Source organism: Rubrivivax gelatinosus (assembly GCF_016583785.1).
Taxonomy (GTDB): Bacteria; Pseudomonadota; Gammaproteobacteria; order Burkholderiales; family Burkholderiaceae_C; genus Rubrivivax; species Rubrivivax gelatinosus_B.
In genome coordinates, this window is the sequence record NZ_NRRU01000049.1 from 1 (window position 1) to 41,818 (window position 41,818).

A 41,818-nucleotide genomic window follows, 5' to 3' on the forward strand; every position below is an offset into this window, starting at 1 on the left:
GCCCGCACCAGCAGCAGCACCAGCGGCAGCAGGGCCGGCAGCACGTAGCCGACGAGCTTGGACGCCGGCAGCGAGAAGAACAGCAGCACCACGGCCAGCCACCAGGCAGCGAAGACGGGCTCGGCGTGCACGCCGGCACGCCGCCAGGCGGCCCGCAGGCGCTGCAGCGCGGCCCAGCCCCAGGCGCTGGCCGGCAGCGTCGCCAGCGGCAGCACGGCGACGAAGAACCAGGCCGGCTCGCGGTTGTTGAACACGGCCTGGGTGTAACGCCTGAAGTGCTGCTCGACGACGAAGTAGTCGAAGAAGCCGGGATGGGCGCGCTGCGCCGCGACGAACCAGGGCGCGGCGAGCAGCACGAACACCAGCAGCGCCGCCGGCTGCAGCAGCCGCCCTGCCCGCCGCGCGCGCCCGGTGGCCAGCAGCCAGGGCAGCAGCACCAGCGCCGGCAGCACGACGCCGATCAGGCCCTTGGCGAGCACCGCGAGCGCCGCCGACGCTGCGGCCGCGACGGCCCAGCCCGCGGGCGCGGGCCGGCGCCCGCCCAGCGCCCGCCGGGCGCAGACGATGGTCAGCGAGATGAAACCCGCGACCAGCATGTCGCAGTCGGCGTACTGCGCGCCGAGGAAGCCCAACGGCGTCGTCGCCAGCAGGGCGAGCGCGAGCGTCGCCTCGCGCCGCCGCGCCGGACTGCGGCCGCCGCCGATCCACAACCAGGCCGCCAGCCCCATCGCCCAGGCGCCGAGCAGCGGCGCGGCGCGCAGCGCCAGCGGCTGGGCACCCAGCAGCCGCATCGCGGCCGCGGTGATCCAGTAGAACAGCGGCGGCTTGTGGAAGTACGGCAGGCCGTCCAGCGTCGGCGTCAGGCCGTCGCCGCGCTGCAGCATCTCCCAGGCGACACCGACGTAGCGCCCTTCGTCGGGCAGCATCAGCGGGCGCCAGAGCGCGCCGGCGGCCAGCCAGAGCAGGAACAGCAGCAGCGGCGACGCGGCCGCGGCGCGCCCGAGCAGTCCCGTGCGTGCGCTCGCCGCAGCCGCCGGCCCGGCAGCGGGACTCACCCGCCGCCCCCCGTCAGCGAAGCCGCCAGCAGCGCGAGCACCGCCAGCGCCATCACCGCGGTCGCCGCCCAGCCCAGCCGGCGCAGCGGCTTGCCGATGACGTTGGCGCCCATCACCGAGGCGCGCGTGGCCAGCAGCATCATCACCACCATCACCGGCACTGCGACGACGCCGTTGATGACCGCCGACCAGAACAGCTCCTTCACCGGGTCGGCCGGCGTGAAACACAGCGCGACGCCGCCCAGCGTCGCCGCGGCGATGACGGCGTAGAAGCCGCGGCCCTCGCCGCGCGCGAGCTGCAGGTCGAGCGAACCGTGCCAGCCGGCGGACTCGGCCACCGCATAGGCGGCCGAGCCGGCGAGCACCGGCACCGCCAGCATCCCGGTGCCGATGATGCCGAGCGCGAACAGCAGGAAGGCCTGGTCGCCGGCCAGCGGGCGCAGCGCCAGCGCCGCCTGGGCCGAGGTCTCGATCTGCGTCACGCCGGCCTGGTGCAGCGTGGCCGCGGTCGTCAGCATCACGAAGAAGGCGATCAGGTTGGAGAAGGCCATGCCGATATTGGTGTCCCACTTGATGCGCCGCAGGTGATGGCGTACCTCGGCCGGCCCGTGCACCACCGGCCCGCGGTCCTCGACCTCCTGGCTCGCCTGCCAGAAGAAGAGATAGGGGCTGATCGTCGTGCCGAGCACGGCGACGACGGTCAGCAGCATGTCGCGTGTGAGCGGCAGATGCGGGTCCAGCGTGCGCTCGAGCACCCGGCTCCAGTCCAGGTGCAGCGTGAACAGCACCGCGACGTAGGCCAGCAGTGCCAGCGTCAGCCACTTCAGCCAGCGCACCGTCGCGCGGTAGGGCAGGAAGACCTGCATCGCCAGGCTCGCCAGGCCGAAGGTGAGCGCATAGACGTGGGCCGAGCCGCCGAGCACCAGACGCAGCGCCTCGGCCATCGCAGCGATGTCGGCGGCGATGTTCAGCGTGTTGGCCGCCAGCAGCAGGCCGACGACGGCCAGCAGCACCGGGCGCGAGAAGCTGGACTTGATGTTCGCCGCCAGCCCCTGCCCGGTGACGTAGCCGATGCGGGCGCTGACGATCTGGATCGCCGCCATCAGCGGCAGCGTGAAGACCACGCTCCACAGCATCGAGTAGCCGAACTGTGCCCCGGCCTGCGAGTAGGTGGCGATGCCGCTCGGGTCGTCGTCGGCGGCGCCGGTGATCAGCCCGGGGCCCAGGCGCCGGGCGCCGTCGCGCAGCCGTCGCAGCGCGTTCAAGGGCGCCTGGCGCGCGTGCGCGAAGCGGGCGGTCGGGACGCGGGCTGCGGTTGCCGGCGGCGGCGGAGGGGTGGACACGGGCATCGCGCCGATGCTGGCGAGGGCCGGCTGTGGCGGCGTGACGGCGGCAGGCGGCCGCGTTGCAGCTGTAACCCGGGCCCGGCACCCGCTGCCCGTGCCCGGGAGCGACGACGGCAACCGGCCCGGGAGACACCATCCCCGGGAGCGGCGCCACGGTTGTCAGCGTGAACGGGGTCTCGAGCGCTAAGGGGTGGGCCGGCCGTTGCAGTGCCGCCCGCCCTCCATGAGCACTGATACCTTCGACAACCCGATCGCCCATGTGCTGGTCGTCGACGACGACCCGGCGCTGCGCGCGCTGCTGCTCGAATACCTGGGCGCCAACGACTTGCGCGTCACCGCGGTGGCCGACGGCAGCGCGATGATGGCCGCGTTCGCGACCGAGGCCATCGACCTCGTCGTGCTCGACCTGCGCCTGCCGGGCGAGGACGGCATGGAGCTGGCGCGCCGGCTGCGCGCACGTGCGGAGGTGCCGATCGTGCTGCTCACCGGCAAGGCCGAGGAAGCCGACCGCGTGATGGGGCTGGAGCTGGGCGCCGACGACTACGTCACCAAGCCCTTCAGCCCGCGCGAGCTGCTGGCACGCATCCGCACCATCCTGCGGCGCAGCCGGCTCGCGGCGCGTGCGCTCGCCGAGATGCCGCTGCGCGAGGAGCGCCGCCGCGCCTTCCGCTTCGCCGGCTGGGAACTCAACCTGCGCACGCGCCGCCTGCAGGCACCCGACGGCCGCCTGGTCGAAGTCAGCAACCAGGAGTTCAACCTGCTGGTCGCGTTCTGCGGCGCGCCGCAACGTGTGCTGAGCCGCGACCAGCTGCTCGGGCTCTCGCGGCTGAACAACGCCGAGGTTTACGACCGCACGGTCGACGTCCAGGTGCTGCGGCTGCGGCGCAAGATCGAGGCCGATGCCTTCCATCCGAAGCTGATCGTCACCGAGCGCGGCGCCGGCTACCGCTTCGACAGCGTGGTGCAGACGCTGGTCTGAGAGCGGTGTCAGCGCCGGCGCAAAGCCAGCGTCAGCGTGGCGGCGAGCGCCGCCAGCCCCAGCCCGGCGGCCGGCGCCGACGGCATGCCGCTCAGCACCTCGGGCTGAACGTCGAAGGCGAAGTGCGCCAGCGCCAGCACCTGATCGGCCTGCAGCGCCATCGCGTCTTCCAGCCGCACCTGCACCTGCGCCCAATGTTCGCGGCCGACATAGGCGGCGAAGGCGCCCGAGGCCACCGCCATACGCGCCAGCGGGCCCAGGGGCTGCAACAGCCGCGACAGCAGCGTGATGCGGTCGCGCGGCAGCGCTGCGTCCCAGGCGGCTCTCACCGCGGCCAGGCTGCGCTCGGCGCGGGCGGCGCCTTCACGTACTTCGTCCATGGCTTCACCTCGAACTGCTGCCATGGCGCCAGGATGCCGGGCGACGGTGACGGGCGTATTGCGGCCCTGTCGACAAGGTGTATCAGCGGCTTCAGCCTGATCAACTGCGGGCTGACCGCCGCAAGCTGCGCCCGGCCTGGGCCCGGCCTACTTCTTCCTGCGCGCCGGGCAGTTCTTGCAGCGCGGCTTGCTGCCGCAGCATTTGCCGGCCTTGCCCTGCAGCACGCAGGCGTCGGGAACGGCTGGCAGCACCAAGGGCTGCGCCGCGAGCGCGCGCGGCGAGCGCAGCAGCGACAGCGGACGCCAGGCGCCGGTGACCGGGGTCGACAAGCCGTGTTGCAAGGATTCCATCGAGTGTCGGGTTGGCGGTGAACAAGCCCTCGGGCTCTGCCCCCGATGATCCCCGAAGCGTCGATTGATCGGGTCAAGCCCGGCGATTGCATAAAACGATGCCGCCGGACGCCGCATCCGGCGGCCGCCGGAAAACAAACGGCGCCCCGTGGGGCGCCGTTCTAAGACCGCGGGCCGGGACTCAGGCCATGTGGTCGATCATCACCTGGCCGAAGCCCGAGCACGACACCTGGGTCGCGCCTTCCATCGAGCGCGCGAAGTCGTAGGTGACCTGCTTGCTGAGGATGGACTTCTCCATCGAGCTGATGATCAGGTCGGCGGCTTCGGTCCAGCCCATGTGGCGCAGCATCATCTCGGCCGACAGGATCTCGGAGCCCGGGTTGACGTAGTCCTTGCCGGCGTACTTGGGCGCGGTGCCGTGGGTGGCCTCGAACATCGCGATCGAGTCCGACATGTTGGCGCCCGGAGCGATGCCGATGCCGCCGACCTGCGCCGCCAGCGCGTCGGAAACGTAGTCGCCGTTCAGGTTGAGCGTCGCGATCACCGAATACTCGGCCGGGCGCAGCAGGATCTGCTGCAGGAAGGCGTCGGCGATCGAGTCCTTGATGACGATCTCCTTGCCCGTCTTCGGGTTCTTGAACGAACACCACGGGCCGCCGTCGATCAACTCGGCGCCGAACTCGCGCTGCGCCAGCGCGTAAGACCAGTCACGGAAGCCGCCTTCCGTGAACTTCATGATGTTGCCCTTGTGCACGATCGTCACGCTGGGCTTGTCGTTGTCGATCGCGTACTGGATGGCCTTGCGCACCAGGCGCTCGGTGCCTTCCTGCGACACCGGCTTGATGCCGATGCCCGAGCTCTCAGGGAAGCGGATCTTCTTGACCCCCATCTCCTCGATCAGGAACTTGATGATCTTCTGCGCCTTCTCGCTGCGGGCTTCCCACTCGATGCCGGCGTAGATGTCTTCGGAGTTCTCGCGGAAGATGACCATGTTGGTCTTCTCCGGCTCCTTCAGCGGCGTCGGCACGCCCTTGAAGTACTGGATCGGGCGCAGGCAGACGTAGAGGTCGAGTTCCTGGCGCAGCGCGACGTTCAGGCTGCGGATGCCGCCGCCGACCGGCGTCGTCAGCGGGCCCTTGATCGAGACGACGTAGTCGCGCACCGCGTGCAGCGTCTCTTCCGGCAGCCAGACGTCGGGGCCGTAGACCTTGGTCGACTTCTCGCCGGCGTAGACCTCCATCCAGTGGATCTTGCGCTTGCCGCCGTAGCTCTTGGCGACCGCCGCGTCGACCACCTTCAGCATCACCGGCGTGATGTCCAAGCCGGTGCCGTCGCCCTCGATGTACGGAATGATGGGCTGGTCGGGCACGTTGAGCGAGAAGTCGGCATTGACCGTGATCTTCTGCCCGCCCGCGGGCACCTTGATGTGCTGGTACATGAAAGAGGTCTCCACAAACCGCGCTTGCGGTGGGTCGTCGGGAATGAATTCGCGGGAATTGATTCTAGGTCAACGATTCCCGAACGACTGTGGTGTCAGGGCGTTGGCCCGACAGAGCCTGGACGCGGCCGCCTCAGGTGGCGCAGTAGGCCTGCCACTGCATCCACAGGCCATGGCCCAGCGCCCAGCCCGAGGCCAGCACCAGCATCGCGCCGGCGGCGCGTGTCGCCCAGGTGCCGGCAGCCCCCGAGGCCGAACCGCCGAGCCGGAGCCAGAGCATGGGCCCGAGCACGAGACCGGCGCCGCTGGCGATGGCGAAGACCGCCATCACCGCCGCGCCGGCGGCCGCCGTGTTGGCGAGCGCGGCGATGACGAGCGCCGACTGCAGCAGGCCGCAAGGCCAGGCGACCCAGAGCGAGCCCGCGGTCGCGGCGCGAGCCGGGCCCTTGATCTTCTGCCAGCCGGCGGCGTCGGCCTGCGGCGCACGGCGCTGCGCGCTGCGGCCGATGTTCTCCAGCCAGGCCGGCTGGCGCCCTTTCCAGAGCAGCCAGACGCCGAGCGCCAGGGCCGCAGCGTGCGCCATGGTCCACAGCGGGCGCAGCGCCGGGCTCAGTTCGCCGAGCGAAGACAGCAGGTTGACGCTGGAGGCCATCAGTGCGCCGGCGGCGGCGTAGCCGAGCACGCGCGCGGCGTGGAAGCTCCAGAGGGCGGCACGCTGCCCGCGCGGCAGGACCGCGGTGCAGGCGGCGCCGCACATTGCAATGCAGTGCGGCGCGCCGGCCAGGCCCAGCATCAGCGCGCTGATGACGAGCGCGAAATCCACGCGAAGGCCAGAGGAGACATCCGCGGATTATCCCGTCCGGGGATAACCCGCGCCGTGGACTAGATGATGCGCGAGAAGCGCTCGCGGTTGCCGCTGGCGCGCAGGTGCTTGTCGAAGACGGCGGCGACGCCGCGCACGTAGTACCAGCCCATCGCGGTGATCTGGATCGAGTCGTTGGCGATCTCGACCAGGCCGCCTTCGGCGAACGGCTTCAGGTCCTCGAGTTCGGCCGCGAAGTGCTCGGGGAACTTGATCAGGTGCGCGAGTTCGATCGACTCGTACTCGACCCGGCCCTGGCACATGATCGCCATGATCACGGCGCGGCGCAGCAGGTCGTCGCGCGTCAGCGCCAGGCCACGCACGATCGGGAACTCACCCTTGGCGATGGATTCGTAGTACTCGGGCAGCGTCTTCGCGTTCTGGCTGTAGGTCGCGCCCATGCGGCCGATCGACGAGACGCCGAGTGCGATCAGGTCGCAGTCGGGCTGCGTGCTGTAGCCCTGGAAGTTGCGGTGCAGACGGCCCTGGCGGCGCGCAGCCGACAGCGCGTCGCCCGGCAGCGCGAAGTGGTCCATGCCGATGTAGGTGTAGCCCGCGGCGATGAAGCCGGCGATCGCGCCGCCCAGCATCTTGATGCGGTGCTCGCCCGGAGGCAGGTCCTCGGCGGCGATGCGGCGCTGCGGCTTGAAGCGCGTCGGCAGGTGGGCGTAGGCGTAGAGCGCGATGCGGTCGGGCCGCAGTTCGGCGATCTGCTGGATCGTGCGCGCGAACGATTCCGGCGTCTGCTTGGGCAGGCCGTAGATCAGGTCGGCGTTGATCGACTCGAAGCCATTGGCACGGGCCGCGATCACCAGGTCGCGCACGCTGTCGTAGGACTGGACGCGGTGCACCGCCTCCTGCACGTCGGCGTCGAAGTCCTGGATGCCGAAGCTGATGCGGTTGAAGCCGATCGCCGCGAGGCTGCGCAGGCGCTCAGGCGTCGCGGTGCGCGGGTCGACCTCGATCGAGATCTCGGCGCCGGCGACGATCTTGAAGGCGTCGCGCAGCGTCGCCATCAGGCGGCTGATCTCCTCGTCGGTGAGGAAGGTCGGCGAGCCGCCGCCGAAGTGCAGCTGCGAGACCGTCTGGCCCTTGCCCAACTCCTTGACGTGCAACGCGATCTCGGCGTCGAGCGCATCGAGGTACTCGGTGCTGCGCTCGTGGTGCTTGGTGATGATCTTGTTGCAGGCGCAGTAATAGCAGACCGATTCGCAGAACGGAATGTGGATATAAAGCGACAACGGCGGCGTGCCGCCGACGGTGCTGCCTTCCGCGCGCTGGCGCAGCGCCTGGCGGTACTCAGCAGGGCCAAAGGCCTCGCCGAAGCGGTCCGCGGTGGGGTAGGAGGTATAGCGGGGGCCGGGCACGTCGAGGCGCCTCAGCAGTGCTTCAGGAACAATCGTGTCCATAATTCATCCGGCCGTCATGCGGTACGGGCTGGACTGTGCCAAACACTCACCCAATCGGCTTGATCTGTCTCAAGCGACAGCCCGACACCCCAGCGAAGAATCGCATATGCCCTTGAGCGACGTCATGAGCGATACTCGGGTCAACCCCGTCGCGCCGGACCGTACAGATTCCACCCGTCGAACTTCCATGAACAACACGTCTTCCGGCATCCGGCTCGAGCCGTTCAAGGTCGCCTGCTCGAGTTGCAACCTGCGTGAACTGTGTCTGCCGGTCGGCATGTCCAACGACCAGTTGGAGCGCCTGGACACGATGGTCGCGACGCGCCGCGCGGTGCCGCGCGGCGAGACCCTGTTCCGCGCGGGTGACCCCTTCCTGTCGCTGTACGCGGTGCGCACCGGCTTCTTCAAGACCTGTGTCTCGTCGGAAGACGGGCGCGACCAGGTCACCGGGTTCCAGATGGCCGGCGAGTTGCTCGGCCTCGACGGCATCGGCACCGACCGCCACACCTGCGACTCGGTGGCGCTGGAAGACTCCCAGGTCTGCGTGATCCCGTTCCAGCAGCTCGAGGATCTGTCGCGCGAGTTCAGCGACCTGCAGCGCCAGCTGCACAAGATCATGAGCCGCGAGATCGTGCGCGATCACGGCGTGATGCTGTTGCTGGGCAGCATGCGCGCCGAAGAACGCCTCGCGGCCTTCCTGCTGAACCTGACGCAACGGCTGCAGACGCGCGGCTTCTCGCCGCACTCGCTGATCCTGCGCATGACGCGCGAAGAGATCGGCAGCTACCTCGGGCTCAAGCTCGAGACCGTCAGCCGCACCTTCTCGAAGTTCCAGGACGACGGCATTCTCGAGGTCAAGCAGCGCCAGATCCGCGTGCTCGACCCGCAGGCGCTGCAGAAGCTGGTGAACGGCGCCGCCGCCTGCTGACACCGGCCAGGCCCGCCGCCGACGCCGCGCCGCAAGCGCGGCGTTTTCGTTTTCAGCGCCCGAACGAGCGGCTGTTGATCTCGCTCTCGCTGCGCGAGAGCAGCAGCGTGATGCCGGCGGCTGCCGCACACGCCGCCCAGAAGACGAAGAAGGCGAGCGTGTAGACGGCAGCCGGATCGGCCTGGATCGAGGCGCCCCCGAGCCAATGCAGTTCGTTCGGGTCGACGAAGGAAAAGACCGTCAACTCCAGCACGCCCGCCATCAGGAAGGCGGACCAGAGCACGGCACTCCAATCGCGAGATCGCCGCAGCATGGTGGCTGCCCGCCCAGGCAGGCGCTCAGGGCGCGGCGGTCGCCGCGTGGTTGCGCGCCGCGATCGCGGGGGTCTGCGCCTCGACCTGTCCGGCCTGCGGCACGGTCGAAGGCACGTCGGTCACGATGATGTCGGCACCCCGGATGGCGATGACGGCGGTGACGATCGCGGCGACGACGACGGTGAGCGGGCCGCCCACCACCAGCCAGACCATGCCGACGCGCCACCAGGGGGTCGTCTCGGGGGAAACAGCAGACGTCGTCATCGGTTGCTACTCCTGTCGCCGCCGCTCAGCGCGGCACGACGAAGGTGGATTTCTCGGAAGCGACGGCGGGACCGGCATCGGCCGGACCCTCGAGCCGCTCGACTTGGAACTGTATCGCGTGCGCCCCTGGCCCTGCCTGCGAGGCGGAATCGGGCGGCACACGCAGCGCGATCGTCACCCAGCGTGCGTCGGCAGGCGCCACTTCGAGCTCGCGCTGGCCGTCGATCGCGAGGCCCGGCAGCCCGTCGGCGCCGATGCGGTAGCGCTGGACCGATTCGGTCGCATTCATCACCTGCAGGCGGTACACGTTCTCGATGTAGCCGTCGTCGACGATGCGCGCGAGCGAGGACCGGTCGCGCACGACGTCGACGCGGAAGGGGCTGCGCAACGCCAGGCTGGCGACGAAGGCGGCGACGATCAGGACCAGGATCGCCGTGTAGACCAGCACCCGCGGCCGCAGCACGCGTCTGAGCATCTGGGCCGGCGTCTGGTGCTGCGCCAGCGCGTTCTGCGTGGCGTAGCGGATCAGCCCGCGCGGGTACTTCATCTTGTCCATGACGCCGTCGCAGACGTCGATGCAGGCGGTGCAGCCGATGCACTCGTACTGCAGCCCGTCCCGGATGTCGATGCCGGTCGGGCAGACCTGAACGCACAGGCCGCAGTCGATGCAGTCGCCCAGCCCCTGGCTGCGTGCGTCGATCTTGCGCGAGCGCGTGCCGCGCGGATCGCCGCGCTCGGCGTCGTAGCTGATGATCAGCGTGTCCTTGTCGAACATCGCGCTCTGGAAACGCGCGTACGGGCACATGTACTTGCAGACCTGCTCGCGCATGTAGCCGGCGTTGCCCCAGGTCGCGAAGCCGTAGAACAGCACCCAGAAGGTCTCCCAGGGCCCCAGCGTCAGCGCCAGCGCCGACGGCAGCAGTTCGCGGATCGGCGTGAAGTAGCCGGCGAAGGTCAGGCCGGTCCAGAGCGACAGTGCGATCCACACCGACTGCGTTGCACCCTTGCGCCAGAGCCGGTTGAAGGACCAGGGCCCGGCGTCCAGGCGCATGCGCGCGTTGCGGTCGCCTTCGAAGCGCCGCTCGACCCACATGAAGATCTCGGTGTAGACCGTCTGCGGGCAGGCGTAGCCGCACCACAGCCGCCCGGCGACGGCGGTGAACAGGAACAGCGCGTATGCCGAGATCATCAGCAGCGCCGACAGATAGATCAGATCCTGCGGATACAGGACCAGGCCGAAGATGTAGAAGCGCCGGGTGCCGAGGTCGAAGAGCACGGCCTGGCGCGCATTCCAGTCCAGCCAGGGCAGGCCGTAGAACACCAACTGCGTCAGCCAGACCAGCACCCAGCGCCAGTTGTTGAACCAGCCCGACACCGAACGGGCGTATATCTTCTTCTGCTTCGCGTAAAGCGAAACGAACGCCTCCGGAACCGGTGCAGCTTTCGCCGTTCCGGCGCCAGAGGCGGCCCCAGCCGCGGCGGGCCGGCCCGAAGCCTCGACCCGCTCTTGGCTCATCTCGTCGTTCACCCGTTCAGCGCGCCGCCACCGTGCTCGTCTGCGACAGGCTCCAGACGTAGGCACCCAGCACGTGGATCTGCTCGGGGCTCAGGCGCGAGGCCTGCGCCGGCATCACGTTGATCTTGCCGTGCTCGATCATCGCGATGATCGCCTGCTCGCCGTAGCCGTGCAGCCAGATCTTGTCGGTCAGGTTCGGGGAACCGATCGCCTGCATGCCCTTGCCGTCGGCACCGTGACAGGCGGCGCAGACGACGAACTTCGGCTTGCCCAACTGGGCCGCGACTTCGTTGTGCGGGCTGCCCGACAGGCTCAGCACGTACTGCGCGACGTTCTTCACGTCCTCGGCCGAGCCGACGGCGGCGGCCATCGGCGGCATGACGCCTTGACGACCGCCGGTGATGGTCTCCTTGATCTTCTCGTGCGTGCCGCCGTGCAGCCAGTCGTTGTCGGTCAGGTTCGGGAAGCCCTTGCTGCCGCGCGCGTCGGAGCCGTGGCACTGCGCGCAGTTGTTCGCGAACAGGCGCTCGCCGATGGCCATGGCCTGCGGGTCCTTGGCCAGGGCCTCGGCCGGCAGGCTCACGAACTTGGCGTACAGCGGCGCCATCTGCGCGCGCGCCTTCTCCATCTCGTTCGCGTGCTGGCCGGTGCTGGTCCACTTCAGCGTGCCGGGGTTGGTGCCCAGGCCCGGGTACAGCGCGAGGTAGATCGCGGCGAACGCGACCGTGACGATGAACAGACCTGCCCACCAGCGCGGCAGCGGGTTGTTCAGTTCGCGCAGATCCTCGTCCCAGACGTGGCCGGTCGTGTTGTCGTCGGCCATCACCCTGCGGCGGCTGGCGATGAACAGCAGGATCAGGCAGGCGATCAGCCCGACGATGGTGATCGCCGCCACGTACACCGACCAACCGGCGTTGAAGAAGTCACTCATTTGCGTTCTCCCGCGGTTTCGACGCCGTCCTTCTCCAGGAAGGGAAGCATCGCCGCCTCGTCGAAGTGGGCGCGGCGCCGCCGCGACCAGGTCCAGACCAAGATCCCGATGAAGAGCGCGAAGCTCACCACGGTGACGATGGTGCGGAGCGTGTTGATGTCCATGTTCGGCTCCGTCACTTGACGGCCGTGCCCAGCACCTGCAGGTAGGCGATCACGGCGTCGACCTCGGTCTTGCCCTTGACGTCTTCGGCCGCCTTGGCGATCTCGTCGTCGCTGTAGGGCACGCCGACGACGCGCAAGGCCTTCATGCGCGGAGCCAGGCCAGCACCGTCGACTTCGCTGCGCGCCAGCCAGGGATAGGCCGGCATGTTCGACTCGGGTACCAGGTCGCGCGGGTTGTTCAGGTGGATGCGGTGCCACTCGTCGCTGTAGCGGCCGCCGACGCGGTGCAGGTCAGGGCCGGTGCGCTTGCTGCCCCACTGGAACGGATGGTCGTAGACGAACTCGCCGGCCATCGAGTAGTGGCCGTAGCGCAGCGTCTCGGCACGGAACGGACGCACCATCTGCGAGTGGCAGTTGTAGCAGCCCTCGCGCAGATAGACGTCGCGCCCGGCAAGCTGCAGCGCGGTGTACGGCTTCAGGCCCTCGACCGGCTGGGTCGTCGACCGCTGGAAGAACAGCGGCACGATCTCGACGAGGCCGCCGAAGGCGACCGTCACCAGGATCAGCACGATCATCAGGAAGTTGCTGGTCTCGATCTTCTCGTGACCGCCGACGGCATGGTTTTTTGCCATGGTCTTGTATCTCCTTGGGTTCGGGCGGTCAGGCGTGGGCCGGGACCATCGGGATCGGCGCCGCAGCGACCTTGCCGCTCTTGATGGTCATCACCGTGTTCCAGGCCATGATCACCATGCCGGTCAGGTACAGCAGACCACCGCCGAGGCGGATCACGTAGAACGGATAAGTGGCCTTGACGCCTTCGACGAAGCTGTAGACCAGCGTGCCGTCGGGGTTCACCGCGCGCCACATCAGGCCTTGCATCACGCCGGCGATCCACATCGCGGCGATGTAGAGCACGATGCCGATCGTCGCCACCCAGAAGTGCAGCTCGACCGCACGGGTGCTGTACATCGTCTGACGCCCGAACATGCGCGGGATCAGGTGGTACAGCGAGCCCATCGAGATCAGGCCGACCCAGCCCAGCGCACCGCTGTGCACGTGGCCGACGGTCCAGTCCGTGTAGTGGGACAGCGCGTTGACCGTCTTGATCGACATCATCGGCCCTTCGAAGGTCGACATGCCGTAGAACGACAGCGAGACGATCAGGAACTTCAGGATCGGGTCGTCGCGCAGCTTATGCCAGGCGCCCGACAGCGTCATGATGCCGTTGATCATGCCGCCCCAGCTCGGCGCCAGCAGCACCAGCGAGAAGATCATGCCGATCGACTGGGTCCAGTCGGGCAGCGCGGTGTAGTGCAGGTGGTGCGGGCCCGCCCACATGTAGGTGAAGATCAGCGCCCAGAAGTGCACGATCGACAGCCGGTAGCTGTAGACCGGGCGGCCGGCCTGCTTCGGGATGTAGTAGTACATCATCCCCAGGAAGCCGGCGGTGAGGAAGAAGCCCACCGCGTTATGGCCGTACCACCACTGGACCATCGCGTCCTGAACGCCCGCGTAGGCCGAGTAGCTCTTGGTCAGCGACACCGGGATCTCGGCGCTGTTGACGATGTGCAGCAGCGCGACGGCGATGATGAAGGCGCCGAAGAACCAGTTCGCCACGTAGATGTGGCGCACCTTGCGCTTGCCGATGGTGCCGAAGAACACGATCGCGTAGGACACCCACACGACGGCGATCAGGATGTCGATCGGCCATTCGAGCTCGGCGTATTCCTTGCCGGTCGTGAAGCCCAGCGGCAGCGAGATCGCGGCCAGCAGGATCACCACCTGCCAGCCCCAGAACGTGAACATCGCCAGCTTGGGCAGGAACAGTGCAGCCTGACAGGTGCGCTGGACCACGTGGTAGGACGTCGCGAAGAGAACCGAACCGCCGAACGCGAAGATGACCGCATTGGTGTGCAGAGGTCGCAGGCGGCCGTAGCTGATGTAGGGGATGCCGAAGTTCAGTTCGGGCCATGCCAGCTGGGCGGCGATGATCACCCCCACCAACATGCCGACGATCCCCCACAGCACGGCCACCACGGAGAAATACCTCACCGGGGTGTCGTAGTACACCGGGGTCGCCGGTGACGATTCATGAGCCATACGGCTTCTCCTCGCGTCGTTCAGGAAGCAAAGTTGACGATTGTTCGAGCTTGATCTGGGTTAGGTCTTGATGGTCATCAACGTGGCCATCGTCGTCCCGCAGAATGCGCTCCCCTTCGTGCTCGAGATCTTCGAACTGGCCGCGGTGCAGCGCCCAGCCGAAGATGCCGAGGATGATCAGCACCAGCACCGCCGACAGCGGGATGAGCAGGTACAGGATGTCCATCGGCGCCTCAGCGTCCGGCACGCAGCGCGTTGAGCACCACGAAGAGGGAACTACCCGCCATGCCCAAGCCCGCGGCCCATGGCGGAAGCCAGCCCGCGAGGGCCAGCGGAATGCACGCGGCGTTGTAAGCCGCGGCCCAGATCATGTTCTGCCGGACGATGCGCATCGCGCGGCCGGCCGTGCGGCGCGCCTGGATCAGATCCAGCGGCCGGTTCGAGACCAGCACCGCGTCCGCCTGCGCACGGGCGACCAGCGCACCCTGCCCCATTGCCAGCGACACGTCGGCACGCGCCAGCACGGGCGCGTCGTTGACGCCGTCGCCCACCATCACGACACGCTCGCCGGCCTGCTGCGCCGCCGCGACGGCGGCCAGCTTGTCCTCGGGGCGCGCGCCGCCGATGAAATCCTTCAAGCCCAGGCGCGAGGCCAGACGGGCCGCACGCTGCGGCGTGTCGCCCGACAGCAGCGTGACGTGCACGCCCTCGCGTTCCAGTTCCTGCACCGCCTCGAGTGCCCCCTGGCGCAGCAGTTCGTCGAAGCCGAAAGCCGCCACCGGACGCCCGGCACGCGCCAACCAGACCTGGACCTCGTCGCTCTCGGTCGCACCGGCGAATGCCGCACGCCCCAGCCGCCACTCGACCCCGGCTTCATCGACGGCACTCAAGCCCTCGCCTGCCGTCTCGCGGATCGCGCTCCAGCTGCCCCCCGAAGGCGGCAGCGCCGCCGCCAGCACCTGCGACAGCGGGTGGCGCGACCAGGCTGCCAGCGACGCGGCACGGCCCGGCGCGTCGACGCCCTCGTCGAGGATGCGGGTCGTCGCCAGCGCCGGGCGGTCTTCGGTCAGAGTGCCGGTCTTGTCGATGAACATGCGGCGCGAGCGCGCCAGATCCTCGAGTGCGTCCAGGCGCTGCAGCAGCACGCCGCGGCGCGCCAGGCCGCCGGCAGCGGCGATCATCGTCGCCGGCGCGGCCAGCGACAGCGCACACGGACAGGTGACGATCAGCACCGAAACCGCGACCCAGATGGCCCGCGACGGGTCGACGACGCTCCAAACCGCCGCCGCGCCGGCCGCCAGCAGCAGCACGATCCACAGGAAGGGCGCCGCCCAGCGGTCGGCGACCCGGGCCAGCGACGGGCGCTGCGACAAGGCGTCGCGCATCATCGAGACGATGGCCTCGTAGCGCGTATCGGCACCGGCACGTTCGACCAGCATCGTCACCGGCGCGCCCAGGTTGACGCTGCCGGCGACCACGGCCGCGCCGAGCGGCTTGTCCACCGCCACCGACTCGCCGGTCAGCAGCGCCTCGTCGGCCTGGGTCTGGCCTTCGAGCAGCCGGCCGTCGGCCGGAAACGCCTGACCGAGCGCGACCCGCACGCGGTCGCCGGCCACCAGGCGCTGCACGCTGATTTCGCTCAGGCTGCCGTCGGCCTCGACGCGGGTCGCCGTCTCCGGCAGCCGGGCGAGCGCGCCTTCGAGCATCGTCGCCGCACGATGGCGGGCGCGCAACTCGAGATAGCGCCCGGCGAGCAGGAAGCTGACGAACATCGTCAGCGAATCGAAATAGACCTCGTGGCCGAAGACGCCGGTAGGGTCGAAGGTGGCGCCGGTGCTGGCGACGAAGGTGACGATGACGCCGATGGCGACCGGCACGTCCATGCCGATGCGACCGCTGCGCAGGCCGCGCCAGGCGCCGCGCAAGAACGGGCCAGCCGAGAACAGCACGACCGGGATCGACAGCATCCAGCAGCCCCAGTTGAGCAGCTGGCGCATGTCCATCGACAGCTCGCCGGGCGCTGCCACATAGCTGGGGGTCGCGAACATCATCACCTGCATCGCGCAGAAGCTGGCGACGAACAGACGCCACAGCGCGCTGCGGTGTTCGGCACGACGCATCTCGCGCGCCGGGGCCGCGGCATCCGGAACGGCGTCGTAACCCGCGCCGCGGATGGCGTTGATCAGCGCCGAAGGCCGGGTGCGGGCCGGATCCCAGCGCACCGTCGCACGCTGCGAAGCCGCACTGACCTGCGCCTCGTGCACGCCGTCGACTGTCCGCAAGGCGTTTTCGATGATGCCGGTGCAGGCCGCGCAGTACATGCCGGAGATCTGCAGCGCCGACTCGCCGAGCTTCAGACCGTCGGGCGCCTGCAACCAGCGGGTGAAGCGGTGCAACTCCAACGGGTCGTCGACAGCGGCCAGTGAAGGAGCCGCTTGCTGGAGGGGGGCGAAGCCGGGGAGACTCATGGAAGCCAACGAACGGGGGCGGCGCTGGACGCCGCCGGAATGTGTAGTTTCGCTTCCTGTCTCAAACATGACGACCTATATCAAATTTTATAGCTATACGCGTTTGACCGGAGTACTTGCGCTCCTTGTCTCTTTTGCGCTACCCACGGCCCGCGCCCAGGGGGGGCCACAGCCCCGCTTGCCGACGACTCCGCTGGTCGCGGGCATGCACGTGATCCAGGCGGAGGTCGCGCAGACGCCGGAACAACAGGCCGCCGGGATGATGTTCAGGCGCGAGATGGGCCCGAATGAAGGCATGCTGTTCTTCAACCGCGAGCCCGGCGTGCGCTGCTTCTGGATGCGCAACACGCTGCTGCCGCTGTCGATCGCCTTCATCGCCGACGACGGCACGGTCGTGAACACGGCCGAAATGCAGCCGCAAAGCGACGAATCGCACTGCTCAGCACGAGCCGTTCGCTTCGCCCTTGAGATGCGTCAGGGCTGGTTCTCCAAACACGGGATCGGCGCCGGCTTCAAGCTCCGCGGCGCGCCGTTTGGCAACTGAAACAGACTGAAACGCTCAAACAAAAGGCCGACCGCGCCGGTTGGGCATGCGGTCGGCCTCGTGCCTGACGCCCGGCGCGGGCGCCGGGTTGCCGTCAGCCAGCGTAGTTCTGCTCGGCGAACGACCAGTTCACGAGCTTGTCGAGGAAGGTCTCGACGAACTTCGGCCGCAGGTTACGGTAGTCGATGTAGTACGCGTGCTCCCAGACGTCGACCGTCAGCAGCGGCGTGTCGCCGGTGGTCAGCGGCGTGCCGGCCGCGCCCATGTTGACGATGTCGACCGAGCCGTCGGCCTTCTTCACCAGCCAGGTCCAGCCCGAGCCGAAGTTGCCGACCGCCGACTTGACGAAGGCCTCCTTGAAGGCCGCGTACGAGCCCCACTTCGTTTCGATGGCCGTCGCCAGCGCACCGGACGGCTCGCCGCCGCCCTCGGGCTTCATGCAGCTCCAGAAGAAGGTGTGGTTCCAGATCTGGGCGGCGTTGTTGTAGATGCCGCCGGAGGACTTGCGCACCACCTCTTCGAGCGCCAGCGTCTCGAACTCGGTGCCCTTTTGCAGGTTGTTCAGGTTCACCACGTAAGCGTTGTGGTGCTTGCCGTGGTGGTACTCCAGCGTCTCACGGCTGTAATGCGGCGCCAGGGCGTCGAGGCTGTACGGCAGAGGAGGCAGAGTGCGTTCCATGCAATGAGTCCTGTGAGGAGTAGAGAAGGGTTGAGGAACATTGTAGGCAGCGCCTTCATTTGATGCAGGCCGCTTGTTTTCGACCCCGAAGACGTGTACCAAAGCCGCACCGTCACCCCAGACGGCACGCAGCTCTTCGCCGACCGACAGCCCGGCAACCGACATCACCGGCCGGCCGCCGGCCGCCTCGATCCAGGCGTAACCACGTCGCAGCACCTGCGCCGGGTCCAGCGCCGCCAGGCGCTGCTCACGCGCCGCCCAGTCAGAGCGGGCCCGCTGCATCTGGCCGGCGACCGCCGAGCGCAGGCGCAGCGCCAGCGCCAGCGGCCGCTGTCCGCGGCGCGCGACCTGGGAGTCCAGCGCCTGCCGCAGCCGGCGCTCGAGCGTCGCCAGGCGCTGGCGTTGCGGTGCCAGCGCTGCCGCCGGCCGGCCGAGCCGAAGGCCGATGGTGTCCAGCCGCTGCGAGCCGCGGTCGAGCTGTCGCTGCGCCGCCCGCTGCAGTGCCAACGCCAGCCCCTGCAGGCCAGCCAGCAGATCCGAACGCAGCGGCGCCGCGAGTTCGGCCGCGGCCGTCGGCGTCGGCGCCCGCAGGTCGGCAGCCAGGTCGGCCAGCGTGACGTCGGTCTCGTGGCCGACGCCGCAGATCACCGGCAGCGGGCAGGCGGCGACGGCGCGCACCACCCGTTCATCGTTGAAAGCCCAGAGATCCTCGAGCGCGCCGCCGCCACGCACCAGCAGCAGCGTGTCGACCTCGGCCCGCGCCGCCGCCGCGGCCAGCGCGGCAACGATCGCCGGCGGCGCTTCGGGCCCCTGGACCGGCGTCGGGTAAACGACAAGCCGCACCTGCGGCGAACGCCGCGCGAACGCCGTCAGCACGTCGCGCAGCGCCGCGGCGCCTGTCGACGTGACGACGCCGACGGCACGCGGATGAGCAGGAATCGCACGCTTGCGCGCGGCATCGAAAAGCCCTTGCGCCTCCAGCCTCGCGCGCAACCTCAGGAACTCCTCGTACAGCGTCCCGGCGCCCTGGCGCTGCATGGACTCGACGACGAGCTGCAGCTCGCCGCGCGCGTCGTAGACGCCGAGCCGGCCGCGCAGTTCGACCTGCTGGCCATCGCGCGGCTGGAAATCGAGCAGCGAGGCGGCGCGCCGGAACATCGCGCAGCGCAGCAGCGCCGGCTGGCCGTCGTGGTCCTTCAGCGAGAAATAACAGTGGCCGCTGGCGGGACGCGAAAACCCCGAGATTTCGCCGCGCACGGCGACGGCGCCGAAACGTGCCGCAAGCGCATCGCCGGTGGCCAGCAGCAGGCCGGCGACGGTCCAGACCTGGCGCGGTGACGCCACACCGCCACCACCTTCAGGCCAGCCCACGCCCGCCCCCGAATCGCTGGAACTCCACAGGAAGCGGCATCAGGTCATGCCTGCGCGTATACCACGTCACAAAGCCGTCAAGATCTCGCAAGTGATTGATTTCGCTGGAGAAAAAATTGCTGAAAAATCGAGCATTCCAGCTCCGGGCCAGTCCTGGCGCGGGTTTGGCGCGACTGTCGGCGGCTTCTCCACAAAGTTATCCACAAAAGCCGTGGATACCGTTGAGGCGAGGATCGACTTGCGCCAGCACGACGGATCCGGACGAGGCTTGCTCCATAATCCGCGCGCCGCGGCGGGCCTGCCGCTCACCTCGAAGAACCCCTTGCTGTCGATCATACAAGCGGCCGGCTGGCCGATCTGGCCCCTGATCCTGTGCTCGATCGTGGCCCTGGCGCTGATCCTGGAGCGGCTCTATCACCTGCGCGCAGCGCTGATCGCGCCGCCGACGCTGCTAGACGAAGTGCTCGGCGTCTCGCGCAACGCGCTGCCGGCGACGGACGTGGTGAACAAGCTCGCCGAAAACTCGGTGCTGGGTGGCGTGCTCGCCGCCGGCCTGCAGGCCGTGATCGCCGAACCCCGCATCACCGAGCCCGCACTGCGCCAGGCGATGGAAAACGCCGGCCGCACCGCCGTGCACCAGACCGAGCGTTATCTGAACACCCTGGGCACGATCGCCGCGGCGGCGCCGCTGCTGGGCCTGTTCGGCACCGTGGTCGGCATGATCGAGATCTTCGGCTCGCAGGCGCCGACCGGCGCCTCCAACCCGCAGCTGCTGGCGCACGGCATCTCGGTGGCGCTCTACAACACCGCGTTCGGCCTGATCATCGCGATCCCGTCGCTGATGTTCTATCGCTACTTCCGCGGCCAGGTCGAAGCCTTCCAGCTGACGATGGAACTTGCCGCCGAACGCCTGGTGCCGCATCTGATGCGTTTCGCCGTGCGCGGCACCGCCACCTGAGCCCACGATGCGCTTCAGCCGCCGCCGCCCCGAGGAACCGGAGATCAACCTGATCCCGTTCATCGACGTGCTGCTCGTCGTCCTGATCTTCCTGATGCTGTCGACGACCTACTCGCGTTTCACGGAGCTGCAGATCAGCCTGCCGGCAGCCGACGCCGAGAAGCTGCGCGAGCGCCCGGCGGAGATCATCGTCGCCGTCGCCGCCGACGGCCGTTACGCGATCGACCGCCAGCTCGTCGATGGCCGCAGCGTCGAGCAACTGGCGGCGAGCCTGGCCGAGGCCGCCAAAGGCCGCCAGGACGTCGTCGTCATCATCTCGGCCGACGCGATGGCGGCGCACCAGTCGGTGATCAACGTGCTCGACGCCGCCCGCCGCGCCGGCCTGTCGCGCCTGACCTTCGCTTCGCAGACGCCCAACGGCGCGCGCTGATGTCCCTGGCCGAGCGGCTCGAGGCGCTGCTGCTGCGCCAGTGGTGGCAAAGCGGCCGCACGCCGCTGGCGGCCGCGCTCGCGCCGCTGGAGTCGCTCTACGGCGTGTTCGCGCGGCGCGCGCAGGAGGTCGAGCCGCAGCGCGCGCCGGTGCCGGTGGTCGTCGTCGGCAACCTGATCGTCGGCGGCGCCGGCAAGACGCCGACCGTGATCGCCCTCGTGCACGCGCTGCGCGCCGCCGGGTGCACGCCGGGCGTGATCTCGCGCGGTTTCGGCCGTGACGACGGCGGCGTGCGTGCGGTCGAGGGCGACAGCGCCGCGGCCGAGGTCGGCGACGAGCCGCTCGTCATCCTCCGCCGCAGCGGCGCGCCGGTCTGGGTCGGGCGCGACCGCGTCGCCGCCGCGCGTGCGCTGTGTGCGGCCCACCCCGAGGTCGACGTGCTCGTCTCCGACGACGGCCTGCAGCACCGGCGGCTGGCGCGCGACGCCGAAATCGTCGTGTTCGACGAACGCGGCACCGGCAACGGCCGGCTGCTGCCCGCCGGCCCCTTGCGCGAACCGCTGCCGGCGCAACTGCCGCCGGGCCGCTTCGTGCTCTACAACGCGCCGCGGCCGACGACGCCGCTGCCCGGCGTGGTCGCGCTGCGGGCGCTGGGGCCGGCACTGGCGCTGGAGGACTGGGCCGCCGGCCGCAGCGACGCGGCGCAGCCGCTGCAGATGCTGCAGGGTCGCACGCTGCTGGCGGCAGCCGGCATCGCGTCGCCGGAGCGTTTCTTCTCGATGCTCGAAACCGCCGGCCTGACGCTGCGCCGCCTGCCGCTGGCCGACCACCACGGCTACGACGCCCTGCCCTGGCCCGCCGGCACGGCCGAGGTCGTCACGACCGAGAAGGACGCGGTCAAGCTCGCCGGCCGGGCGCTCGGCGGCACGCGCGTCTGGGTCGTGGGGCTAGACTTCAGGCTTCCCGATTCACTCGTTCAGGACGTGCTGCGCCTCGTGGCGCCGCCGCGAACCCGATGACGCTCGACCACCGTCTGATCGAACTGCTCGTCTGCCCCGTGTGCAAGGGCCCGCTCGAACTCGCCCGCGACGAGCAGCAGCGGCCCACCGACCTCGTCTGCCCGGCCGACCGGCTGGCCTTCCCGATCCGCGACGGCATCCCGGTGATGCTCGAGACCGAAGCGCGCAGCCTGGACCTGCCGCCGAGCCCGTGAGCTTCACAGTCCTGATCCCGGCGCGGCTGGCGTCGACGCGCCTGCCGCGCAAGCCGCTGGCCGACATCGGCGGCCTGCCGATGGTGGTGCGGGTCGCGCGGCGTGTCGCTGACGCCGGTGCCGAGCGCATCGTCGTCGCCGCCGACCATGCCGACATCGTCGCCGCCTGCCGCGAACACGGCGTCGAGGTCGTGGCCACGCGCGCCGACCACCCGAGCGGCAGCGACCGCCTCGCCGAAGCCTGCACGCTGCTCGGGCTGGACGGCGACGCGCGCGTCGTCAACGTCCAGGGCGACGAGCCGCTGATAGCCCCGGCGCTGGTGCGCCGCTGCGCCGAGCTGCTCGACGAACGCCCGGACTGCGTGATGAGCACCGCGGCGCATGCGATCGAGTCGGCAGCCGACTTCGCCAACCGCAACGTCGTCAAGGTGGTGCTGGACGCCGCGGGGCGCGCGCTCTACTTCAGCCGCGAGCCGATCCCGTGCTGGCGCGACGGCGCGCCCGGCGCGCTGCCCGAGCCGCGGCCGCTGCGCCACGTCGGCCTCTACGGCTACCGCGCCGGCTTCCTACGCCGCTTCCCGGCGCTGACGCCAGCGCCGCTGGAGCGGCTGGAGTCGCTGGAGCAGCTGCGTGTGCTGTGGCACGGCGAACGCATCGCGGTGCACGTCGCCGAGCACGCGCCCGGCTCGGGAGTCGACACGCCCGAAGACCTGGAACGGGTGCGCGCCCTCTTCGGCTGATCCACCGGCCGCGCAGGCCAGGCGTCAGGCGGGTGGCGGAGTCTGCGTGTTACCCTTTCCCGCAAATGCGCCCGGCCACGCCGGGCAGCAGCAAGCATCACAAACAAAGCTCGAGGAAGCGATGAGACTGATCCTGTTGGGGGCGCCCGGCGCCGGCAAGGGAACGCAAGCGACGCAGATCTGCCGCAAGTACGGCATCCCGCAGATTTCCACCGGCGACATGCTGCGTGCCGCCGTCAAGGCCGGCACCGAGCTCGGCGTTGCCGCGAAGAAGGTGATGGACACCGGCGGCCTGGTCGGTGACGACATCATCATCGGCCTGGTCAAGGAACGCCTCGCCCAGCCCGACTGCGCCGGCGGCTTCCTGTTCGACGGCTTCCCGCGCACGATCCCGCAGGCCGACGCGATGAAGGCCGCGGGCGTCAAGCTCGACGTCGTGCTCGAGATCGACGTGCCCGACGAAGCCATCATCGAGCGCATGAGCGGCCGGCGTACGCACTCTGCATCGGGACGCACCTATCACGTGAAGTTCAACCCGCCGAAGGTCGAGGGCCTCGACGACATCACCGGCGAGCCGCTGATCCAGCGCGAGGACGACAAGGAAGCGACCGTGCGCAAGCGCCTGGAGGTCTACCAGAGCCAGACGCGCCCGCTCGTCGACTATTACTCGGCCTGGGCCGCCGCTGGCGACGCCCAGGCCCCGCGTTATCGCCGCATCAGCGGCACCGGCAGTGTCGAGGAGATCACCGAGCGCGCTTTCGCGGCGCTCGAGAGCTGATCCTCCCGGCCCTCTTCCCCCGCACGCCCGTCAGAGGCGAAGGAGACAACGGATGGAGATCCAGGGCAAGGTGTTCATCGTCACCGGCGGCGCGTCGGGCCTCGGAGAAGGAACGGCGCGGCTGCTGGCGGCCAACGGCGCGACCGTCGTCGTCGCCGACCTGCAGGTCGAACGCGGCGAGGCCGTCGCGCGCGAGATCGGCGGCGTCTTCGTGCGCTGCGACGTCAGCCAGGAAGCCGACGCGCAGGCCGCGGTCGACGCCGCGCTCGCGACGGGCCGGCTCTTCGGCCTGGTCAACTGCGCCGGCATCGCGCCGGCGGTGAAGACCGTCGGCAAGGACGGCGCGCACCCGCTGGCCGCGTTCACGAAGACGATCCAGGTGAATCTGGTCGGCTCGTTCAACATGATCCGGCTGGCGGCCGCGGCGATGGCGAAGAACGAGCCCGAGCCGACCGGCGAGCGCGGCGTGCTGATCAGTACCGCCAGTGTCGCCGCCTACGATGGCCAGATCGGCCAGGCGGCCTACGCCGCGAGCAAGGGCGGCATCGTCGGCATGACGCTGCCGATCGCGCGCGACCTGGCACGCAACGGCATCCGCAACATGACGATCGCGCCGGGCATCTTCGGCACGCCGATGCTCTTCGGCATGCCGGCCGAGGTGCAGCAGGCGCTCGCCGCCGGCGTACCGTTCCCCAGCCGCCTGGGCAGGCCAGAGGACTACGCCAAGCTCGTCAAGCACATCGTCGAGAACGACATGCTCAACGGCGAGGTGATCCGGCTGGATGGGGCGATACGGCTGGGGCCGAAGTGATCGGGCAGCCGCGAGCCACCGTCGTCGTCACTCGACGCGTCGGACGCGGATGAGTTGGGCGACGCCGTCGATCTCCATCAGGAAGCTGCCCAAAAGCGCTCGCCGGATATGGGCCACGGGGTTCTGCAGGCTGTAGCTGGCCCGACTGCCGTCGACAACCTTCCACAGCTGACCGTTCTCGAGGCGAAACCGGGTCTTCGGGTCCCAACCCTCGAACGGCCCCGGGATGCGGCTGACGATCTCTTCGACGCGACCGGCACGGGGCTGATTCTCCAGACCGAAGTCTCCCGGCTTCGCCGCCTCTGCCGCCTGCGGGGCAGGGGCCGCTGTCGTCGGCCTTAGCGGCTCGTTGGGCGCCGCGTTGCCCCGGTTCTCGGCACTGATCTGCGGCAACGGGATCGAGTCGTAACACGCCAAACGTTGTGCCGCATCCGGCAGCGATCGACAAAGACTCAAATCGGCTGTCTGGGCTTGCGCCGCGCATGTCGCCAATGTCAGGTAGATAGGGAAAAGGTATCTGGTCATCGAAGTGCTTCCGGCAGTGATGCTGATCCGCATGGCGCGGATTTTGCATCATCCTACCGCGTGGTCCAGCATCATCGCGAAGTCGTCCCGACACCACCGCTCTCGACGCAAGCCAGCCAGGTCAAGACATGATGGCGAATGACAACCACTGGGCGAGACTCTGGGCAAATGGCGCATCGGACTCGTTCGGGCATGGGTTGGACGAACGCTCTGCGCAAGATGCACCGATGGCCGCCCGATGGCGAGCCTGGTTCTCCAACCTACCCGATGGCTGCGAAGTACTGGACATCGGCACCGGCAACGGCGCGCTCCTGCGTCACCTTCTGGCAGCACGGACACAAGATCCCGGCCTGCGTTTTGTCGGAGTCGATGCAGCAGCGCTACCCGACGCGAGCAATGAAGGCGCAGGCTCTGCGGCTCCGGTCAGGGCACGGCTGTTGGGTGGCGTACGCGCCGAGTCTCTTCCCTTTGGCGACAACTGCTTCGATGTCGTGGTTAGCCAATTCGGCATCGAATACGCGACGCTGCCCGCAGCGTTGAGCGAGGTCGGACGGGTATTGCGCTCTGGCGGCACGGTCGCATTGCTGATGCATCACCGCGGTGGTCGCCCGGTATCGCTGGCGCGTGCCGAACGCCATCAGGCTCAGTGGCTGTTGTCGGCACTGCTGCCTGCGGCAGCGCCGATGGCCGAGGCCATGAGCAAGATTGGCACCGAGAGCGGTCGGCGTGAACTCGCCGATAGCGCGCATTGGTCAGCAGTGAGGGCAACCTACGATCGCGTCCTGGCGGATGCTGGACGTCGAATGAACGAGACCATGGCCCCCGACTTACTGGTCGACGCGCAGAACTGGGTGGCGCAGGCATTCCAACGTGCCGCCCAAGGGGGCGCCGGTGCCGGCCGCCAGGCCCTGGCAAACATCGAGCAGTTGATTCTCGACCAAGACCGCCGCCTCGAGGATCTGCTCCAACGCGCACTGGACGAGGATGCCATTCGCTCCGTAGTCGCCTCGATGAACGATTCTGGGCTGAAACCTGGAGTTGTCGAAACCGCCGAGGACCGCGGCTATTTGATGGGTTGGTGGGTCGAAGCGACCCGCATCTGATCCGTTCTTCAGACTCTGGCGCGCTGCCCGCAATAAAAAACGCCTACCCCGAAACAGGGCAGGCGTTTCAATTTCACCGGTAAGGTCCGGCCCGACCATCAAATGGTCAGACCGGCTGGTACGGGAAACCTAGATCAGAACTTCTGTTCCAGGCGGGCGTACCACTGACGACCATAGGCGTCGTACAGGTAGTAGTTGAACGGCTTCTGGTCGTACGGAGAACCCACCAGAGCCGGCAGCTTTTCGAACACGTTCAACGCGCCGACGCTGACCTTCATGCCCTTGATGGCAGCCGGGCTGTACGCGAGCTGAATGTCGTGCGTCGTGTAGCCGCCAGCGAAGCCACGTTCGTCGCCGTTCTTGCTGATGTAGTTCGAGTTCAACGTCGCATCGATACTGCCGATGGACCAGGTGTTGGACAGCGACACGCGTTGGCGCGGTTCACCGAAGGTCCCCAGTTCGTTGATACCGTTGACGGCCGCCTTCAGACGGTGAGCCACCGACAGATCGTGACGGAACGAACCCCAGCTGGCGTACTTGTGCTGGAAGCGCAAGCTCACGTCCAGGCCGGAGTAGTCGGCATCACCTTCGTTCGCCAGACCGCTGGTCACCTGGAGGATCGCGCCGGAGACCGGGTCACGCTTGATGCCCAGGCTGGCCGGGATCGGCAGCGGCGAGGTGCCGTTGTCGCGGTCGACGACTTCTTGGGCCGTGATCGACGAAATGACGTTGTCGATCTTGGTGCGCCAGTAGTCAGCCGTCAGGCTGAGCGCCGGGGTGATGTCCCACACGAAACCCAACGACCACTGCTTGGACTTTTCCGAGTCCAGGCTGGGATCCGAGATGTGCAGACCGTTGATCTGGAACTCGACGCCCTCGGCGCAATCAGCGGCGCTGTAGCCACCGTCGGCCGCGCAGGTGCGCGGATCGACGACCGTATCGGCGCTGAATGCCGGCTTGGCGTTCAGGTCGGGCAGGCTAGGCGCGCGGAAACCACGGCCGACCGACGCACGCAGCGTCAGGTCGTTCGTCGCACGGAAACGCACCGAGGCCTTCGGCGAGAAGTCGCTACCGTAGTCCGAATAGCGCTCGTAGCGGCCTGCCAGGGTCGCTTCCAGCGACTTGGTGACCGGGAACAGCAGTTCGGTGGAGAAGGCACGAACGGTGCGTTCACCAACGGCCGAGCTGCCCGAGCTACCGAGCACCTGACCCGCTTCGCTGAGCGAGTCGTAGATGTCGGCGTACTTTTCCTTGCGGGCTTCGACGCCGACATAAGCCGTCGCTTCCCCGCCACCCATCTTGAACAGGCCCTTGGTCGCGTTCGCGTAGACCTCGTTCTGGGTCCAGGTGCTGTCGCGTCCGGTGGTCGTCGTGATCGACTTCAGCACCTCCGACGAGTTCGAGAACGGATCATCGACGTTGTAGGTGCCGTCGTTGATCGCGGCCGTCGCCAGATTCTTGACGATGAAGCCACGGCCGGTTTCGACGACCTTCGACACTTGGCGGCGAGCACCGACGTCGATGTCAAAGCCCGCGACCGAACCTTGGACGCCACCGCCGACGTCGTAGAGGTTGCCGTCCGTCGAGGTATCGCGGTTGCCAGCAGCGGCAAACCGGTGCACCAGGTAGTACGGGTCACCGCTGGCGCCGACGTTCAGGTGGGTCTGGTCGAAGGTGCTGCCCGGGGTGATCAGAATCGAGTCGGGAACCGGCGCGTAGCGGCCGAAGCTCTTGTTGCGCGTCACCGACGCGTTCATGTACGCAGACCAGTCGGGCGACAGCTGCAGATTACCGCGGGTGAAGAACGAGTCCGCCGAGGTGGCTGCTTCGTCGGCCGCGACCAGGTTGAAGTCGTAGCGGCAGCGGCCGCCGGCGTCGACATAGAAGCCCTTGTCCGGGAAATTGCAGCTGCCCGCGGCGCCGAGGTAGCCGCTGCCGGAGATATTGGGCAGATAGCCGCCCTCGCCGTCCGAAGCCGCCTTGTACAGGCCGTTGGCATAGGACGAGGCGCCCTAGGTATAGCCCCAGGGATAGTTGCGGACGTAGATGATGTCGCGCTTGGTGTGCGAGACGCCAGCGATCAGGTGGCCCTTGTCGCTGTTGATGCCGAGAAGCGCGGACGCTTCCTCGCGGTCACCGCCTTTGATCGACGGGCGGGTGATACCGGCCATCAGTGCCAGACCGTCGAAGTCCTTGCGCGTGATGATGTTCACCACGCCGCCGATCGCATCCGAACCGTAGATGGCGGAAGCGCCGTCGGTCAGGATTTCGATGCGCTCGACCGCCGCCATCGGGATCGAGTTCATGTCGACGGAATCGCCGACGTTAGGCGCCTTGGCGACACGGCGGCCGTCGATCAGCACCAGGGTACGGTTGCTGCCGAGGCCACGCAGGTCGACGCCAGCGAAGGCTTGGGCGCTGGAGCCGCTCTGCGGGCGGAAACTGCCGGCGCCGGCGAACGTCGTGTTGCGAACGAACTCGGCGACAGTCGTCGCGCCGCTCGTGTCCAGCTGCTCGCGAGAGATGACGGTGACAGGCAGCGCGCCTTCCGAAGCCGCACGCTTGATGCGCGAACCCGTGATTTCGATGCGCTCGGCATCCTGCGCGGAAGCCGGCAGCGAGGTCAGCACCAGCGAACCGCCGATGGCTGCCAGCACTCCCATGCAAACTTTCGTTCGCTTGAACATTAACTCACTCCTGTGGTGACGTTGATCGAAAGACCGTTGCCCCCGAGCAAGCCCTGTGCCGCGTTAACGCATTGCAAGGCACACCCGGAGAACCGTGAACCGATTGTCAAGGCGAGTCACGCCGTCGATCTGCAAGGGAAAGCCATGACTCGCCACGAAGGGCCGGAGCACGAGGCCGCGTCCGCCGCAATCCTGCCTTCGGTGTTCCCTCGGTCAGTCACTGCGCCGGCACGTAAATGCCATCGCGCGACGATAGCGTTTGCTGGACTGAAACCCGGCTGACACACCCCCGCAACCGTGCACTGGTGTAGGCCCGTAGCAACACTTGGCGACAAGTTGATGTCGCCGCCGTGGGATCTGGCCGGAGCCTTACCACGAAAGCAATGGACGACCCAGAGTGACCTGCGATAAGAGCGCAAGCCATCCGTCGCCACGGCCTCGGGCCGACTGCTAGTTCGTCACAAGCCGTGGCACCGCCGCCAGCAGCGTGCGCGTGTAGTCGCGCTCCGGCTGCGACAGCACCCGGGCGCAGTCGCCCTGCTCCTCGATGCGGCCGGACTGCATCACCGCAATGCGGTCGGCGATGTACTCGACGACGCCGATGTTGTGCGTGATGAAGAGATAGGACACACCCAGCTCGTGCTGCAGTTCGCGCAGCAGGTTGAGGATCTGCGCCTGCACCGACACGTCGAGTGCCGAGGTCGGTTCGTCGCAGACGATCAGCCGCGGCTGCACCGCCAGCGCGCGCGCGATCGCGATGCGCTGGCGCTGGCCGCCCGAGAACTCGTGCGGATAACGCGCCAACGCATCGCGGCGCAGCCCGACCTGGTCGGTCAGGCGCTCGACACGCGCACGGCGTGTCGCCGCATCCAGTTCCGGATGCAGTGCCGTCAGCCCTTCCTCGAGCAGATCGACGACGCGCATGCGCGGGTTCAGCGACGCAAACGGGTCCTGGAAGATGATCTGCACGTGGCGCCGCGCTTCGAGCAGCGCCTCGCCTTCGAGTTCGAACAGGTTCTTGCCGTCCAGCAGCGCCTTGCCCTCGGTGACGGCGATGCGGCGCAGCAGTTGCACGATGGCCTTGCCGGTGGTCGTCTTGCCGCAGCCCGACTCGCCGACCAGCGCCAGCGTCTCGCCGCGTGCGACCTGGAACGAGACGCCGGCGACGGCATCGAAGTGGCCCCGCACCCGCTGCAGCAAGCCGCCGCGGATCGGGAAGCGCACCTTCAGGTCCTGCACGTCGAGCAAGGGCGCGGCGTCACGCGCCGGCGGCGGCGGCGGAGGAACCACGATGGCCGGCGGCGCGATCCGCTCCGGTGCAGCCGGCACACCAGGCTTGTGCAGCAGGCAGCGAACCTGGTGCGTCGGGCTCGCGTCGACCATCTCGGGCAGCGTCGAGGCGCAGTGCGGCATCGCCGCCGCGCAGCGCGGCGCGAAACGGCAGCCTTCGAACTGCAGCCACATCGGCGGCACCGTGCCGGGGATGGCCTCGAGGGCGACACCGCGCCGGTCGCCGGCAGGCAGTGCCCGCAGCAGCGCCTGTGCGTAGGGGTGCAGCGGCCGGGCGAAGAACTCGGCCGCCGGCGCCACCTCGACGATCTGGCCGGCGTACATCAGCGCGACGCGTTGCGCCATGCCGGAGACGACCGCCAGGTCGTGCGTGATCAGCAGCAGGCCCATGCGCTGCTCGCGCTGCAGGTCCTTCAGCAGGTCCAGGATCTGGGCCTGGATCGTCACGTCGAGCGCGGTCGTCGGCTCGTCGGCGATCAGGAAGTCGGGCTCGGTGGCCAGCGCCATCGCGATCATCACGCGCTGCTTCTGGCCGCCGCTCATGCGGAACGGGTAGTCGTCGATGCGACGCTCGGGCTCGGGGATGCCGACGCGGCGCATCCAGTCGATCGCCTTGGCGCGCGCCGCCGCGCCACGCAGCGCGGTGTGGGTCTCGATCGCCTCGACGATCTGGTCGCCGACCTTCATCACCGGGTTCAGGCTGGTCGCCGGCTCCTGGAAGATCATGCCCAGGCGGCCGCCGCGCACGGCACGCATGCCGGCTTCGGGCAGGTCGAGTACGTCGACGTCGCCGATGCGCACCTGGCCGCCGGTGACACGGCCGTTTTCGGGCAAGAGGCGCATCAGCGCCAGCGCCGTCATGCTCTTGCCGCAGCCCGACTCGCCGACGAGGGCGAAGGTTTCGCCGCGCTCGATCGAGAGCTTGAGCCCGTCGATCGCCTTGACGAGGCCGGCGTCGGCGTCGAGCACGACCTCGAGGTCCTGGATCTTCATCATGCCGAGGCTCGCTTCTTGAACGTCAGGCGCGGGCGGAAGGCGCGGGCGCGCGGGTCGAATGCCTGCTGCACGCCGTCGGCGAACAGGTTGGCCGCGAGCACCAGCACGACCATGAAGCTGAAGGCGGCGGCAAAGCTCCACCAGACCACCGGGTCACGGCTCATCTCGCTGCGCGCGAGGTTGATCATGCCGCCGAAGCTCGAGGTCGACGGGTCGACGCCGACGCCGACGTAGGTCAGCACGGCTTCGTAGAGGATCAGGTCGCTGAAGCTCAGCACCGTCGTGATCAGCACCAGGTGCACGACGTTGGGGAAGACATGCCGCGCCATGATGCGCGAAGGCTTGACGCCGAAGGCCATTGCCGCCTGCACGAAGTCGAGCTCGCGCAGCTTCAGCGTCTCGGCGCGCACCAGCCGGCACAGCGTCGACCAGCCGGTCAGGCCCAGGATCACGCAGAGCATGAAGATCTTCAGGTCGCCGCGTTCGACGCCGGTTTCGAACCAGTCGGGGTGCTTGTCCAGCCAGACCTGCACCATCAGCACGCAGGCCGCGATCAGCAGCACGCTGGGCACCGAGGACAGCGTCGTGTAGAGGTACTGCACGACCTCGTCGACCCAGCCGCGGAAATAGCCCGCGAGAATGCCGAGCACGATGGCCACCGGCAGCGTCGCCAGCGTCGCCAGCGTGCCGATGACGAAGGCGGTGCGTACGCTCTTCAAGGTCTGCACCAGCACGTCGTTGCCGGTGCGGTCGGTGCCGAACACGTGGTAGTGGCCGGCGAGCGCGGCGATGACGCCGGCCAGCACGCAGATCACGGCGAAGGTGATGACGGCAGCGCGCCACGGCAGGTTGGTGCGGTCGCGGGCGAGGTCGGCGAGCGCGTTGCCGTAGCCGCCGTGCGCGCGCGCCAGCGCCGCGGCCAGCAGCAGCACGGCCAGGCCGGCGACGACGAGGCCGACGGCGCCACCGCCGGCAACGCGGGCGCCGATGTCGCCGGCCCACTGGGTCTCGGGGTCCTGCAGATGGGCACCGCCGAACACCAGGCGCGGGTGCTCGCGCAGCGTGACGCCGTCGCGCGTGACGGTCTGCTTGTTCAGCGCGCGGTAGGCCAGCGGCTCGGAGTAGCTCGATTCGCGCATCGCCAGCTGGCGGCTGAGCGCCAGGTCCAGCAGCGACTGGGTGCGCGTGTCGTAGAACACCTGGCTTTCGGCGGCCGCGGTCGCTTGCGAGCCGCCGAGCTCACGCCGGAAGTGCACGCTGTCCAGCGCCGTGATGCACAGGAAGACCAGCAGCACCAGCACCGAACACAGCGCCGGCGGATCGCGGAAGACCTTGGTCCAGGTGGTGCGCAGCGGCGCGCTGCGCAGCACGCGCACGGTGTAGCCGGCGAGCGCGGCGAACAGCGCCCACAGCGCGATGTCGGTCCAGAGCAGGACGAATTTGAAACCCATGGCCGGCCCTCAGTTGAGACGAACTCTGGGGTCGACCCAGGTGTAGGCGACGTCGATCAGGATGTTGGTCGCGATGTACAGCGCCGAGCCGACGAAGACCATCGTGCGCACGATCGCGAAGTCCTGGCCGCCGATGGCGTCGATGACGAACGCGCCCAGGCCCGGGATGCCGAAGAAGCTCTCGAACACCAGGCTGCCGAGGAAGACGTAAGGCAGGTAGCCGGCGGCGCTGGTGATGATCGGGATCAGCGCGTTGCGCAGCACGTGGCGGAACAGCACCACCTGCTCGGCCAGACCCTTGGCGCGCGCGGTGCGCACGTAGTCCTTGCCGATCTCCTCGAGGAACATCGCGCGGTACAGCCGCGCCTCGCCGCCCAGGCGTGCCAGCAGCGACAGCACGATCGGCAGCGCCAGGAAACGCACCGCGTCCAGCCCCGGCGCGTAACCCGAGATCGGCACCAGCCGCAGCAGGCGCGAGAACAGGAACTGGCCGACGATGATGTAGAACAGGCTCGAGATCGACAGCATCAGCACGCACAGCACGACGCCCCAGAAGTCGATCTTGGAGTGCCGGAAGAACACCAGCATCAGCGAGAAGCTGACGCTGACGATCAACTGCAGCAGGAACAGCGGCAGCGCCAGCTGCAGGCTCACGCCCATGCGCGAGCTGATCTCGTGGCCGATGTCGACCGAACGTGCCGAGTCGCTGCGGCCGAAGTCACCCTTCATCAGCGAGATCGAACGCTCCCAGAGCACGGTCTTGGTCAGCTGCTCGCCGCCTTCGGCCTGGGCGTTCCAGTACAGCGGCTTGTCGTAGCCGCGTTCGCCCTTCCACTTGTCGATCTGCTCCTGCGTCACGCGCTTGCCGCCGATGTTCAGCCGCGCCATGTCGTCGGGCATGTTGACAGTGAAGAACAGGAAGAAGGTCAGCAGGTTGACGCCGATGAGGATCAGCACGCCGTAGCCGAGGCGGCGCAGGATGTAGGTCGCCATCTCAGTTCGCCTCGACCGGGTTGCCGCGCGCGGTGGCCGTCTCGCGGGCCTGGAAGCTGCGCCGCGCGACCCAGACCAGGGCCGCCAGCGCCAGCACCAGCAGCGCCACCGGCCAGAGGATGGGCCGGTTCCATTCGGCCTGTTTCTGCGCCCGCAGCTCGGGGTCCAGCCGGTAGTACTTGGCCATGTCGCGGATCAGGATCGAGGGTTTGCCGTTGTGCACCCATTGCTGGAACGCCAGCCCGCCCCAGGGGAAGTAGCCGAAGCACCAGGGCGAGTCCTGCTGCACGATGGCGACCATCTTGTCGACCACCGCCTGCTTCTCGGGCCCGTCGTCCAGCGACTGCAGCTTGCGGTACAGGCCGTCGTACTCGGCGTTGTCGTAGTTGGAGTAGTTGTCGCCCTGGCTCTTGGAGCGGCCCAGCGGGCCGTAGAGCAGGAACAGGAAGTTCTCGGCGTCCGGGTAGTCGGCCAGCCAGCCGCCCCAGAAGATCTGGTGCCGGCCTTGCAGCGTCTTGTCCTGGTACTGGTTGAAATCGGTCGCGCGGATCTCGAGCTGCACGCCGAGCTTGGCGAACTGCTTGATCATCCAGTCGTTCTCGCTCTTGCTCTCGGGCGTGGGCGCACGCTGGAAGTCGTAGTTCAGCACCAGCGGCTTGCCGGTCTTGGCGTCACGGCCGCCCGGGTAGCCGGCTTCGGCCAGCAGCTTTTGCGCGTCCTCGATCGGCCTGCGCACCGGCTTGCCGTCGACCAGCGTGTGCGTCACCGGGTTGTAGAAGCCCGGCTGGCCTTCGCGCGAGCCGAACAGGCCCGGCGGCACCGGCGAGTGCGCCGCCACCCCGCCCTTGGACTTGAAGATGCGGCCGTAGCCTTCTTCCCAGTCGACCGCGATCGCGATCGCCTGACGCAGCTTGCGGTTCTTCTCCTGCTGCTCGCGTGTCTCGCCCTTGCCGACCACCGGGTCGAGCATGTTGAAGCCCAGGTACCAGTTCGAGATGTCGGTCATCAGCGGGAACTGGAAGCCGCGGTCCTCGTAGAGCTGGCGCACCTGGTCGGAGTCGTCGGCGTCGTTGCGGAAATCCACGCCCCACTCGGGCCGCTCGATCTCCGGCACGTCGAAGTAGCCCTGCTTGAACTTCTCCTTGCGCGGCACCTTCTCCTTCTCGATCGTCACGTAGAGCTTGTCGACGAAAGGCATGGGCTTGCCGCAGTCGGCCAGCAGCCCGGCAGCCTGGTCCTCGGCCGAGCCTTCGCAGGGATAGGTCTCGCCGTGGTAGTTCGGGTTGCGCTGCAGCACGTGGCGGCGGTCGCGCACGAAGTCGACCATCATGTACGGCCCCGTGCCCACCGGCCACTGGTTCAGCGACAGGCCGTTCTCGCTCATGCCCGGCTGGGCATAGAAAGCGTCGGCTTCCCAGGCCATCGGCGCCAGGAAGGGCATCGCCATCCAGTAGCTCCACTGCGGGTACTTGCCCTTGATGCGGATGCGCCAGGTGTATTTATCGACCGCGTAGCTGCCGGCCAGCGGCCACTTGCGGAAGTCGAGGAAGGGCTTGTCGCGCTCGTCGCGCGCCAGACCGGAGACCAGCTTGGCGTCCTCGCGCTTGACCATGTCGGCGTACTCGCGCAGGCCGATCACGTACTCGGAGAAGATCGCGAAGATCGGCGCCTCGATGCGCGTCGTCGCGTGGCGCTTCAAGGCATAGACGAAGTCGTCGGCCACCAGCTCGCGTGTGCCCTGGTGCTCGAAGGCCAGCGGCGAGCGTTTGTCGCCGAGCTGTTCGCGCGTCAGGTTGAGGTAGCGCGAGCGTCCCTGCTCGTCCTTGGCGAAGGCCGGATGCGGCTGGAACATGATGCCCGGCCGGATCTTGACGTCGTAGACGCTCTCGGCGATCTGATCCGGCGACGCGCTGTCGGGCAGCTCGTGGCCGTCGCGGTCGAGGTAGCGCGGCTTGGCGACCTCGGCCGCCGCCTTCGGCACCAGCGTGTACGGCCGCTTCAGGTAGTGGTACCCGTAAGGCGGCTCGTAGATCTGGTAGGTGTACGCCGACTCGGGGTTGGCGTAGGACGCCACCGGGTCCAGGTAGCGCGGCGAGCGCTCGTCGAACGAGTAGAACATCGTGTTCTCACGTTCGGCACCGGCGGGGTACGGGCTGTTGTTGCAGCCCGAAGACAGCAGGGCCGCGCCCATGGCCAGGGCCAGCCCGAGACGGACGACGATCGATTTCCCGCGCATGCGGTGGCTCTCCTCGCGACGCCGGCTGAGGGCCGGATGGGCCCCGCCGGCGACGGCGTCAACTTGCAATCCGCGCCCGGCCGCGCTCGTGACCGGCTCCGGCGGAAAAGCGGGCGATTCTAGGGGTCTTGGCGGATTCACCAGCCGACCAGCGCGTCGCGGCCCTGCACCACGAGCTCGACCTTGGCTCCGACCGGCAGCGTCACCTTGGTCGGGACATGGCCGAACGGCAGGCCGGTGAGGATGGGCACCGAGGTCTGCGTGCGCAGGTACTCGACCACCGTCTTCAGCTTGTAGCCGCGGTCGCTCTTCACCGGCTTCCAGTCGCTGAACGAACCCAGTAGCACCGCTTTCTGCGCCCCCAGCACGCCGGCCTGCAGCAGCTGCAGCAGCATGCGCTCGACCCGGTACGGGTGTTCGGCGACGTCCTCCAGGAACAGCACCCCGCCCTTGACCTTGGGCCAGTGCGGCGTGCCCAGCAGCGAACACAGCACCGTCAGGTTGCCGCCCCAGAGCAGGCCCTTGCAGCCCAGGCCGTCGAACCCGGCTTCGGTGCGAAAGCCCACGGCTTCGAGCTCGCCGCTCATGGCCTCGACGAAACAGGCTTCGGTGACGTCGTCGACGCCGCCTTCGTCGCTGCTGCGGCCGAAGTCGGCGCAGGCCAGCGGCCCGGCCCAGCTACGCACGCCGCCGTGGGCCAGCAGGCCGAGCTGCAGCGCCGTCAGATCGCTGTGGCCGACCCAGCGTGTGCCGCGTTCGACGCTGCGCGCGAGCAGCTGCCAGTCCAGCCGATCGAGCAGCCGCGTCGTGCCGTAGCCGCCGCGTGCGGCCAGCGCGATAGCCGGCGCCGCCTCCGCGACGCGGTGGATCGCGGCCAGCCGCGTCTTGTCGTCACCGGCGAAACGCTGCTCGCGGGCCAGCGCCGACTCGTCGACCGTGACCTCGAAGCCGGCCCGGCCCAGGTGCCGGGCCGCTCGCCGCAGCGCCGGCGCCGACTGCACGGCGCCCGCCGGCGAAAAGATCACCAGAGAGGAAGAGGAAGGCGGCTCGCAGCCGCAGCCGGGACCGTGGTCGTGGCCGTCAGGGGAGGAATCAAGGCTCATGTGGAAGGAGGCCAGTTGTCGAGTTCACGCGTCTCGCCGGCCGGGATCGCACGCGCGGCGCGTGCCTCCCGCGCCTGCGCGCGGCGTTCGGCGAAGAAGCGGCGCAGCAGCTCGCCGCACTCCTCGGCCATGACGCCGCCGGCGATCTGCGTGTGGTGGTTGAGCCGCGGCTCGGCGAACAGGTCGAGGACCGAGCCCGCGGCACCGGTCTTCGGGTCGGGCGCGCCGAAGACGACGCGGCGCAGACGCGCGTGCATCAGCGCCATCGAGCACATCGCGCAGGGCTCGAGCGTGACGTAGAGCTCGCACTCGGGCAGGCGGTAGTTGCCCAGCAGCGTGGCGGCATGGCGCAGCGCGACGATCTCGGCGTGCGCCGTCGGGTCGTGGGTCGTGATCGGGCGGTTGTAGCCGGTGGCCAGGACCTGCGGGCCTTCAGCGCCGGGACGCATGATCACCGCGCCGACCGGCACCTCGCCGACCAGCCAGGCGTTCTGCGCCTGGTCGAGCGCAATCGCCATCGCGCGCCGGTCGCGCTCGTGCTGCAGTTCGGTGTCGGTCACTGGGAGTCGGGCTTGAGCCAGGCAGAGCGGATCTTGCGCCCGCAGCGCACCGAGTCGACGGCCACCGAGACGTCCGAGTCGGACACCAGCGACAGGCGCGAGATCACGCCGTACCAGGTCTTGGACGCGTCGATCCAGGGATAGAAGCCGAAGGCGCCAGGGCTGCTGAAGGCGCCGTCGCCCACCGTCGGGTCGTCTTCGACCCAGTGGCCGATCGAGTAGTGCCACTGCTCGCCACTGGGCGAAGGCGTGAATTTGGCTTGCGCGCAGGTGTCGGGATCGACGCAGACCGGGTGCGTGCCCAGCGCGGCGCGCTCGTATTGCAGCGTGCCGTCGAGGATCTTGCGCAGGAACAGCGCGTAGTCGCCGGCGCTGGTCTCGACGCCGCCTGCCAGCTGCGGGCCCGAGTACGACAGCGCGATGTCGGTGCCGAGAACGCGGCGCATCTCGGTGGCCAGCGCCGCGGGGCCCAGGCCGGCCAGAACGGGATCGAGCGACGCGTGCTTCTGCATGTGGCCGCCGCTGTAGACGAAGTAGCCGTCGTTGGCGGCCACGTAGTCGCCGTTGCTGCCGCCGTCCCGGCCCTCTTCGTCGAGGCAGCTGCCGACCGTCGTGTCCGACCCGCAGTGGCTGAAGTTGGTGTAGCCGCTGCGGAAGTTCAGGTACTTGATGTCCGCGTCGCTCAGCACGCCAGCGCGGGTCTGCTCGACGTAGCTGCCGTAGATCCACTTCGAGGCCGACGCGATGGGCAGCGTGGTGTCGGCTTCGATCGTCAGCAGGTTGCCGGCGAAGCTGCCTGAAGCACGCGCGCCCGCGGCGTCGCCGATCTCCCAGTAGAAGGGGCGGATCTGCTGGCACTCGGTGGCGCTCGCCGCGGCCGACTGCGCGGCGGCGATGCGCTGCGCCAGCGTCGGCGGGTTGTCCGAACTGCCACCACCTCCACCGCCGCCGCAGCCGGAGAACGTCGTGGCGAGCACGGCCAGCAGGCCGAGGCGGGCGTACGGGGCGGCGAGGTGTTTCATCTGCCCGGGATTATCGCGGCCGCTTGGCCGGCCGCGTCCCCGCATCCGCACGTCTCAGGCGGCTGCGGGCGGGCCGACGAAGTGCCGCTGCGAGGCCTGCACGGTGAGCGTGCCGGGGCACTCCAGGCGCAGATCCCCCGTGGCGAGCGTGATGCCGGCCCCGCCTTCGGTCGCCAGAACCAGGCGCCGGCCGGCCAGCAGATGCACACCGCCGGATACCGAATGCAGCAGCAACGCGTCGCGTGCCGCCAACGTGGCGTCACCGGCGTCGGCACGCAGTTCGGCGTCGCCGCGTACCGCCGTCACGCCCAGCCCGGGCGGCGCGGCCGCAGCTGCCCCCGCTTCGGCGCCGCGGCTGTCGGCCAGCGCACCCGCCAGCACGCCGATGCCGCCACCGCTGTGCAGCTGCCAGCTGCCGGTCGATTGCGAGTCGAGGTCGGCGCCAGCGGCGTGGGTCAGCGAGCCAGCCGCGGCCTGCACCAGCGTGCGGGCCGTCGCGACGATGCCGGCACCGGCCTGCGCCACCAGCATCGGCTGCGCCATCTGCGGCAGCGAGGCGGCTGCGCTGCGGCCGTCCCCTCGGCCCCCTTCGCCGGCATCGCGCCGCGCCGCGTCGAAGTCGGCGGCGTCGACACGGGCGCCGAGCGCCGCCGCCAGCGGCGCGATCAGCAGATTGGTCGGGTCGGCATGGCGGCCGCCGCCGAGAAAGAGCTTGCTCGCTTCGACGAGCGCGGCCAGCACCAGCACCGCCGTCGCCGTCGCGCCGGCACTGCGCCCCCAGGCCCAGCCCAGCAGCGCCAGCGGCAGATAGGCCAGCGCGACGCTGCCGGCGCTCTGCAGCGCCTGCGCCTCGGTCGTGTAGTAGTGGTAGTAGAAAGGCAGCAGGCGCAGTTCGTGCCAGGCGGCCGCGGCACCGGCGCTGCCGTGCCAGGGGCCGGCGAACCAGCCGTTGACGGCGGCCAGCAGCGGCAGCCACACGAGCAGCAGCGGCAGCGTCGTGCGCCGCAGCAGCGCCTGGACCGCGGCGCTGCCGCCAGCGGCCAGACGCGGTGCCAGCGCCGCGCCGAGCGCGAAACCCAGCGCCCGCGCCAGCACCGACGCGCCCTGGCTCACGCCCGAAGCCAGCAGCAGCTGCGCGAGTTCGAGCACGACGCCGGCCACGGCGCCGATCGCGGCCGCACGCGCCGGGCCGGCGCGCAGGCGCAAGGCGAGCAGCCAGCCGAGCGGCGCCGCGAGCACGGCCTCGACGCCGAACTTGAGCAGCGCCATGCCGCCAAAGCCCTCGCCGGCGAAGACCCAGCCCCATTGCGCCGAGCGCAGCTTGGCCGCCAGCTCGGGCGCCGACAGCAGCAGGTCGTAGGGGAACAGCGACAGCGCCAGCCAGGCGACGGTGTAGGTCTCCAGCAGCCGCGGCCCCCAGACGGCCAGCCCGCCGGCCAGGCCGTCCTGCAGCCGCCCGGCGGCCACGGCCGCCAGCGGCGCCAGCACGATGCCGATGCCGCAACCGATGAACTCGGCCAGCAGGTCGTTCTGCGACACCGTGCGCGGCGGGAAGAAGAGCTGCGTGAACTCGACCGCGACGGCGAGCGCGGCGCAGGCCACGAACGCGAGCCACGGCGCCGCCGCGCCCAGGCCGACGCGCCGCGCCAGCCGCGCCGCGAGCACGCCCAGCGGCAGGTAGAGCACGCCGTTGGCCACCCAGTCGGCGCGCGAGCCGACGCCCAGGTCGAGGAAAGGCGTGCGCGCGAACCGCGCCAGCGCCTCGCCCGGCGCGAGCGCGACGAAGTCCAGCGGCACCAGGCTGCCGTAGACGACGAACAGCGCGTAGGCGGCCGCAGCCGCGATCAGTCGGGAACGGTCGGACATTCAGGCCGCCCGGAGCGCGGGCGCGGGCCTGCAGGTGTCAGGGGCAGGCGCGTTGGCCGTCGACGACGGTGACGTTCTGGGAGCCGGCGCCGCTGGTCGAGATCAGCGTGTAGCTGGCGCTGCCGGTGCTGCAGACGGCCCAGCTGTAGTTCTCGCTGCCGCCGTAGCTGTGCGTCAGCACCGTGTCCGCGCCGCTGCTGCCCACGCTCCAGGTGCCGACCTGCTTGCTCGGGTCGACCGGGTCGTTCGGGCCCTTCTTGAAGTCGATCAGCGCACCGCCGCTCTGGTGGAACTCCTGCCAGCGGTCGTTGCCGCGTAGCGCGCACATCGTCTTGCCGCCGATCTGGTTGTTGATCTGGAGGCGGCCGAGGCGCGCGTTCTCGGCGCACGGCGCCTGCGCCGAGGCCGCAGCCGCGGCGAGCAGCAGCACGGCCGCGACGGCGGCCTTGGACGAAGTCAGCATGCGGGTCCCCTGTTCGTGACTGCGGCAGTCTACGGGCGCCGGACAGCGCGGGACAGCCGCCGCCACCCCCGGGAAACGGGGAGCGGCGTCAGGCGGTTCGTGAAGAACGCACGCAGGCGCATCGCTACACTGCCCCGCGCCCCGAGCCGGTGCTCCGGCCGCGGCGTTATGCCCATGCGCCCGGCTCCATCCCATCGCCCCCCACGTTCCACACGACCGCTTGCCGGCCGGCGCCTCGCGCTCGGCGCGCTGGCCGGCGGGCTTTTGCTGCCGCGCCTGGCGGCCGCCGCCCCGGCGCTGCGCGTCGGCCCCGGCCGCCGCTTCGAACGCCTGGCCGATGCCGCACGCGCCGCACGCGACGGCGACCTGATCGAAGTCGACGCCGGCGACTACCGCGGCGACGTCGCCGTCTTCACCCAGCGCCGGCTGACGCTGCGTGCCGTCGGTGGCCGCGTGCGCCTCGTCGCCGACGGCCAGGCGGCCGAGGACAAGGCGATCTGGGTGCTGCGCGGCGGCGAGTTCGAGGTCTCGGGCTTCGATTTCGAAGGCTGTCGCGTGCCCAGCCGCAACGGCGCCGGCATCCGCTTCGAGAGCGGCCGGCTGCTGGCGCACGACTGCCGCTTCCTCGGCAACGAGATGGGCCTGCTGACCAGCAACGACCCCGAGGCCGAACTCGTCGTCGACGGCTGCGAGTTCGCCTACAACCAGCGCCCCGACGGCCACGACCACCAGCTCTACGCCGGCACGATCCGCGCGCTCGAAGTGCGCGCGAGCTACCTGCACCATGCGAGCATCGGCCACCTGCTGAAAAGCCGCGCCGCGCACAACCTGATCCTGCACAACCGCCTGACCGACGAGGCCGGCGGCCGCGCCAGCTACGAGCTGGAATTCCCCAACGGCGGCGTCGCCGTCGTCGTCGGCAACCTGATCCAGCAGAACCGGCAGACCGAGAACCCGATCATGATTTCCTTCGGAATCGAAGGCTGGCGCGGCCCGCGCCACGCCCTCGTGCTGGTGCACAACACGCTGGTCGACGAACTCGGCGGCGGCAGCCGCTTCCTGCGCGTGGCCGAAGGCTCCGGCGTCGAGCTGATGGCGGTGAACAACCTGCTGTGCGGCGACGCCGAGCCGCTGCAGGCCGCCGGCACCGGCGACTGGCGCCACAACCCGCGTGTCGAACGCCGCGCTTTCGCCGACGCCGACGCTTACGACTACCGCCCGGCCGACGCCCGCGCCGTGCCCGCCGACGCCGTCGCCTGCGGCCGATTCGACGGCCTGGAGCTGGCGCCGCGTGTCGAATACCGCCACCCCCGCGGCCTGGCGCCGCTGGCCCGCGGCGCCCGCCGAGCCGGCGCGCTGCAGCAGACAGCCCACGCATGATCACGACGACCACGCTGCCGCTGGCGCGGCGCGCCCCCGACGGCGAACTCGCCGTCGGCGAACCCCGCTTCGGCGACCTGGCGCTGGCCGAACTGTTCCGCCGCGACGGCAGCG

The 41,818-nt window shown here is 69.2% G+C and carries 41 protein-coding genes and 1 pseudogene; 12 read left to right on the plus strand and 30 right to left on the minus strand.

The window, feature by feature from the left end:
• Together CKO43_RS13960 and CKO43_RS13965 are read right to left on the minus strand one after the other, a co-directional pair.
• Positions 1 to 1,055: glycosyltransferase family 39 protein (locus CKO43_RS13960; RefSeq protein ID WP_200379018.1), on the minus strand; the 1,055-nt coding region annotated here is incomplete at its 3' end.
• Positions 1,052 to 2,320 carry an NRAMP family divalent metal transporter gene (locus tag CKO43_RS13965; protein ID WP_242478160.1) on the minus strand — a complete coding sequence of 423 codons (1,269 nt, stop codon included), beginning with the start codon at positions 2,318 to 2,320 and terminating at the stop codon, positions 1,052 to 1,054. The genes CKO43_RS13960 and CKO43_RS13965, both read right to left, overlap by 4 nt.
• A 304-nt stretch (positions 2,321 to 2,624) precedes the next feature.
• On the opposite strand from CKO43_RS13965, the gene CKO43_RS13970 reads away from it, so the two are divergent.
• Positions 2,625 to 3,380 carry a response regulator gene (locus CKO43_RS13970; protein WP_200379020.1) on the plus strand — a complete coding sequence of 252 codons (756 nt, stop codon included), beginning with the start codon at positions 2,625 to 2,627 and terminating at the stop codon, positions 3,378 to 3,380.
• 8 nt (positions 3,381 to 3,388) lie between these two features.
• Here the strand turns inward: CKO43_RS13970 and CKO43_RS13975 are convergent, their stop codons facing one another.
• The 5 genes from CKO43_RS13975 to hemN form a co-directional block, all read right to left on the minus strand.
• On the minus strand, positions 3,389 to 3,760 hold the full coding sequence (locus CKO43_RS13975) for a hypothetical protein (RefSeq protein WP_200379021.1): 372 nt from the start codon (positions 3,758 to 3,760) through the stop codon (positions 3,389 to 3,391).
• A 147-nt stretch (positions 3,761 to 3,907) separates the two neighbouring features.
• Positions 3,908 to 4,111 (minus strand): hypothetical protein, encoded by a 204-nt coding sequence (locus tag CKO43_RS13980; RefSeq protein ID WP_200379022.1) that lies wholly within the window; start codon positions 4,109 to 4,111, stop codon positions 3,908 to 3,910.
• 181 nt (positions 4,112 to 4,292) lie between these two features.
• The gene (gene icd, locus CKO43_RS13985) at positions 4,293 to 5,549 is read right to left on the minus strand and encodes an NADP-dependent isocitrate dehydrogenase (RefSeq protein WP_200379023.1); all 1,257 of its coding nucleotides are present in this window, start codon (positions 5,547 to 5,549) and stop codon (positions 4,293 to 4,295) included.
• Between the two features lie 133 nt (positions 5,550 to 5,682).
• Positions 5,683 to 6,372 (minus strand): urease accessory protein UreH domain-containing protein, encoded by a 690-nt coding sequence (locus CKO43_RS13990; RefSeq protein ID WP_200379024.1) that lies wholly within the window; start codon positions 6,370 to 6,372, stop codon positions 5,683 to 5,685.
• Positions 6,373 to 6,431: 59 nt separating this feature from the next.
• On the minus strand, positions 6,432 to 7,820 hold the full coding sequence (gene hemN / locus CKO43_RS13995; protein ID WP_200231842.1) for an oxygen-independent coproporphyrinogen III oxidase: 1,389 nt from the start codon (positions 7,818 to 7,820) through the stop codon (positions 6,432 to 6,434).
• Positions 7,821 to 8,007: 187 nt separating this feature from the next.
• On the opposite strand from hemN, the gene fnr reads away from it, so the two are divergent.
• Positions 8,008 to 8,748, plus strand: a complete 741-nt coding sequence (gene fnr, locus CKO43_RS14000) for a fumarate/nitrate reduction transcriptional regulator Fnr (RefSeq protein ID WP_200231843.1) — start codon at positions 8,008 to 8,010, stop codon at positions 8,746 to 8,748.
• Positions 8,749 to 8,800: 52 nt separating this feature from the next.
• Here the strand turns inward: fnr and CKO43_RS14005 are convergent, their stop codons facing one another.
• From CKO43_RS14005 to CKO43_RS14045, 9 genes are read right to left on the minus strand one after another with little or no spacing between them, the layout of a single operon-like run.
• On the minus strand, positions 8,801 to 9,031 hold the full coding sequence (locus CKO43_RS14005) for a hypothetical protein (protein ID WP_346728257.1): 231 nt from the start codon (positions 9,029 to 9,031) through the stop codon (positions 8,801 to 8,803).
• 55 nt (positions 9,032 to 9,086) lie between these two features.
• Positions 9,087 to 9,326, minus strand: coding sequence for a hypothetical protein (locus CKO43_RS14010; RefSeq protein WP_242478162.1), 240 nt, complete (start codon positions 9,324 to 9,326; stop codon positions 9,087 to 9,089).
• Between the two features lie 25 nt (positions 9,327 to 9,351).
• Positions 9,352 to 10,842 (minus strand): cytochrome c oxidase accessory protein CcoG, encoded by a 1,491-nt coding sequence (ccoG, locus tag CKO43_RS14015; protein WP_200379025.1) that lies wholly within the window; start codon positions 10,840 to 10,842, stop codon positions 9,352 to 9,354.
• A 16-nt stretch (positions 10,843 to 10,858) separates the two neighbouring features.
• Positions 10,859 to 11,773, minus strand: coding sequence for a cytochrome-c oxidase, cbb3-type subunit III (gene ccoP, locus CKO43_RS14020; protein ID WP_200231846.1), 915 nt, complete (start codon positions 11,771 to 11,773; stop codon positions 10,859 to 10,861).
• Positions 11,770 to 11,937: a cbb3-type cytochrome oxidase subunit 3 gene (locus tag CKO43_RS14025; protein WP_200231847.1), complete on the minus strand. Its 168-nt coding sequence runs from the start codon at positions 11,935 to 11,937 to the stop codon at positions 11,770 to 11,772. The genes ccoP and CKO43_RS14025 overlap by 4 nt, the downstream gene beginning before the upstream one ends.
• Before the next feature lie 11 nt (positions 11,938 to 11,948).
• Positions 11,949 to 12,569 (minus strand): cytochrome-c oxidase, cbb3-type subunit II, encoded by a 621-nt coding sequence (gene ccoO, locus CKO43_RS14030; RefSeq protein ID WP_200231848.1) that lies wholly within the window; start codon positions 12,567 to 12,569, stop codon positions 11,949 to 11,951.
• A 28-nt stretch (positions 12,570 to 12,597) separates the two neighbouring features.
• Positions 12,598 to 14,037, minus strand: a complete 1,440-nt coding sequence (gene ccoN, locus CKO43_RS14035; RefSeq protein WP_200379026.1) for a cytochrome-c oxidase, cbb3-type subunit I — start codon at positions 14,035 to 14,037, stop codon at positions 12,598 to 12,600.
• Positions 14,027 to 14,263: a cbb3-type cytochrome oxidase assembly protein CcoS gene (gene ccoS, locus CKO43_RS14040; protein ID WP_200231850.1), complete on the minus strand. Its 237-nt coding sequence runs from the start codon at positions 14,261 to 14,263 to the stop codon at positions 14,027 to 14,029. The genes ccoN and ccoS overlap by 11 nt, the downstream gene beginning before the upstream one ends.
• Before the next feature lie 7 nt (positions 14,264 to 14,270).
• Positions 14,271 to 16,574, minus strand: a complete 2,304-nt coding sequence (locus CKO43_RS14045) for a heavy metal translocating P-type ATPase (RefSeq protein WP_200379027.1) — start codon at positions 16,572 to 16,574, stop codon at positions 14,271 to 14,273.
• Here CKO43_RS14045 and CKO43_RS14050 point away from each other — a divergent pair.
• Complete coding sequence (locus CKO43_RS14050; RefSeq protein WP_242478164.1) at positions 16,573 to 17,049, plus strand: DUF192 domain-containing protein; 477 nt, start codon at positions 16,573 to 16,575, stop codon at positions 17,047 to 17,049. The genes CKO43_RS14045 and CKO43_RS14050 overlap by 2 nt on opposite strands.
• A 94-nt stretch (positions 17,050 to 17,143) precedes the next feature.
• On the opposite strand, the gene CKO43_RS25840 is transcribed toward CKO43_RS14050, so the two are convergent.
• Positions 17,144 to 17,728: a superoxide dismutase gene (locus CKO43_RS25840; RefSeq protein ID WP_242481170.1), complete on the minus strand. Its 585-nt coding sequence runs from the start codon at positions 17,726 to 17,728 to the stop codon at positions 17,144 to 17,146.
• A 90-nt stretch (positions 17,729 to 17,818) separates the two neighbouring features.
• Positions 17,819 to 19,099: pseudogene (gene xseA, locus CKO43_RS25845) on the minus strand (exodeoxyribonuclease VII large subunit); the annotation flags it as partial.
• A 322-nt stretch (positions 19,100 to 19,421) separates the two neighbouring features.
• Here xseA and CKO43_RS14060 point away from each other — a divergent pair.
• From CKO43_RS14060 to CKO43_RS14090, 7 genes are all read left to right on the plus strand, one after another.
• Positions 19,422 to 20,057, plus strand: a complete 636-nt coding sequence (locus tag CKO43_RS14060; protein WP_200231750.1) for a MotA/TolQ/ExbB proton channel family protein — start codon at positions 19,422 to 19,424, stop codon at positions 20,055 to 20,057.
• A 7-nt stretch (positions 20,058 to 20,064) separates the two neighbouring features.
• The gene (locus CKO43_RS14065; RefSeq protein WP_200379029.1) at positions 20,065 to 20,487 is read left to right on the plus strand and encodes an ExbD/TolR family protein; all 423 of its coding nucleotides are present in this window, start codon (positions 20,065 to 20,067) and stop codon (positions 20,485 to 20,487) included.
• Positions 20,487 to 21,506 (plus strand): tetraacyldisaccharide 4'-kinase, encoded by a 1,020-nt coding sequence (gene lpxK, locus CKO43_RS14070; RefSeq protein WP_200379030.1) that lies wholly within the window; start codon positions 20,487 to 20,489, stop codon positions 21,504 to 21,506. The genes CKO43_RS14065 and lpxK overlap by 1 nt, the downstream gene beginning before the upstream one ends.
• Entirely contained in the window at positions 21,503 to 21,700 is a 198-nt protein-coding gene (locus CKO43_RS14075) for a Trm112 family protein (protein WP_200231736.1), read from the plus strand. The genes lpxK and CKO43_RS14075 overlap by 4 nt, the downstream gene beginning before the upstream one ends.
• Positions 21,697 to 22,440 (plus strand): 3-deoxy-manno-octulosonate cytidylyltransferase, encoded by a 744-nt coding sequence (kdsB, locus tag CKO43_RS14080; protein WP_200379031.1) that lies wholly within the window; start codon positions 21,697 to 21,699, stop codon positions 22,438 to 22,440. The genes CKO43_RS14075 and kdsB overlap by 4 nt, the downstream gene beginning before the upstream one ends.
• Before the next feature lie 121 nt (positions 22,441 to 22,561).
• Entirely contained in the window at positions 22,562 to 23,218 is a 657-nt protein-coding gene (gene adk / locus CKO43_RS14085) for an adenylate kinase (protein ID WP_200231738.1), read from the plus strand.
• 52 nt (positions 23,219 to 23,270) lie between these two features.
• Complete coding sequence (locus tag CKO43_RS14090) at positions 23,271 to 24,029, plus strand: 3-hydroxyacyl-CoA dehydrogenase (protein ID WP_200231739.1); 759 nt, start codon at positions 23,271 to 23,273, stop codon at positions 24,027 to 24,029.
• Positions 24,030 to 24,056: 27 nt separating this feature from the next.
• Here the strand turns inward: CKO43_RS14090 and CKO43_RS14095 are convergent, their stop codons facing one another.
• Positions 24,057 to 24,554 (minus strand): hypothetical protein, encoded by a 498-nt coding sequence (locus tag CKO43_RS14095; protein ID WP_200231740.1) that lies wholly within the window; start codon positions 24,552 to 24,554, stop codon positions 24,057 to 24,059.
• Positions 24,555 to 24,685: 131 nt separating this feature from the next.
• On the opposite strand from CKO43_RS14095, the gene CKO43_RS14100 reads away from it, so the two are divergent.
• On the plus strand, positions 24,686 to 25,657 hold the full coding sequence (locus CKO43_RS14100) for a class I SAM-dependent methyltransferase (protein ID WP_200231741.1): 972 nt from the start codon (positions 24,686 to 24,688) through the stop codon (positions 25,655 to 25,657).
• 134 nt (positions 25,658 to 25,791) lie between these two features.
• On the opposite strand, the gene CKO43_RS14105 is transcribed toward CKO43_RS14100, so the two are convergent.
• The 11 genes from CKO43_RS14105 to CKO43_RS14155 form a co-directional block, all read right to left on the minus strand.
• Positions 25,792 to 27,414, minus strand: coding sequence for a TonB-dependent receptor domain-containing protein (locus CKO43_RS14105; RefSeq protein ID WP_200379032.1), 1,623 nt, complete (start codon positions 27,412 to 27,414; stop codon positions 25,792 to 25,794).
• Positions 27,415 to 27,669: 255 nt separating this feature from the next.
• A complete protein-coding gene (locus tag CKO43_RS14110) occupies positions 27,670 to 28,344 on the minus strand; it encodes a TonB-dependent receptor plug domain-containing protein (RefSeq protein ID WP_200379033.1) in 675 nt (224 codons plus the stop codon).
• A 450-nt stretch (positions 28,345 to 28,794) separates the two neighbouring features.
• The gene (locus tag CKO43_RS14115) at positions 28,795 to 30,630 is read right to left on the minus strand and encodes an ABC transporter ATP-binding protein (protein WP_200379034.1); all 1,836 of its coding nucleotides are present in this window, start codon (positions 30,628 to 30,630) and stop codon (positions 28,795 to 28,797) included.
• Positions 30,627 to 32,081: an ABC transporter permease gene (locus tag CKO43_RS14120; protein ID WP_200231744.1), complete on the minus strand. Its 1,455-nt coding sequence runs from the start codon at positions 32,079 to 32,081 to the stop codon at positions 30,627 to 30,629. The genes CKO43_RS14115 and CKO43_RS14120 overlap by 4 nt, the downstream gene beginning before the upstream one ends.
• Positions 32,082 to 32,090: 9 nt before the next feature.
• Positions 32,091 to 33,074 carry an ABC transporter permease gene (locus CKO43_RS14125; protein ID WP_200379035.1) on the minus strand — a complete coding sequence of 328 codons (984 nt, stop codon included), beginning with the start codon at positions 33,072 to 33,074 and terminating at the stop codon, positions 32,091 to 32,093.
• A 1-nt stretch (position 33,075) separates the two neighbouring features.
• Positions 33,076 to 35,310 (minus strand): ABC transporter substrate-binding protein, encoded by a 2,235-nt coding sequence (locus tag CKO43_RS14130; RefSeq protein ID WP_200231746.1) that lies wholly within the window; start codon positions 35,308 to 35,310, stop codon positions 33,076 to 33,078.
• A 137-nt stretch (positions 35,311 to 35,447) separates the two neighbouring features.
• The gene (locus tag CKO43_RS14135; RefSeq protein WP_200231747.1) at positions 35,448 to 36,413 is read right to left on the minus strand and encodes an LD-carboxypeptidase; all 966 of its coding nucleotides are present in this window, start codon (positions 36,411 to 36,413) and stop codon (positions 35,448 to 35,450) included.
• Complete coding sequence (gene tadA, locus CKO43_RS14140) at positions 36,410 to 36,973, minus strand: tRNA adenosine(34) deaminase TadA (RefSeq protein ID WP_346014499.1); 564 nt, start codon at positions 36,971 to 36,973, stop codon at positions 36,410 to 36,412. The genes CKO43_RS14135 and tadA overlap by 4 nt, the downstream gene beginning before the upstream one ends.
• A complete protein-coding gene (locus tag CKO43_RS14145) occupies positions 36,970 to 37,995 on the minus strand; it encodes a hypothetical protein (protein WP_200231748.1) in 1,026 nt (341 codons plus the stop codon). The genes tadA and CKO43_RS14145 overlap by 4 nt, the downstream gene beginning before the upstream one ends.
• Before the next feature lie 54 nt (positions 37,996 to 38,049).
• On the minus strand, positions 38,050 to 39,861 hold the full coding sequence (locus CKO43_RS14150) for a VanZ family protein (protein WP_200379036.1): 1,812 nt from the start codon (positions 39,859 to 39,861) through the stop codon (positions 38,050 to 38,052).
• A gap of 37 nt (positions 39,862 to 39,898) precedes the next feature.
• Positions 39,899 to 40,324, minus strand: a complete 426-nt coding sequence (locus tag CKO43_RS14155; RefSeq protein ID WP_200379037.1) for a hypothetical protein — start codon at positions 40,322 to 40,324, stop codon at positions 39,899 to 39,901.
• A 264-nt stretch (positions 40,325 to 40,588) separates the two neighbouring features.
• On the opposite strand from CKO43_RS14155, the gene CKO43_RS14160 reads away from it, so the two are divergent.
• Positions 40,589 to 41,704: a right-handed parallel beta-helix repeat-containing protein gene (locus tag CKO43_RS14160; RefSeq protein WP_200379038.1), complete on the plus strand. Its 1,116-nt coding sequence runs from the start codon at positions 40,589 to 40,591 to the stop codon at positions 41,702 to 41,704.
• Positions 41,705 to 41,818 lie beyond the last annotated feature (114 nt).

Bases quoted from the DNA above. Each gene is read 5' to 3' on its own strand.
- CKO43_RS13970 (WP_200379020.1), top strand. From the start codon at position 2,625: ATGAGCACTGATACCTTCGACAACCCGATCGCCCATGTGCTGGTCGTC.
- CKO43_RS13975 (WP_200379021.1), bottom strand. From the start codon at position 3,760: ATGGACGAAGTACGTGAAGGCGCCGCCCGCGCCGAGCGCAGCCTGGCC.
- CKO43_RS13980 (WP_200379022.1), bottom strand. From the start codon at position 4,111: ATGGAATCCTTGCAACACGGCTTGTCGACCCCGGTCACCGGCGCCTGG.
- icd (WP_200379023.1), bottom strand. From the start codon at position 5,549: ATGTACCAGCACATCAAGGTGCCCGCGGGCGGGCAGAAGATCACGGTC.
- hemN (WP_200231842.1), bottom strand. From the start codon at position 7,820: ATGGACACGATTGTTCCTGAAGCACTGCTGAGGCGCCTCGACGTGCCC.
- fnr (WP_200231843.1), top strand. From the start codon at position 8,008: ATGAACAACACGTCTTCCGGCATCCGGCTCGAGCCGTTCAAGGTCGCC.
- CKO43_RS14010 (WP_242478162.1), bottom strand. From the start codon at position 9,326: ATGACGACGTCTGCTGTTTCCCCCGAGACGACCCCCTGGTGGCGCGTC.
- ccoG (WP_200379025.1), bottom strand. From the start codon at position 10,842: ATGAGCCAAGAGCGGGTCGAGGCTTCGGGCCGGCCCGCCGCGGCTGGG.
- ccoP (WP_200231846.1), bottom strand. From the start codon at position 11,773: ATGAGTGACTTCTTCAACGCCGGTTGGTCGGTGTACGTGGCGGCGATC.
- CKO43_RS14025 (WP_200231847.1), bottom strand. From the start codon at position 11,937: ATGGACATCAACACGCTCCGCACCATCGTCACCGTGGTGAGCTTCGCG.
- ccoO (WP_200231848.1), bottom strand. From the start codon at position 12,569: ATGGCAAAAAACCATGCCGTCGGCGGTCACGAGAAGATCGAGACCAGC.
- ccoN (WP_200379026.1), bottom strand. From the start codon at position 14,037: ATGGCTCATGAATCGTCACCGGCGACCCCGGTGTACTACGACACCCCG.
- ccoS (WP_200231850.1), bottom strand. From the start codon at position 14,263: ATGGACATCCTGTACCTGCTCATCCCGCTGTCGGCGGTGCTGGTGCTG.
- CKO43_RS14050 (WP_242478164.1), top strand. From the start codon at position 16,573: ATGACGACCTATATCAAATTTTATAGCTATACGCGTTTGACCGGAGTA.
- CKO43_RS14045 (WP_200379027.1), bottom strand. From the start codon at position 16,574: ATGTTTGAGACAGGAAGCGAAACTACACATTCCGGCGGCGTCCAGCGC.
- CKO43_RS25840 (WP_242481170.1), bottom strand. From the start codon at position 17,728: ATGGAACGCACTCTGCCTCCTCTGCCGTACAGCCTCGACGCCCTGGCG.
- CKO43_RS14065 (WP_200379029.1), top strand. From the start codon at position 20,065: ATGCGCTTCAGCCGCCGCCGCCCCGAGGAACCGGAGATCAACCTGATC.
- lpxK (WP_200379030.1), top strand. From the start codon at position 20,487: ATGTCCCTGGCCGAGCGGCTCGAGGCGCTGCTGCTGCGCCAGTGGTGG.
- CKO43_RS14075 (WP_200231736.1), top strand. From the start codon at position 21,503: ATGACGCTCGACCACCGTCTGATCGAACTGCTCGTCTGCCCCGTGTGC.
- adk (WP_200231738.1), top strand. From the start codon at position 22,562: ATGAGACTGATCCTGTTGGGGGCGCCCGGCGCCGGCAAGGGAACGCAA.
- CKO43_RS14090 (WP_200231739.1), top strand. From the start codon at position 23,271: ATGGAGATCCAGGGCAAGGTGTTCATCGTCACCGGCGGCGCGTCGGGC.
- CKO43_RS14095 (WP_200231740.1), bottom strand. From the start codon at position 24,554: ATGACCAGATACCTTTTCCCTATCTACCTGACATTGGCGACATGCGCG.
- CKO43_RS14100 (WP_200231741.1), top strand. From the start codon at position 24,686: ATGGCGAATGACAACCACTGGGCGAGACTCTGGGCAAATGGCGCATCG.
- CKO43_RS14105 (WP_200379032.1), bottom strand. From the start codon at position 27,414: ATGAACGCGTCGGTGACGCGCAACAAGAGCTTCGGCCGCTACGCGCCG.
- CKO43_RS14110 (WP_200379033.1), bottom strand. From the start codon at position 28,344: ATGTTCAAGCGAACGAAAGTTTGCATGGGAGTGCTGGCAGCCATCGGC.
- CKO43_RS14115 (WP_200379034.1), bottom strand. From the start codon at position 30,630: ATGATGAAGATCCAGGACCTCGAGGTCGTGCTCGACGCCGACGCCGGC.
- CKO43_RS14120 (WP_200231744.1), bottom strand. From the start codon at position 32,081: ATGGGTTTCAAATTCGTCCTGCTCTGGACCGACATCGCGCTGTGGGCG.
- CKO43_RS14125 (WP_200379035.1), bottom strand. From the start codon at position 33,074: ATGGCGACCTACATCCTGCGCCGCCTCGGCTACGGCGTGCTGATCCTC.
- CKO43_RS14130 (WP_200231746.1), bottom strand. From the start codon at position 35,310: ATGCGCGGGAAATCGATCGTCGTCCGTCTCGGGCTGGCCCTGGCCATG.
- CKO43_RS14135 (WP_200231747.1), bottom strand. From the start codon at position 36,413: ATGAGCCTTGATTCCTCCCCTGACGGCCACGACCACGGTCCCGGCTGC.
- CKO43_RS14145 (WP_200231748.1), bottom strand. From the start codon at position 37,995: ATGAAACACCTCGCCGCCCCGTACGCCCGCCTCGGCCTGCTGGCCGTG.
- CKO43_RS14150 (WP_200379036.1), bottom strand. From the start codon at position 39,861: ATGTCCGACCGTTCCCGACTGATCGCGGCTGCGGCCGCCTACGCGCTG.
- CKO43_RS14155 (WP_200379037.1), bottom strand. From the start codon at position 40,324: ATGCTGACTTCGTCCAAGGCCGCCGTCGCGGCCGTGCTGCTGCTCGCC.